Below are 57,671 nucleotides of genomic sequence, written 5' to 3' on the forward strand. Positions count from 1 at the left end.
TTTTTCTGCTTCATGACCATCGTAGCGCGACCCATCTGGCATGCGCGTGCCGTCTTTAAGCAAACGGCGATTTTCCACAGGCTCAAACAGTTGCACATGGCCCATCATGCCCTCTTGCAAAAGTCGATGACCCGCAGCCAAACGCGCATTTGCCTTTGTTCGCCACTCGTTAAGCGCATCCACGCCAGCGCTAGCCGCTACAGCCGCCTCAAACGCGCCAGGATGCACAAGAGCCACAAATCCGCTAACATGACCGAATCCAAGCGATGTGGCAAGAGCCGCTTTAACAGAGCCAATGTGAATCCTATTTCGCAACCACACCATGTGGTCATCGCGCGCAAGCTTAGGATCTACGCAATCAAGCGAAGCATTGATTGGAACCCAGCCACTTCTAAACAGCTGAGTCAAGCCATTAATCTGGAACACGCATGCGCCACCCTTTGCGTGGCCAGTAAGCGACTTTTGGCTAATCACAAATAGCGGATTTCCGCTTGTGCGCCCAATCGCGTGTGCAAGCGTATTATGCAACTCGGACTCGTTAGGGTCGTTTGCGTTTGTAGACGTATCGTGCTTAGAAACAACAGCAATATCGTCTGGCGTAACGCCAAGCTCCGCCAAATCGCGCACAAGCTTGGAATCGCGGCCGCCCAATCCTGCAGCGAGCGCGCCCAATCCTGGAGCTGGAATCGAAGTGTGAATACCATCCGCGTATGAGTGAATGAATCCAACTACGCCAGCAACAGGCAAGCCAAGCTTAAGCGCAATATCTCCTCGCGTAATAAGAATCGTGCCGCCGCCTTGCGCTTCCAAGAATCCTCCGCGCCTGCGATCGTTGGCACGCGAGAAGAATCGCGGATTTATGCCCTTTTCGTACATTTCCTCGCTGTTTGCAGTAGCGTTCATATTGCCAAAGCCAACCACGGACTCAACGCCAATATCGTCAATCGCGCCTGTTACAACAAAGTCGGCTTTGCCAAGCGCAATCTTATCAACGCCTTCTTCTAGCGAAACTGCAGCAGTGGCGCATGCCGAAACTGGCTGAATCATGTTTCCATATCCGCCAATATACGTTTGCATTACGTGAGCTGCAACAACATTTGGCAACGCTTCTTGAAGCACGTCTGTAGGAATTTCGTGATTTAGGAATCTATCCAAATACAGCTTTCGCATAGACGTCATTCCGCCAAATCCTGTGCCTTGAGTCGATGCAACAAGAGACGGATGCACAGCTTGCAAAATTTCCGAAGGCGTAAATCCTGCGCAAATGTAGGCATCAACAGTAGCAACTATGTTCCAAAGCGCAATCGGATCTACGCTTCCAACCATCGAAGCTGGAATACCCCACTTTAATGGGTCGAAGCCCTTAGGCAATTGCCCACCAACAGTGCGCGTCATGGCTGCTCGCCTTGGCACGCGAATCATGGATCCAGCTTTGCGCGTAACAATCCATTCGCCAGACTCTGGGTCGCTAGAAATCTCGGTGTGCTCTTCGTCTAGTGCCACATATTCGCGCGCAATTTGCTCTGTAGCAACGTTGAAAGATACATCGTGGTCGAGGAAGATTTCGGCTTCTTCTTCGTTTGCTCCGTCTTTGTAGTCGCTGCCCATACCAGTCTCAAACGGCCTTATTCCCGAGCGAGCCACTACCTCGTCGCGATACTTTTCTGCAATGTCTTCTTCTGGCACAAGCGTGCCTTCCGCATCGTACCATCCTGGCTTTGGCGAATCTTGCCAAGTTAGCAAGCCCATGCTCCAAGCCAATTCCAAAACAGCGCCTGCACAAAGCGAAACCGTTCCGTCGTCTTGGATTGACTGCTCGGCACTAAAGCGCGTACGACCAGATCCCCAAGGGCCAATCTCGCCAACAGAAACTATAACGATTTGGTCTTGCGGCTTTGCTGTTACGTTCTTCCAATCTTCCAAGTTAACGCTTGCTTGAGTTGGAATATTTGGAGACGGAAGCGCCTTGTTAATAGACTTGACCTCAGACTTGATTGAAGAATCGTTTGAAGCATTCTGATTAGCCTGCTTACGACTATTCTCTTGCAAAGCTTGCGCTTTAAGCTCGTTCAAGTCAAGAGGCTCCGAGCCTAATCCACCTGTTAAATCAACGTCTAGAGGCGCCTTTGCAGCAAGCTCGCGCGCATCTTTAGTGCACAAATCAAGCAAAAGATTCGCCATCTGGCTTGTTGTAAAGGTTTTTAAGCCACGGCTTTCAACAGCTTCCACAAGAGGATCATTTGCACCCATTAAGCCAGTTCCGCGCACCCAGCCAATCTTTGGATGAGCAAAAGTTACGCGATTCGACCACACTTTTTCTGCATGCGCGCGGTTCACAATGGCGTCGAATGCGCTCTTGACTTCGCCGTAAGCTCCGTCGCCGCCAAAAATACCGCGATTAGGCGATCCCGGCAGCACAACGTGCATACAATGCTTTACATCTGTATCTGCTCCGATTTGCGCAAATCCTGCGATTGCGCGCTCAACGCCCCAAAGCATAAGCCTGGATTGCGATTCAAAAAGCGCACCAGAATCCGCCAAAGTTCCACTAACTGGCGGAGCTGCAAATGGGAAGAACAGAGTTGGATTGTAAGCAGGCTTCAAAATGGTGGTTGTAGCGCCACTAACCTTCTTAGAAACTGTGCCAACCCACTTTACAAGAGCGTCAACATCTCGGTAACTAGACAAGTTTGCTGGAACAAGCCACAATTTAGCTGAAGCTGTTGCGTGAAGTCTGTAAGCTTCTTTAGCCCACTTTTTTACACTCGGCTTAAAGCTGTGAGAAGTGGCAATAACCGTAGCTCCGCCTTCTAGAAGACCAGTCACAACTCGTGCTGCAATCGAATTTGGCGCAACGCCTGTTACAACAGCAACATCTCCTTCAAAGCAATTGGAGAAGATTTGCGAATCGTCTCCATAATGCTCATGATTACGCGACTTTGGCAAATCGCCAGTAGACTTTAGCGCATCTTTTGCAACTTGCTCAAAAATAGAAGACAATACCGTGTAATTGCTGCCTTTGCTCTTTTTAGCAAACCACTCAGCTTCGCGAGCAGTTGCGCTCCCTAATCCAACAAAGCTACCGTAGCGGTTCAAAATTTCGCTAACTTGCTTAAGATCTTCGGAATTATTCGCGCAAGAATCATACCCAGAATTGTAGTAGATACGCGCCAAATCTTCGCGAGCGCTAGCCCATCGATCGTCGAAAAGAATCGCCTTGCGCTCATCGAATCGAGGCTCTACTTGCTTTGGCCAATCTGCTCCAAGCTCAGCTTCTACAGCTGCAACAACAGCCGCATTTTCATCCGCTTCATCTTGCACTTTAGGCTCTTCAACACCAAGCTTTGCTAGCACAAACTTAGCAGTAGCAGCCAAAACTCCATCCGCGCCAACAACCTGTTGAGCAAAAGCGTCAAGCGCCGCAGAATCAACAACCGCGCCGCCTGCAGCGCCAGAGCCTGCAGAACCTGGCTGAGCAAGAGTAATTCCGTGCTGTTTAGCAACTTGATTAATCGCAGAATCAATCAACGCTTGAGCTGCAGAAGCGTTCTTTGCTGGCTGCGTAGAGAGCTGCGCCAAATCGCCTCCGCGAACGCTTGCGCCAGATCGCGTTTGCAAAACAAGAGCCGCCAAAACGTGCGCGCGCCAGCCTTCGCCAAGCTTATAGACTTCCGTAATGCGCTTATCTACTTGAGCAGGCTTTACACCAGCTGCGCCAAAAAGCGACCTTAAACTTTGCCTTACAATGTCGCTAAGAACGGCACCAAAAGCCTTGTAGCGAGGAGCAGCGGAGTTTACTAGCTTGCTAAGAGCGCTCATTGGAGCTTCTGCAGCACCGTCCACGCTAGGCACGCCAAGCTCGGAGCTTATGTCCATTAAAAGCTGGTTTCGCCTAGAAGATACGCCGTTTGTTAGCGTATCCGTTGTGTCGGCAGCGCCAATTTGGTCAGCGCGAATCTTAGCACTGTATGCAATCAGCATTTCAATAGCATCCGACGCCTTAAACGCAATATCTGCAACAGAGCCAGATGGCACATTTGGCACTGCATTTGATGCATTTTGTACAGAATTATTTGCATTATTATTTGCATTATTATTTGCATTTATTTGAGTAGATGCAGAAGCAGATGCAGCACTTGCCGTTGCGGTTGCTTGCGACTTTTGCGCAGCAGCTTGGGAAGAATCGCCAGCAACCGACGCGTCATTAACCGCGCTTTCATCGTCTTCAAAAACTTCTGGCACAAGCGAATCTGTGTCTGTTTTATAAACACGACTCTCGTCTCGCCCAACGTTATAAACAGCAACACGCTGACTACTAAACTCTGGCAATGCAAGCGTTTTTGTACCAAGATTTGCCAAAGTTGGAGCATTCGCTAAACCAACTTCAACATATTCTTCTACGCCCAATCCGCCGCAAGATTCGCTAGAGAACATAAGCGCTTGCGTTTCAATCCAACGAACAGGGGAAGCAAACTGCCAAGAAAGAAGCTCCGTAAGAAGCAATCTGCCGAGTTTTTGCTCATCAGCGGCATAAGAATCCCAAGTTGCATCATCTTGCAAAGCTGCTTCAATTCGCTTTGAAGGAACAACGTCTAGAATCTTTTGCGCAAATTCGCGCGTAAGCTCAAACGGACATGCAACCAAGTTTGGAATGTAGCGGTCAACAAGCACCGAGTAGTCAATATGCTTTGGAAGAAGCGAATCCAGCTTATCTCGGAACTCTGGCACACCTTTTCTAAGCAGCTTGGAATGGAATGGCACGTCAATTCCTGGAACCAAAATAAACGGCGGCTTTCCGCCATATTCTTTAGCACGCTTAGCGGAATCTTCGGCCAAGGCTTTAAGACCTTTTATTGTTCCAGCAATCGCGTATTGCTGACCTGCCAAATTGTAGTTTACGATTTGCAAGAATTCGCCAGTTTGCTTAGAGATTCCTTCAACGTACGCGTTTACGCCATCGTCTCCTACGCCAAACTGATTTGGACGCAAAGCTCCCATTCTATAGTTGGATCTGCCTTGCGCATCTCGCTCAATCAAATGATGCATAGTGGATCCTCGGTGGAAAACTAGCTCCAACACGGTTTCTAGCGGAATAATTTGAGCGAAGGAGCTTAGAGCATTGTATTCGCCTAGAGAATGGCCTGCAAAGTAAGCTGGCCAAATATCGCATCCAGCTTCACGCAAGCGAGCAGTTTGCGCAAAAGCAACAGTAGCGAGCGCAACTTGCGTAAATTGCGTTAAGTTAAGCAAGCCTTCTGGGTGACGATACGTTACGCCATTTGCTGTTAGTTCCTTAGGATTATCTCGAACAACAGCAAGAATTGAGAATCCGAGCTTTTCGCGAGTAAGCTTATCTGCGCGCTGCCAAGTTTCGCGCACAGCTGGCGATTTCGCACGCTCATCTAGCGACATACCTTGCTTTTGAATACCCTGGCCTGGGTACACAAAGGCGGCGCGCGGCGAGCTTGTAAGAGCACTGGCCTTAGAAACAATTTGCCCATTTACGCGGCATGTTACTTCTAGTGCAAGCCCTGCGCGTCGAACTTTTCCTACGCGCTCAACAGTTATCTCAACTTTGTCGTTAAGCTGCACCATGCCGTACATGTTGTACGTCCAGCCAATCAACTCGTAGCGCGCGCCTTTTTCGTCAACAGCTTGCGCAACGTGCTGAGCTGCCGCCGAAAGCCACATTCCGTGTACAAGCGGAGCTTTAAGCCCAGATATTGCAGCGCCTCTGTAAGAAGTGTGAATTGGGTTAAAATCGCCAGAAGTGCGCGCAAACGCCGTCATGTCTTTAGGCGCGCTCAAAACAACTCTTCTAAGCATTCTTCTAGGAGTTGCATCCACATCATATCCGTGCAAATCCGCGGCAGCTCCGTATTGTGCAGCAGGCTTTGGCAACGCTGAACTGTAGCTGCGTCCGCGAATCGCAAATCGCTCTGTTTCGTGAGCTAAACGCGTTCCGTCTTGCGCAAAATGAACAACGTTAATCGTAACAACGCATCCAGAAGCAGACTCTTGCGCGCTTTGCGCCCAACCAACAAGGTTTACGCGCTCGCCCACATGCTTGTTCAAATCGCTATTTGAAACGTCTAACTCTATTAAGTGATCTAAATGAACCGCGTTAAGCAAGCCTTCGATTACTGGGTACCCATTTACCATTACAGATCCCAAAGCAGAATAAATTGTTGGCCAAGCAGGACCAACTAGCGCGTCTGGCACGATTTTAGACGCTTGAAGACCGCCAGAAAGTCGCCCAGCTGTAGAAGATTCGTGATCGATTCCAAGATTTCTAGAAAGCGTGTACGAAGATTTTACTACGCCAAATGGCGATTCTTCACTTTGCTCGCTTACATCAACTTTAGGCATTTCGCTTAAAGCATCTCCCGTAATCGCAACATTTCCAATGCCTGCTGTAGCTGCAAGCATCTTATAAACGTGCTTTGGCAAGCGCTCTCTATCTACTACTGGCACGCCTCCTGCGCGATTTGCGTCTACAATAAGCGGAATCACAATGTTTCGCACAGCGTGATTCTTATTGCTGTTCTCATTCTTGCTTGAATCGTTAGCGCTTGAATCATTTCCGCTTAAATTATCCCAGAATGTGTCTAATTTAATGTCTAAATCAAGCTTAATTACGCTATCTTCTTCACTAACAACGCTTATAACGTAGTTTTCGCTATCATTTTGCGTTTTGTAAGCAGGATTAGAAGTTAGGTGACCAATCCAAGATATATTCGGGCATGCACGCACGTATTCTTCAACATTTTTTGCGCACGCGATTTGGCTGAACACACTTTGCGCAAGAGAAACTCTAGAATCGCCAGCAGCCGAACGTTTTATAACCGCATCTTCAAATCTTCCCAAAATATCTGCGATTGGCTCGTCCATTGTTGTTATTCCAGCAACAGAAATCGGCCCTGGAATTACGCGAACAGCGTCTGCCGAGTAACGCGAATCTTCCGACTGCCAAAGCTGATCTTGACCCCACCAGCGAAGCAAATCGTTGTCGATTACTGGCACAAACGGCATTGGCTTAGGGTATTCGCGCACCAAAGTTGGGAACCATGCGGCATCCATTGGAATAACGTTTGTTTGCGCTGCATCTGGGAACTTTTCAATAAGATTATTCAAAGCTTCTTGAGGATTTTCAAAAATGCTTTTAGCAGAAGGCAAGCTTGACTCAAATTCGCCAGAATCTTGCAACGCAAAACGCGCTTCGATTCTTTTAAGCAAATGAGCATATCGATCCGCATACGTGGAATCTGCCCACGGGTAGCATAAGTCGAGGAATCGCTGAGCAAATTGCTTGTATGTCATGCTTTCAACATTGCCAAAATATGGCTTTGCTGTTGTATTAAGAGCAGCAATAACCTCGTCTTTACGTGACTCAAGCTCTTCTGGATGCTTCATCATGTGCACAAGAAGCCTTCCACAGCGCGCAGACGCATTCTCAATCTCGTAAATATCTGCGTGCAAATGGCTTAATCCGCTTGTTACTCCGCCAACAACCTTTCCAGACGGCACCCAGCGCTCGCCAATCGGAGCAAACGGATCGTCACTCGCACCAAGACCTTCCACGCATGCATCATTTGCTTCTGTGATTCCAGGAGTCTCCACCAACATGCGCTTAACTTGCGGACTTGTGTGCGCTTCCTTTGCTGTCATTACTGCTGTGCCAATCATTACGGCATCCACAGGCATATTTGGCAAATCGTACTTATTGGACCATTCGCCACTAATGTAGTCGGCAGCGCGCGAAGGAGTGCCAATTCCGCCACCTGCTACAAGCACCAAATTATTGCATTCGCGCACTTGAGCATAAGTGCTAATAAGCAAATCATCTAGCGACTCCCAAGAGTGGTGGCCGCCTGCAGATCCGCCTTCTACTTGCGCAATAATCGTTGCTGGCTTAACAGCTTTTGCAATGCGAATAACTTGACGAATCTGCTCTACTGTTCCTGGCTTAAAAGCAACATATGGGAATCCGTCTTCTTGAAGAGTTTTAACAAGTTCCTTCGCTTCGTCTAACTCTGGGATTCCTGCAGATATTACAACACCGTCGATTGGCGCTCCCGAAGCGCGCTTTTTTGGCACAATGCGCTTGGCTCCAAATTGCAAATTCCACAAATAGCGGTCCATAAACATGGCGTTGAATTCTACAGTTGCTCCCTCTTTTAGCTGATTTTGGAGCATTTCCACGTGCTTGTTAAACACTTCTTCTGTTACTTGGCCACCGCCTGCAAGCTCTGCCCAGTACCCCGCGTTTGCAGCAGCTGCAACGATTTGCGGGTCTACGGTTGTTGGAGTCATGCCTGCAAGAAGAACAGGAGCTTTGCCTGTTAGCTGGCTAAACTTTGTAACTACTTTGCGCCCTAATGGCGTTTCTACTACGCGTGGTGCAAAATCCGCCCAGCATCCCGTGCGCAAAGAATTTGCGGAAGAAGCCTCCAGTGTAGACGCATTAGCGCGAGACGCCATTGTTCCAGCTTCTACGATTCCAGCGCCACTTCCCTGAACCAGCACACTTGTAAGCTTTCCAAGCACTTCTCCAGGACCCATGTCGATTACCCACAAATCTTTAGCAGATTCGCCCAGATTTGCCAAAGTTTTTTTGATTTGACTTGCCCAATCCACTTGCTCTACTAAAACTTGATTTGCAAGACTTCTAGTAAGATCGGCATTTAACCCAGCTTCTTTTGCCCATTTTTCAGCGTTATCTACAGCTTTGCTCATCATTGGCGAATGGAATGGCACTGTAACGTCTAAATACTCTGCGATTGGCGCAAAAACCGATCCTCCGCGCTGCTTCATATCTCGTAATTTTTTAGAATGAGCCGCTTCTTTTTGCGCTTCGCTTAAAACGGCCTCCATGTCTTGCGGATAGCCAGATAACACCATGTGATTTCGCGAATTTTTAACTGCTATCGAAACTTCGGCACGCTTACGATCTACGCGCGAAATCAAAACTTCTGCCTGTTTTTGAGTTACGCCTTTTAACGAAAGCATTGGAGTTGCAGAGCCGTTTCCGCTTATTTCCAAAAGCCGCGCTTCGCGATCTGCAGCCGCTCCAATTATGTATGCAATCGCCAAAAGTTCCGCGATTTTGCCTTGCGCTGCCTGCCAAGAACCAGCCTCTAATCGCGCTTCTACCATTTTTGCAGCAATCACGCCTTGAGAATGACCAAGACTTGCGATTGGCTTGCAAACTTCAAAATTGTACCCAAGATTTGTAAAATCACTAACAGCTGCAAGCTGCGCCAACGCGATTCCTGGAACGCTTATTTGCGCGTCTTGCGTGCGATCATTTGTGGATTCTAAAGCGTCGAATACGTTTATGTCTTTTCCTGCGTTTGCTAAAAGTTGCGCATATATGTTGTTTAGAAGATTTTTTGCGCTGTTATTGTAATCGCGTAGTTGCGCGCTTAAATCTTCGTCTTTTTGCGCTTCTTTTAACGCTTGAACCCATGGCGTGGATTGCCCTGCAAAAGCTAAAATATGTGGATTTTGTGCAAGCTCATCAAATAAGTATTTTGTCATTTTATTTTCCTTTGTTTGTGGGTTTACGTTTTATTTTTAAGATTTGTGTTTTGGATTATTTGTAACTTTGATTATTTGTGACTTGTTGCTAGTCGCGCGTGGCGGCTGCTTGCGATTAATCCGCGAGTCTCAAATCATCTAAAATCGCCCTCAAATCATCCGCAAATCGTCTCAAATCATTCTTAAATCACATTGGCTGGTTTCCATGATGCTTCCCCGTTCTAGAAACGCGTTTTTTACTTCTTAAAATCTTCAAAGAATTAGCAATAACATCTCTTGTTTGCTCCGGATCTATCATTGCGTCAATCTGGCCAGTTTCCAGCGAAAGATTTGCGTTTACAGTGGTATTTTCGTAATCTTCAACAAGCTTTTTTCTTAAAGCGTCAACATCTTGACCGCGCTCTTTTGCTTTTTGCAAATCCTTGCGATGAATAATGTTCACAGCTCCTTGAGCACCCAAAACCGCTATCTGGCTAGTAGGCCAAGCGTAGTTAAAGTCTGCTCCCATAGACTTGGATCCCATTACAATGTATGCTCCACCAAAAGCCTTGCGCAAAATCACAGTAACAAGCGGAACTTGCGCGTTTGCATACGCGTAAATCACCTTTGCGCCTCTGCGAATAATTCCAGCGTGCTCCTGGTCCGACCCTGGCTTGTATCCAGGAGTGTCTACAAGAGTTACAACAGGAAGATTAAACGCGTCGCACAATCGCACAAATCGCGCTACTTTTTCGGAAGAATTAACGTCTAAAATTCCAGCATTTACTTTAGGCTGATTTGCAACTATTCCAACAGGATGCCCGTCTATGCAAGCAAAACCAACCACTGCGGACGCCGCGTAGAGCTCTTGAACTTGCACAAATTCGCCATAATCTACGATTGCGCGAATAACGTCTAAAACGTCGTACGGCTGGCGATCATTGCTCGGAACAATAGTCGCAAGCTGCTTAGCAGTTTCTCTGTCTGCGCGCGTTGCAGCGTATGCGAATGTTGGCGGATTTTGATTGCAATTTTGCGGCAAATAAGCAAGGATTGTGCGCGCGTAGTCAATGGCGTCCGCCTCGTCTTCGCCCAAGTAGTGAGCAACGCCCGAAGTGGAGTTATGCACATATCCACCGCCTAAATCGTCCATGCTAATCGACTCGCCAGTAGCTGCCTTAACAACATCTGGGCCAGTTACAAACATGTTGGAGTGCTCGCGAGTCATGATTATAAAATCCGTAAGAGCAGGGCAATAAACTGCACCACCAGCGCAAGGGCCTAAAATCAAGGAAATTTGCGGAATCAAACCGCTTGCTTCACAAGTTTTTTTGAAGATTCTGCCATATTGCGTAAGCGCGTTAACGCCTTCTTGAATGCGAGCGCCGCCCGAGTCGATTAGCGCAACAACAGGAACCGCAAGTTGCAACGCCATGTCTAAAAGATGGCAAATTTTCTGGCCTTCAGCGCGTCCAAGCGTGCCGCCGCGAACGGAAAAATCTTGAGCATAAACTGCCACTTTTTTGCCGTACACTTCGCCAAAGCCAGTGATTACAGCGCATCCTGCAACATCGTTATTTATATCTCCGCCATTAAAGCGGCCGATTTCTTCAAACGTGCCTGTGTCAAAAAGCAAATCCAAGCGCTCTCTTGCAGTGGATTTTCCCTTTGCATGCTGGCGTTCTAAAGCCTTCTGCTCGGCGTCTCTTGCAAGGCGAGCCGCGTGTTCTACGGCTGCTTTTCCGCGCTGAGGCTGCGTAGGCTGCGTTGGCTGAGCGTCTTGCGCATTTTGCGTGTCTTTATTAACTTGTGCAGCGCTTTTATTAACATCTTTTGCAACTTGCGTATCATCTTTAGTAAGCGCACTCATTTTGCACTACCGCCTTTAGTCACGTCAATTGTTACAAGCTTTTCGCCTGCTTCTACACCATCTCCAGGCCCAACAAAAATGCCAGTAACTACGCCAGCTGCAGGTGCGTAAACGTAGTTTTCCATTTTCATGGATTCAAGAACAGCAAGTAGGTCGCCTTTGGCTACGCTCTGACCTTCCGCAACGTTTACACGCGTAATCACAGCTTGCATTGGAGCAGAAATCACGCCAGGAGCGTCCTTAGGTGTTTCCGACTTATGAGTATCTCCCCTTAATCCTCGCCCTCTAAGCGGCTGCGATGCGCGAACCGTGCTTCTAACTCGTGCAGAACCAGTAAGATTGTCTACAATGTCTTGCGGAATAGTAAGTTTTACGCGCTTATTGTCTACTTCTATTACAAAAGACTCCATTTTGGTCGGCTTATTTTGCGCGTCTTCACCAGCCTTATTGGAATACAAAGAAGCAGGCTGTCCGCCATTTGCCGCTGCAGCAGTACGGTTCAAATACTTGCGTTCAAGCCATTTTGTAGAAATATCAAAATCGTGATCTTGAGCCGTAAAATCAGGGTCGTTAAAAATTTGCTCAAAAAGCTTAGCAGGAGTAGGCACGCCCTCAATGCAAAGCTCCTTAAGCGCACGCCTTACGCGAGCAATTGCCGCATCGCGATTTTGCGCACTAACAATAAGCTTGCCCATCATAGAGTCGAATTTTGGAGACACGCTATCTCCAACTTCTACGCCAGAATCCACGCGAATTCCAGGGCCCGATGGCCACTCTATTTTTGTTAGCATGCCTGCACTAGGCGTAAGATTCGTTGCTGGATCTTCCGAAGTGATTCTAAGTTCAAAACTGTGTCCGCGCGAAGGGTGATTTTGCGTAAGCTCGCCGCCGTCGGCAATCGTAAGCTGTTCGCGCACAAGATCTAGTCCGCTAACTTCCTCACTAACTGTGTGCTCAACTTGCAATCGTGGGTTCACTTCCAAGAAGTAAACTTTGTGTTGAGAAGTCACCATATATTCGCACGTGCCCAAACCAACGTAGTCAACAGCTTCAAATAGGTTACGAGAATATCGGTGAAGCTGCGCATTCTCATCATCGGTAAGGAATGGTGCTGGTGCTTCCTCAACCAACTTTTGGTTTCGGCGCTGCACCGAGCAATCGCGCGTGGAATATATGGTGAAGTTTCCATGAGAATCGCGGCCAACCTGCGTTTCCACGTGGCGAGCCTTGTCTATAAAACGCTCAATAAAGTACTCGTCAAGGTCGCCGCCTTGCAAAGCGTCGTGGTTCATGTAGAATCCGCGAAGCTCATCATCGTTTTGCACAACGGTTATTCCGCGGCCGCCGCCGCCATCCGTGCGCTTCATCATAACTGGGTAGCCGTGTGTTTGCGCAAAAGTCAGCAATTCTCGAATGTCTTTTACTGGCTCCGATATTCCTGGAACGGGCGGCACTTTAGCGCGAGTTGCAACGCGCCGCGCGGTTATTTTATCCCCCAAATCAATAAGCGCTTCTGGCTTCGGACCAATCCACACAGCGCCAGCATCAATCACCTTTTGCGCAAAACTCGCTACTTCCGATAAAAATCCGTAGCCAGGGTGTACAGCATCCGCGCCGCTTTTATGCAAAATGTCTATAATCGCGTCTTCGTTTAAATAAGTGTCTCTGTACGTGTCTCCGGAAAGCGCGTACGCTTCGTCTGCCATTTCAACATACTGTGCTTGACGGTCGGATGCCGCATAAATAGCCACAGTTGGGATTCCCATTTCTTGGGCAGTGCGAATCACTCTAAGCGCGATTTCGCCGCGATTTGCCACAAGTATTTTTTTGATATTCGTAACCATACGTTACAAGTTATAGGAAATTTGGCTTATAGTATCCGTGAATTTGAACAAAACATTATGCGATTTTTTGTAAACTTCTCCAACGCGCGCTGCCCGATTCTTGTCTAATCTTTGATTCAGCAACGAAAAACAATACGAAAGAAGGATATCGTGGCTAATTTTGAATCAAACTCTGGCGCAAACTCTAATGCAGTTGCATCTAAGGCATTTGACATTAATCGTTTAGCTGTTCCATTTGCTAAGGCATTTTTGTTTACTGTTCTTATTAGCGCTGCCACTATGGCTGGCGCATTGCCAATTCCTGGAACTCCTGTTCCTGTAACTTTGCAAACTTTGGTTTTGGCTTTGGCAGGTCTTACTTTGACTTGGCGCCAAGCCGTTAGCTCTGTGCTTATGTACCTTGCGATTGGTGCTGCTGGAATGCCAGTGTTTGCAGGCGGAAAGAGTGGCGTTGTGGCTTTTGCAGGTCCTAGCGTTGGATTCCTTGTTGGATTCGTATTCGGCGTGGCTGCGATTGCGCTTGTAAAGTCTGCTCTCGAAGGTGTTGTTAATGCTGCTATGCCAGAGGATTCTGTTGCTAAGAAATTTGCACGATTTGGCGCGTATTTTGCAGCGTCTGTTGTTGGTTCTCTTGTGATTTACGCATTTGGATTTGTAGGCCAATCGCTTATGATGCACTTGCCTGTTTGGGCAATCGCCGTGGCTTCTACTGGCTTTATTGTGGGCGATATTATTAAGGCTGCAATCGCTAGCGCAGTTTGCGCAGGATTGTATGGCGCGTTTAAGCACAACGCGTGATCGTGAAGCGTGATTATGCGTGATTATGCGTGATTAATCGCAAGCGCAACGCGCTAACTATTCCAAGACCGCAGTCTCGTCGCTGCGGTCTTTTTTGCATCCAAAAGCAAGATCACTTTGACTCATTTTCGCGCTCAGGCAGGTCATGTCGTTAGCGCGGTCTAAACGCGCTAACGTCTTCGCCTGCGTTGAAAGCACACTGTGCTTTCAACTTTGAGCAAGCTCAGCGCGCCAAATTGCCTTCGCGCGCTACGCTTCAAGCGCTCAGGCAGGTCGTCGCGCAAGCTAGGTAGAGATTCGAGATTTTTCGCAGCGGATGAAGCGAACCTCAGCATGAAATGGTGATTCGCTGAAGCAGCAAGAAAAATCGAGAATCTCAGGCGATTAAGCAATACGTAATTGTTCAAGCACGTAAGAGGGCTGGGTGATTCTTGGTCGAACAGTATAAGAGCGGCAGCCGATATTAGACAACCCAATGACACACACATACAAACAAACTTAAACCAAAAACAAAAAATCAAAGCCAAATCGGAACAACCGCAACAGCAGACAACACGCAAGAGGCGGAGCGTTGTGAGACAAGAAACACCCAGCCCTCCTACAACACTAGGCGAGGAAAACCGTTCGCGCGTTACAGCGCGCTCAGGTAGGTTGTCGCGCCCACGTTTGTATCAAACACTAAGCGCGTGAACATCGCCCGTGTGCACAATCGCAGATTCTCCCGAGTCTTTAAGAATCAAAAGCGAAGCATCATCAGTAACGCTCTGAGCAATGCCTTTAACGCATTCGCTGTTGTTTAACTCGCTATTAACTTCTGGCGCATACACGCTAACTTTGCGCCCAAGAGTCCAGCAAACTGCGCTAACTTCCTTACGCAAGCACAATGCGTTTTGCGCAGGATTTTGCACAAAACTCGCTAGTCTACTGTTTAAGTTTTGCGCTAAACGCTTAGCAATAATATCCCTTAATTGCATTGCATTTGGAAGATTCGCGTAATGCATTTGTAAAGATGTTGCTTTTTCGATTGGAAGATTGCTTTTAGACACATTAAGATTAAGGCCGATTCCAAAAATCACACCAATATTTTGTTGTAAAGAGTCATGATTTGCAAGTGCTGCGATTTCGGTTAAAATTCCGCCTTCTTTGCAATCGCCAATAAAAATGTCATTTGGCCACTTGATTTTTATTTCTTGACCAAAATCGCAAATTTTACTTTCGACTTCGCCGATTTCGCTAATTTCGCCAACTTCGCTGGCTTCTGCGATTTTGCGCGCACCAACATCTTTAAGCGCGCCAATCAACGCGTCTCTTGCGCAAAGTCCTGCAATCATAGGCAGCCAACCGTTGTATTTTGAATCCATAACAACGCTTTTTGGCAAAACAGCACCATAAGACGCTAGAAAGCTTTGCCCCGATTCGCTAACCCACTTGCGACCAAGACGACCTCTGCCAGCGCTTTGATTGTTTGCAATAATCGCACAAACAAGCGGATTCAAGATTGAAGAGCTTTCAAAATCGCAATCAATAAGCTCTTTTCGCGCAATATTTTGCGTAGAATCAACCGAGTCTAAAAAGATAAAATTCATCGAGAATTAAATCCCTTAAAATCTATTAAAATCGCCTAAACAGACTAAACCTATTAAACAACAGCTATCAAAGAAATAGCTATCAAACAATAGGCTCTACCTGGTCAAAGCCAAGCTCCACAGGAGTCTCTCTGCCAAAGATAGAAACAAGAACCGTAAGCTTTTGCGTTGTAGGATCTACGTCCGAAACAACGGCAGCCATAGTTGCAAATGGGCCGTCGGTAACTGTAACTTGATCTCCAACCTTGTAAGCAACCTCAACAGTACGCTTACGAGCTGCTGCTGGCTTATCTCCAGCCTTCTTCAACGCCTCAGACGCAATCATAGGAGCCATCATATCAATAACTTCCTTGCGGCTAAGAGGCGCTGGCTCCTTAGACGGGCCAACAAAACCAGTAACACCTTCGGTCTCGCGCACAATGCGGCGAGCATTCTCGTCTGGCCACATGCGAATAAGCACATATCCTGGAACGCGCACGCGCGTAATAACCTTCTTGCCCTTGTCTGTGTGCTTTTCAACCTCTTCCATTGGCACTTCAATCTGGAAAATCTTGTCTTCCAAACCAAAGCTTTGAACGCGAGATTCAACGTTAGTTTTAACGCGCTTCTCGTAGCCAGAGTAGGTGTGAAGAACGTACCACTTGCCTTCAAGAGTTCGCAAAGTCTTGGAAAACTCGGCGACTGCGGCGGCGCCAGCGTCTGTAGGATTTACGTCTGCGGAATCTTCGGAATCTTCAGCAGAATCAGCAGAATTGTCGGCAGAATCAGCGCTATTTTCCACTGGCGAATCGCCAGCAGCCGTAGAATCAGCCTGCTCATGCGCCTCCACCGCATCGGAAGATGCGTCTAAATTCGCAAGATTATCTAGATTCTCTACAGAATTATCTACGGATTCAACATTTTCGAGATTCAACTCGTCAGTCATATTTGCACACCCTCAAAATTCGTTTAAATCAGCCAAACAGCCACATAACGGACTTGCCTAAACCGAAGTCCATAACAGTGACAAAAACCATCAAGAAAATAACAAAAATAAACACGGAAGCAGACCAAGCAAACAACTCTTTGCCGTGTGGAGCTACGACTTTGCGCGTCTCGTCAATAGTTTGCTTAATGAACATGCCAATACGCATGAACAAATTTGGCTTCTTCTCTTTTGCCTTGGCCATGCTTGAATCCTTCGTTTAAAAATTGTTAACAATAAAACTGGCAGGGACGGCGGGACTCGAACCCACAACCTACGGTTTTGGAGACCGTTGCGCTACCAATTGCGCCACATCCCTAGGTGAACTTGCTAATCATACCTTAAAAAGATTGACTTGGCAAAACCGCCGAATATTCATGATAGCGGAAGGGCAAGATTTAAGGGTTTTTATTATGATTAGCGAGTGTCGCTAAATGCGCGGTTGCTGGCGACTTTTCCGCGTGAAAACGCGCTGCCGCCTAGTGAAGACGCGCTGCAACGCTTAAAACGCGCTTCCGCCTTCAATCCACTGCTTCATGCGCCTCATGCCCTCTGCAAGTTGACTATCCGCCAAAGCGCACGAGAATCGCAAGTAGCCAGGCGCGCCAAAAGCCTCGCCAGGAACAGCAGCAACATGCGCTTCGTCAAGAAGCATTTGCGCAAGCGCAGACGATGTGCCTGGAATCTTAGAATCCTTGCCCAACGGGCGATTAAGCAGCGCCTCAACGTTTGCAAACGCGTAGAAAGCTCCGTGCGAAAGAGGGCAAGTCACGCCTTCCATGCTGTTTAGCGCTTGCACAATCGCCTTGCGACGAGCGTCGAAGGAATCACGCATTTTTGCGACTTCGTCTAATGGCCCGCCGACTGCTGCAAGAGCTGCGCGCTGCGAAATATTGGAAACGTTAGAAGTCATGTGGCTTTGAAGCTTAATAGCGGCTTTTGCGGCCTCAAGCGGCGCAACCATCCAGCCAACACGCCAACCTGGCATTGCGTAAGTTTTTGCAACGCCATTCAAAACAAGCAGCTGGTCGCGCACTTCTGGCACTTCCACGCCAATGTACGAAGTTTTTACGCCGTCGTAATGCAAGTGCTCGTAAATCTCATCGGAAAGCACCCAAATATGGTGTTTTACAGCCCATTCGCCAATAGCGCGAATCGTTTGCCCGCTCCAAATAGCGCCTGTTGGATTAGAAGGCGAAGTTACAATAATCGCACGCGTGCGCGGTGTGCGAGCCGCCTCAATCGCATCAATATCTGGCTCAAAACCGCGATCCGCGCCAGACATAACAGGCACAGGAACGCCGCCTGCAAGTTTTACTGCCTCTGGGTAGCTTGTCCAATATGGCGCTGGGATTATAACTTCGTCGCCATCATTTAGCAAAATCTGGCATGCTTCGTAAACAGCCTGCTTGCCGCCATTCGTTACAACAACTTGATTTGGGGAAACATCGTAGCCAGAATCGCGCTTAACTTTGCGCGCAATCGCCTCACGTAACTCTGGAAGACCAGCCGTAGCTGTGTACTTGTAGTTTTTTGGATCTTTGCATGCTGCGGCTGCGGCTTCCACAATGTAGAGCGGCGTTGGAAAATCAGGCTCACCTGCGCCGAAGCTAATAACGTCGATTCCTGCAGCTTTCATTGCTTTTGCTTTGCCATCTACAGCAAGCGTTGCGCTTGGAGCGACTTTGTTAATGCGATTGCTCATAGAGCGCCATTGGGAGTTTGATGTATTTGCTGCGATTTGCGATGCATTTGCTGCCATATTTGCTGCGATATTTTCTGCCATACTCTACAGTTTAGCCATTACACGTTATTTCACGATTTTGTTTACGTTTCAACCAGCGAGGCTTCCTATTTGAAGTTGTGTGCTCCTTACTTGGTATTGCGCAATACCAAGTAAGAAAAACGCAAATCGCAGCAAACGCTATAAGAGCACAAGATTATCGCGATGAACCACAGGATGCGCATATTGCCGCCCCAAAGTGGCCTCTAAATCATCCGTTGTAAGACCCATTACCTGCGGTATCTCGTCTGAATCAAATGCAACTAGACCCTTGGCTAAGTGGTTGCCATGCTCGTCGTCAATCCACACTGGGTCGCTTGCAGAAAAATCGCCAGTAACTCCCACAATTCCAGCAGCCAGCAGGCTCGCTCGCCCTGCGCAAACAGCTGCAGCAGCACCAGCATCTACAATAATCGAGCCATGCGGATTAGACGCAAAACCAATCCAAAGTCTTCTAGAAGACGCGCGCGAGTTTAGTGGAGCAAACACGGTTCCAACCGAATCGCCAGATAGCGCACCCTCCGCGTTACTAGCACATGTCAAAAGCGTTGGTATTCCAGAAACAGCAGCAACGTGCGCCGCATCCATCTTGGTCACCATTCCACCTGTGCCAACGCCCGAGCCGCTTTCGCCAACTTTAACATCGTCTAGCGCGCGCGTAACATCTGCAACAAAGCCAATTCGCTTAGCACCTGGCTCGCTAGGCGGAGACGTGTAAAGCGCATCAACGTCTGTTAAAAGAACCAGCGCATCTGCTCGCACAATATTCGCCACAAGCGCCGCAAGCCTATCGTTATCTCCAAAACGTATTTCGTTGCTAGACAAAGCATCGTTTTCGTTTACGATTGGCACAACGCCTAATTCCAGCAGCCTAAGCATTGTACGTTGAGCATTGCGATAGCGAGACGGCGAAATAGTAACGTCTGCAGTTAGCAGCATTTGACCAACTTTTAGACCATATTTTGCAAAAGCTTGCTCGTATTGCGCCATAAGCAAACCCTGACCAACCGAAGCCGTAGCTTGCTGCGTTGGAACGTCTTTTGGCCTAGAATCAAAGCCCAGAAGCCCAAATCCTGCTGCGATTGCGCCAGAAGACACAAGCACAACATGCGCTCCGTTAATTTGCGCGCGACTAATGGCGTCTACTAGCGAGCGCAGCTTTTGCACATCTAAATGGCCATTTTGCGCCGTTAGCGAGCTAGACCCCACTTTTACGACTATTGTGCGCGCATTGCTAATTGAACGCCGAACCCCGTTTTCGGTAGGCTCAATTGCTTTATTAACCATTATTAATCAATTACTCTCCACGCCCAAACAGGCTCTGCTCATCGTGTTTGTCGTCATCTACCGATGGATCCGCCCAATGACCTTGCTTGCGTTCCGCCATCATCGCATCTCGCACAGCGCTCTTTGCGTCCATCATAGTGTGGTAATCACGGCGACGCTCCGCATTAGTGCGCCTTGCACCACGCGGATCATTTGCCTCAAGTCGCAAGTCTTTTCCGCGCGCACCAAGGCTTGCGCCGTCCAAACCTTCCGCACCTGCTGCAATGCTTGGATCCCAGTCAAAGCAAACCATGCGGTTTCCGCGGCCAATCCTAATCTCGTCTCCTGGTCGCGCGCCCTTCTTGCGCAACTCGTCTTCTACACCAAGCTTCGCTAAGCGATCCGCCAAATAGCCCACTGCCTCGTCGTTGTCGAAGTTTGTTTGCACAACCCAACGCTCTGGCTTAGCGCCTGTAACAGTAAACCAAAAGTCGCCATTTTTGTCTTCTTCTCGCTCGATCGTAAAGTCGCTAGCACTTCCGCGCCCATCGTCGCGCCTGCGTCTTAATGCTGGCTGCTCAAGCGGCTGAATAACAACTCGCTCTTCTTCGCGCGCTGCCTCTTGCTCAGCAAGCTTTTCGCGCATACTAGCCACCATCTTTCCAAGCGCAAAACCAAGCTCTTTCAAGCCTTCATGAGATGCAGTAGAAATCTCAAAAACTGGCAAGCCCATTTTTTCAAAATCGCTTCGCACAAATTCCGCCAGCTCTTTTGCTTCTGGCACATCAATCTTGTTGAGCACAATAATTCGCGGACGATCTGGAATCGGAATCGCTCCAAGCGGCAAATCAAGCTTATTTGCGTATTGCGAAAGCTCGTGTTCCAAAGCATTATAATCGCTGATTGGGTCGCGATTTGGCTCCAACGTTGCACAGTCGATTACGTGGGCGATTATTTCCGTGCGCTCAATATGACGCAAAAACTCTAGCCCCAAGCCCTTTCCTTCGGAAGCACCTGGAATCAACCCTGGAACATCTGCGATTGTGTAACGATATTCGCCAAAACTGACTACACCAAGATTTGGCACAAGCGTTGTAAACGGATAATCTGCGATTTTTGGCTTTGCAGCGCTGATTGACGCTACAAGACTTGACTTTCCTGCAGACGGGAATCCAACTAGTGCCACGTCTGCTATCGACTTTAGTTCTAGGATTACGTCTCGCTCTTCACCAGGCTCGCCAAGCAGCGCAAATCCTGGAGCGCGGCGCACTTTATTTGCAAGAGCAGCGTTTCCAAGACCGCCTGCGCCTCCTGCTGCGACTACGAAAGTGTCTCCTACGTGTTGCAAATCCGCCAAAACGTTGCCTGGCCTTTTTTGCGCGCCCGATGCGCCCTTCGCCTCAAAAATCACGGTTCCAACTGGCACTGGGAGTATAAGATCTTCTCCTTTGGAGCCGTCTTTTGTATCTCCCAAGCCCATTGTGCCACTTTGCGCTACTCGATGTGGCATAAATCGGTAATCAAGCAAGCTATTTGCATTGCGATCGGCTACGAATATAACGCTTCCGCCGTTGCCGCCATTGCCGCCATTTGGCCCTGCAAGTGGCTTGTATTTTTCTCTACGCACGCCTGCGGAACCGTTGCCGCCGTCGCCGCCTTTAACATGTACTGTTACTCGATCTACAAAATCGCTCATAACTTTTACCTTACTTGATGCTCAATACTCGCCAGCTTTGCGAAAACAAAAAAGCCGCACCGAACGGGGTGCGGCTAGAAGATTAATGAGTTACTCAGGCGGTAACTACGTCTACAACCTTGCGATCGCGACGAATACCAAACTTCACATTGCCGTCTACCAAAGCATACAGCGTGTGATCCTTGCCCAAAGCAACGTTCTGTCCTGCATGGAACTTGGTGCCGCGCTGGCGAACAATAATGTTTCCAGCCACAACAGCTTCTCCACCGAACTTCTTAACGCCAAGATATTGCGCCTGCGAATCGCGACCGTTGCGCGAGCTGGACGCACCCTTCTTATGTGCCATCTTGCTGTCCTTTCAGGTTTATAACACCGTCAATCAGGCGATGGCCGTGATCTTGACGAGAGTCAACTTCTGACGATGACCCTTGCGGCGAGCCACGCCAGTCTTGTTCTTATACTTCATAATGCTAATCTTTGGACCCTTAGCTTCGTCGTTAAGAACTTCTGCCTTAACTGTGATCTTTGCAAGATCCTTAGCGCTTAAGGTCACCTTAGCACCGTCAACAACGAGCGCGACCGGGAATTCCACGGTATCGCCCTTCTTTGCATCGAGACGGTTTACGAGGATGGCGTCTCCAACCTCAACCTTCTCTTGATGGCCACCGGCCTTCACAATCGCGTACATAATTCGTTCCTTAGCTAAATTGAAAGCTTTACTTTTGCCTCGCGCGCAGCATTGAACATGCGGCAAGACACCGACTATCAAAAATACACCTACCCCTGTACTAACGTCAAGAGCTAATCTATAAAGTCGAGCTAAACAGTAGAAACTATTGTACTCAAGCCTTATACTTTGGGCGTTTTTAGTTTTCTGACTCGTCTGTTTTTTCTTGCGACTCGTCTTTTTCTTGCGACTCGTCTGTTGCTTCTTGCGATTCATCGGTTTCTTGCGACTCTTCCGCTGGCTTATCTACTGGCTCATCTACTGAAAAATCGCCAGCAAACGCCGCATTCGCAGCATCCTCACTAATCGCAGAATCCGCAGAATCATCACCATCCGCAGAATCCTTACCGCCGTCCAAACTTCTGCGCAAAGACTCCTCAAAGAATGCCGAAGATGCCGCAGCCGCCGCAATCTTAGCCAACTTAGCGCGAACATCCGCACTAGACTCCTGCTTAACTGTAGGCGCAGTGTCCGCAATGCTTCCGTGGCCGTGCTTATTGGTCTTAATAAACGGATCTCCGCCCTTAAGCGCATACGGATCCGCATACTCCGAAGACACAGTCGGCTCGTCGTGAAGAATAAACCCGCGGCCTTTGCACGTTGGGCACTCCTCCGAGAACGCCTCAACAAGCCCCTGCCCAACGCGCTTACGCGTCATTTGTACAAGGCCAAGAGACGTAACTTCCGCAACCTGATGCTTTGTGCGGTCGCGCGCAAGACACTCAACAAGACGGCGCAAAACAAGATCGCGGTTTGCTGGCATAACCATGTCTACGTAGTCGATCATAACCATGCCGCCAATATCGCGAAGTCGCAGCTGGCGCGCAATCTCTTCGGAAGCTTCCAAATTGCAACGAGTCACAGTCTCTTCCAGCGATTTTCCGCGGCCAATAAAGCGGCCCGTGTTCACGTCAATCGTTGTCATTGCTTCCGTTCGGTCAATAACAATCGAACCTCCTGCAGGAAGATAAACCTGGCGCTCCATGCCTTTTCTAAGCTGGCTGTCGATTTGCCACTTGTCGAACACGTCTTTACCTTCATGCTCTGCAGGATCCCAGTACTCAATCTTGCTTCGCAAATCAGGCGCCATCATCTCCAAGTATTCGCAAATGCGGTCGTACGCGCCCTTGCCTTCCACAATCATCTTTTGGAAGTCATCGTTAAAAATGTCTCGAACAACGCGAATCGCCACGTCTGGCTCGCCTTGCAACAGCTTTGGACGCTTTCCGTGCAAGAATTCCTGACGCTTTGCTTCTATGCGATCCCATTGCTTTACAAGCGACTCAAGGTCTTTTTCAATCGCATCTTCACTAGCACCATCGGCAGCAGTTCTAATGATTATGCCCATGTCTTTAGGCGCGATTTTGCTTACGATTGCGCGAAGTCTGCTGCGCTCTCGGTCGGATAGCTTGCGACTTACGCCCGTCATCGCTCCAGACGGCACCAACACCAAGAACCTTCCAGCAAGCGTTACTTGCGATGTTAGTCGCGCACCCTTATGGCCTATAGGGTCCTTAGTAACCTGCACTAAAACAGGGTCTCCCGCCTTAAACGCAAGCTCCATTCTTCGCGGCTGACCTTCTAGCCTGGTTGTATCCCAGTTGACTTCGCCAGCGTAAAGCACGCCGTTTCTAGCCTGACCAATGTCTACGAATGCAGCCTCCATGCTTGGCAAAACGTTTTGCACGCGGCCAAGGTAAATGTTTCCAACGGTTGCAACTTCTTGAATGTCGGAAACGTAATGCTCAACAAGAATGTTGTCTTCGATTACAGAGATTTGCGTGTGACGATCGCGTTCGCGCACAACCATAAGTCTGTCAACGTTTTCTCGTCTTGCCAAAAAGTCTTGCTCCATAAGCAAGTTCTGGCGGTTGCGCTCTCTGCGATTATCGCGGCGGCGCTGCTTTTTGGCTTCCAGCCTTGTGGAGCCTTCAATATCTGTGATTTCGTCAATATATTGCTGTTTTCTAGACCTTCGACTTTGCGAATCCGCCTCTGCAGAGTCAAATCGCGATTCACTCGTGCTTGAATCATCTGCAATCTTGGATCTGCGACGCCTGCGCCTACGCGTGTAAACTTCTTCGTCTTGAGATCGCAATTCTTCTGGGTCTGGAATCAAATCTCGGTCTTCTTGAGAAACCTCAATTTCGTCTACGCTGTACTTGCTTGACGCCGAGTTAAAGGAAGAATCCTCGGATTCTGCAGATTTATTGGCATTATCTGCTCTATCTGCCCTATCTACTCTAGAGGAGCGCCTGCGACGCCTGCGCCTTGTTACAACACCATCCTCGTCATCTTGCAAATCGGATTCTTTTGCGTAGACTTCATTTGAATCTGCGCGATCAGCGCGATCTGCACTATCTGCTCGATCTGCGTTATCAGCGCTATCAAAGTTATCAACGCGATTTCGAGCAAAATCTCCACTAAAATCATCCTCAAAATCGCTATAGTCAAGTCTTCTAGAGGCTTTTCCAGCTTTACGATTTTCTATTGGCGCGTAAGTTATATCGTCGTATTCAAGGTCTTCTTCGATTTGCTCAACCTCGGCAGCAGCTCTGCGCTCTGCAGCGTTAAGTCTGCGATTTTTGCGCGATTTTCGGGCGTTCTGGCTTCCATACTCGCCGCGCTCACTTGCTTGCGATTCATCTTGATTTGCATTCTTATCTCGCTCAATTTGAGCGTTTTTCTCGTCACGATTTGCTCTAGAACGCACGCGAATCAATTGCGTATCGTCATCTTGCAAATCATAATTCTCGTCAAAACTCTCGCGGCTGCCTTTAGCTTTTGCAGAAGACTTGCTCGAGCGAGTCTTACGCGATTTTTTAGAATTGCGATTTGTGTCTTCACTAAAATCGTCTTTGTTTTCAAATGATTCGCTAAAATCTAAACTATTGTCTGTTGACTTGCGATTATTACGCGACTCGCGGCTATTTCGCCTACTATCGTCTTTACTGCGAGAATCTCGCGAATCACGCGAATCACGACGGCTGTGCGAATCGCGCTTATTACTGCTTGAATCTTCGTAATCCGAATCCGCATCGCGGCTTTCAGCAGAATGCTCGCGCTGAGGCAAAACTGGCTCTTGGAACAAAAGCGATGTTATTGGGCGTAAATGTGCTTGAGATTGCTGCTGTGTATAAGAACTATCTGCCGCAGAATCCGCAACAAAAGGCGCAGAATCCGCCGCCGCTACGCCATTGCGCAAATCTTGAGTATCTCCGCCTTCAACGTGCAACTTCATCGATTCGCCAGCAGCACCTGCAACTCTAACTACACGCCTTCCAGCGCGCCTGCGACGCACGCCGTTAGCAGCATCTTTAGAGCCCGAAACAACATTAACAACGCCGCCAACTCTAGCGGAAGTAGCATTAGGATTTACGCTAGCATTAGAATTCACGCTAGAATCAGCACCAGCATTCTCGCTAGCACTAGAATTAGCATTTTCATTTTTATCTTTTTTATTATCGTCTGCTTCAAATACGTTGAAGCTTTCTCGCGTTACTCTGGGCACAATGCTCCTAGCGAAACGCTGCAATCGTCTCGCGCTCTTAGCCTGGAATGGGCACGCTTATGCGAGCCACCCCTCGGGCTGTTAATAAAGTCTAGCTGCGCGACAGCGGACACCTGCCTCAATAAAATCATGCGATAAAACGCGCGAGGGGATCGACGCCGTCGAATGCTTTGGCGGCTTGCAGCGCCACCGTTCTCTAGTATGCCATATTGCAACGTCAAACAACATACGCTCTTAAAAGTCAATTTCGCATTACCCCAATCGCAAAATCAGCGCTAAAATCGTTTGCATGGGTTTAATCAGCGCTATGCAAGGCTTTTGCGTAATCGGCATCGTAATTGCCGCAGGCTACGTAACCGCGCGTCTTCGCATCGGCGGATCGCAAGTACAAATGGTGCTTAATCGCGTAAGCTTCTTTGTATCTAGTCCTTGTTTAATGTTTGCAATCCTTGCAAAAGAGCCAATTTTTGAGATTTTCCACTCGTCAATTTTTGTTGCGTTTTTCTCCGCAATGATTGTTGGAATCGCGTTCATCTTGCTTAATCGCCTGTTCTTCCACCTTCCTGCAGCGGATTGCACAATTGGCGCGCTTAACTCGCTTTACTTAAACTCGAACAACATTGGCTTGCCTGTTGCAACTTATATTCTTGGAAATCCCGCGCTTGTTGCACCGATTTTAGTTATGCAGCAAGCTGTTTTTACGCCTGTTGGACTAACGGTTTTAGACGTTACAACTACTGGAAAGTGCTCGCTTAAGCGCATTACTCAGCAGCCGCTTAAACAGCCGCTTTTAATCGGGTCGCTTGGAGGAATTATTATTTCGGCAATTTCCGCAAAAGTTGGATATTTCCCTGTTCCGAATTTTCTCTATGACCCGATTAAGATGATTGGCGATTCCGCGGTTCCTATGATTTTGATGGCTTTTGGAATGTCGCTTTACGGCAGCAAGCCGCTACAAAAGGATTCTAATCGCGCTGCGATTGCGACGGTTGCGATTCTTAAAAATCTGATTATGCCAATTGTTGCGTTTTTGCTGGCTTATTTTGTTATGGGCTTTAGAGGTGCTACGCTCTACGCATGCGTTGTTCTGGCGGCTCTTCCGACTGGTCAGAACGTGTACAATTACGCTGCACGATACAATGTTGGCTTGAGTTTTGCGCGCGACGGAATCCTGTTTTCTACTATTACGAGTCCGATTTTTATTGCGCTAATCGCAGCACTTTTGGGGTGATTAATCCTCCGCACTTTGTAGCTGATTCACGGCGTGTCGCGTCGTTAGCGCGGCCTAAGCGCGCTAACGCCTTCGCTTGCGTTGAAAGCACACCGTGCTTTCAACTTTAAGCAAGCTCAGCGCTCCGAATTACCTTCGCGCGCTACGCTTTAAGCGCGAAGGCATGTCGGAGCGCAAAAAGCGCACAGCTACCTTTGCGACGCTAGCTCATTAGACAATTCGTTAAGTATAGCTTTTCTAGTCCACGCACTCACAGTCATCTTTCTGCGCTTCGCATCATCTTCGATTAAATGCCAAACAGTATCACTTAACCTAACAGTACGCGGCTTCAATGGCTGAGTCTCATCTTCCCAAGCTCTTCCAGAAAACTCTGTAACAGCAGCACCAGAAAAATTGCCTTCCGCTTCTGCAGCCCACTTATCAACAATATCGTCTGTAATAACGAATCCATTTTCTGCCGTATACGTATTCCTACTCATCTTGCATCCCTTATCTCTTGTAAAAATCCTTTTGTAAGCCGATTCGCATGAATTATAAGTATTGCATTGTTCTCAAGCTTTACAAAAAAAAACAAGCGACATATTAAAAGCTAAGCAATCACAACACTTTGCAATCATCTTGCTTTTTGAGCAAGAAGCAGTTTGCACGCTTCTCGAACAACGTCCCCAACTTTCACACCCTGCTTATCAGCAGAAGCCTTTAGAGCCTCCGCATCTTCAGCAGATATGCGGAAAGTTATAGGCAGCATAGCTTCTTCATAAAGAGGCGGTCTGCCAAGCGGCTTTTTAATACGTAAATTACCAGCTTTTCCATGATATATGCCTTTTTCAGCATCATTTTCCCATTTATCAAGCATTTCATCGGTAACGTCAACGCCACCTTCACCGCGAAAATTAGCCATAATCACTCCTAATATTTCGTATACGAAATGTTATCACATTGTGCCAGAGATTATCAAAATATGGCTAATCGAACTAATCAAAGCATGCAAAAAGCCTAATGCAAATTGGCGCAAAGCATGTAAAAAGCATACAAAAAGGCCCTTGCGCGCATTACACACAAAGGCCTTTATCATATAGTTTCTACGCGTTCAGCACCATTCAGAGCTAAACACAGCCAAATAGCTTAGCGGCGAATCTTACGGAACGCTGCACCAGCACCAGCCAAAACGCTAGCAGCCAAAGCAGTCAAAGCAACACCAACACCACTATTAGGCAAACCACTAACACCACTCTTCACAGTAATGTTAGTCCAACCAAGCTGATTGCCCTGCTCATCAACAAGAACAACCGTATGCTTGCCAGAATAACCAGCTGGGAACATGGCATCAAACTGAGGCTTACCATTAACCAAGCGAACAGTCACATAATTAGCACCATCAGCACCCTTAAGAAGACGTGGGCTAGAGTAAATGAACGCATAAGCCTTAGCAGAACCATCACGGTTCAAGCGATCAAGGAACGCCTGGTTAGAAATACTCAAAGTCACCCTGTTCACAACGCCAGCAACAACAACATTATTAGCACCAGCCGTAATCATGCCCTTCAAAGCAGGCAACAAGTCAGCAACAGAAGCAGGAGCCGCAGGAACACCAGCAGCAGGAGCAGACTGAGATGCGCCAGCAGGAGTCGAAGCGGATGGAGTTGTTACAGACGGAGTCGAAGATGGAGTATCATCCGATGGAGTTGAAGGATTAGACGGAGTCGTATGGTCTGGTTCCACAGGATTCACTGGCTTTGGAGTTGGAGTCACTGGCTTTGGAGCTGGTGGAACAACTGGATCTGTATTCTTCTTTTCACCAACAAGCTCGCTCACATCAGCTGGAGTCAACTTATAGTCAGCAACCTTATCACCATTAACATTGGCGAGAACGTCATGAACGTTAAACTTTGGTGCCTGAGGGTCTTGCTTCTTAGGATTCTGAACTTCTTGAACCTTAGTTTCCTGCTTTACAAGCGTTTCTTCAGCCTTAGTTACACCCTTATTAGCCTTTTCGAGAAGATTCTTCTTGCTTTTAAGCTGCTTCTGTAACTTTCCAAGCTCCTCAGCAGCCTTATTATAAGCTTCAGAACCAGATGGACCAGTCTGTTCCTTTGCCAACTTGTCGAACTCGGCCTGAGCGGTCGCAACTTGGCCTTCAAGAGCCTTAACATCGTTACGAATGGTTGCAGTCTGAGTGTAAGCCTTAGCCACGCTCGTAGCCTTATCATTCAATTCACTGAAAGAACTGGCAATCTTTTGAGCATTTTCCAACTGTTCTTGGAGCTTCACCTTTTCAGCACCAGTAGCCTTAGCAACCTTTTCTTGCAAGGCTTTAACACTACCTTCGGCAATCTGCTTCAAAAGCAACGCATTCTTGGCTTTCTGGTTGGCTAAATCTTGAGCCGCCTTAAACTCAGCATCTTCCTTAGTCGTGTCAACCTTTGGAGTTGGCGTTGGCGCCACGTCTGGATTCTGCTTATGCTCATCTGGAGTCTGTGGCTCAGTCTTATGCTCTGGGGCAGGAGTTGATGATTGCGCAGCAAACGCAGTAGAAGCCGCAGGAACAGCAAACGCTAGTCCAGAAACCAGCGTTGCAACGGCAGCGAAAGCAGCAATCGCTTTCTTATTTAACATAACTCATCCTTTCTTCTTTCTCTTCACGAATAACGTGGGAGAATCTGAGCGCCAAAAAATCGCATTACGAAATTTCGACTTTTATACACTAAAAATGATGTATACAGCACTCAGAATACCCCCCCCCCGTAGCCCTAAATCAATATTTTCACACAACAACACGCGTCATTTTTTACACAAACTTTGCACAAATCAGCCTCATTCTTAAAGGAGTCGAATTCGACCCCTCTAAAATTCGGATTGTTAATACTCTCCCACAATCCCCATGAATCACAAGCAAAATTACAAAATCAAGCACAAGCCATATAACATCTAACAACTAGCAAAACTAGCATGCATCAGCGCATAAATACGATTTTATAAGATTTCATAGATAAGAAGCAACAAACTCGGATTATGATACAAACACACTACACAAACACACAAAACCATTGAAAACACTATGTTTTATAGTATATATTTCACGAAAATCAATGTCAATATATGCTGATTTTTCACCAAATCAAGGGTAAAAATATGCCGATTTTTCACGAAAATCGAGGTACAGCGCAATTTTACATTTAACAAAAACTAGCAAAAGCTGGAAGTCTACTTCCAAATTCTGCAAAACTAGCTAACATTTGGAAATCTACTTCCAAACTGCGGATCTCTTTGCGCAGCTACCTTCACACAACTATCTTCGCGATGCTACTTTTGCGCAACTACTTTTGCGAGGCAAGAGAATCAAGGCGAGCACGGAAGGACGGCCAATCAGTGCGCATTGCCGTGAGTAGCTTTAGCTTCTGCACATCGTCAATCGGCACCCACTTAATCTCCATGCTCTCGTCGTCGTGCGCGCACGGATTCACACAATGACCTGGCTTTTCAAACGCAAAAACCGTTGTATAACGCCAATTTCCGTGACTTTCGCAATACGCTCCAACAACATCAATGTCTTGAGACGTTATGTTCGCCTCTTCAAACGACTCGCGCAACGCGCCCTCAATCGCAGTTTCGCCATCAGATATTGCGCCGCCAGGAATCCCCCACGTGCCGCCTTCCGCGCTCCAAAGCGCGCGATGTTGCATAACAACGTGAGTCACGCGCCCAGTGGCCTCGTCTCGCCTAGCGAGCAACACGCCAGCCGCGCCATTATGACCCCAATGCTTGCGCCCACAATCGCACATAACCCATCCGTCTCCAGGCTGATGCACGTTTTCTTTAGGCACTTGTGCGGAAGCGGGATCGTCTTTAATCGCCTCGCCCTCTAGCTTGCGACTATTCCACAAATCTGGCCAAGCGTACCCAAGCTCCGAAACCATCTGCCTTAGCAGCGGCAAGCTGATTCCAAGAACACCATGCGGATCTCCCTGAATTCCCTCAATAAAAGCTCCACCAAAGCCTTCTAGCGTAAAGGATCCTGCCACTTCCAGCGGCTCGCCAGTTTCTACGTACGCGCGGATTTCCTCATCGCTCATATGCGCAAAAGTCACGCTTGCGCGGCTCACCTTGCACACGGTTTTGCCACTTTTTGCGTCGATTAAGCAATGACCAGTAAACAATTCTCCAGTTTTTCCGCTCATTTGCTTGATTCTCGCAGCAGCCACTTCGGGAGTATGCGGCTTTCCGTAGCATTCGCCGTCTAGCAAAAACATGGAGTCGCAGCCAACAATAAGCACGCTGTTGGAATCAGAAGAAGACTTATTCGCGTGCGCAAAATTGTGAATATCAAAAGTCTTAGTAGGCACTTTTACGCCCGAAAAATCGCGAGTTTGCGCGGTATCTACGTTATGAGTTATATGCGATTGCGAGTCACTTGCTAACGCGTTACTACCAGATTCAGAAGATTCAGATTTAGAAGATTCAGACTCAGCCTCCAGCGGATACCCCACAACCAAATCTCCACTAGCCGAAGCCGCTGCATTTGCAACAAGCTTCCACGACTCATACACTGCAAAAGCCTTTGCTCGCGCCAAAATCGAAACGCGCTCCTCGGCGCTCATCTGCTCCACGCTAGCGCCTCGCTCATTTGCAGCATTACGCAAAGCCGCTGGCTCATCTACCTCGCTCACGTGAATAACAGGAATCACACCTGCAGCAGCCAGCACCGCTCTTCTTGCAGGAGACTGAGAAGCCAAAATCAACGAAACTGCCATATTCCCCTCTTTTTACAACTTCAAACAAATTATTCGCAAATTATTGCAACACAGCTTGTAGTTGGCATTGCTCATTATGCATCTGAGCATCTCTCAAAATTAAAGACTGTAAATACTTGCTTTTATTTGGCAGGCCATCTCTCTTAGCTGCGCGAGAAATATACTCACTCCAAGATTTTGGAACACGAAAACGCTCTTGTACACTTATTTCGCGCTTTTCCTTTGAGTTTGGTCTACCTGGTCCAGATAAAGATGCAAATATTTCAGTTGCATCGGAATCTTCAGAAATCAGAGTTTGCATAATTTTTGCGGCATCTTCGCCTGAAAATTGTGCTACAGGTGGATTATTTGGAGCAGACACATTTTCATCAGCTAAATTCTCATAAATATCCATTTCAATCACCTCATTTGCCCCATTTTTTCCAATATTTAAACCATTTATCAGTCAAATGCTCTACGTGAAACACAAGAAAATCTTTACCTTGTGGCCTTGCAAGCACTTCAATTAAATCATCTTCCCACGCACCTGGATGCCTTAAACATATAACTAAAGCAACAACTGTTCCCTCCGAGCTAGGTGGATTTGACACGTCATTAGGATTAACTAAGGCAAACCATACAGGTTTAGCCATAGCTCTTCGTATCTCTTCCTCATTTAGATGATTTTCATCAAAATGTTTGTACGCAGATTTGGGATCAAATCTAATAACCATTAATTAAATGTACCACAATTTATTGACCTGATAATTATGCAAATATTTTTGCAAACTACGCGCGAGATGCCGTTACGCCGTGCGAGTCAATTTTTACGTGCAAAATCTTCCAATCGCAGCCACTCAAAAGCGGTTCTGCAATTTTTTCTATTTTTCCAGCTACAGTTTCCGCACTTTCTATTTCCGCACTTTCTATTTTTTCGCTTATATTAGTAGCGTTATTTTCCCCTACGGCTGCTTGCGACTTTTCCTCGTAGAACACCGCTGCGCAAGATCCAGCTCCAGAAATCGCAGCCGCAAACCCCTTGTCTCGCAAAGCTTTTACCAAATCCCAAGTTGGTTGCATAAGACTTGCTCGGTATTGCTGGTGAATAGCGTCTTGAGTAGCCATAAAAAGCAAATCGTTTCTGGAAAGAGTTGTTTTTGCGCAAGAATCGCAAGCAGCCGCAGAGTCACCAAAATCGCAAGAATCAGCAAATGCGCTAAAATCTCCAAAATCACCAAATGCAATCGGCAATAAGCAAGCGCGCGAAACGTTAAACACAGCATCTGCGTACGGCACTTTTTCTGGAAGCGCTTTGCGAGCCATTTGCGTTGAAAGAGTAAAGTTTGGCACAAAAATCGTTGCGCGAATTTGATTAGAAACGCTGTATCGAACAGTGTGGAACTCACTGCCACTCTTCCAACTGGTTGTTAATCCGCCAAAAACCGCTGGAGCAACGTTGTCTGGGTGGCCTTCAATTGTAGCTGCAAGCTCAAAAATCGCCTGCTTGTTAAGATTCCCATTATGCGCAAAAGCCCAAGCTGCAGCTACGCCCGAAACAATCGCGCTTGCAGAAGACCCCATTCCGCGCGCTTGTGGAATGCGATTATGCGCTTCTAGAGTAAATCGCAAACGCGGCAAGCCAAACGCTTCGCACGCTTTGCGGAACGCGCGAACAACAAGATGCGTCTCGTCTTTTGGCAACGAATCTTCGCCTTCGCCGTGAATAATCACGCGAACATCTTGCGAATCATCAAGCGAATCATCAAGCGTAAAAACTAGCGAATCCGCATAGTCAAGCGCAATTCCTTCAACATCAAATCCCGACCCAAGATTTGCGCTGGTTGCTGGCACGCAAACTGACACACTGTTGCATACTGGTTTCATTTCGCACCTTTTCCTCTCGAGCAGCCTACTAAATTACTTAATTACTTAATTACTCGATCACCCGATTACTCAATAATTCGCAATGCAAGAGGCTTTGCACACACAGCATCCACCTTTTTCAAATCCGCAAGAATTGCGCTCAAATCCGCCTCTGTGCAATCTTTTACAAGCACGCGCAAATCGCCAGGGCCGCCGATTCCGCAAGCTGGGCAATCACCTTCGCCATCGTATTGAGTTTGGCAAAGCATAGGCAATCGTTCCGCGTTAACTCCGTGCTCCGCAAACACATCCATCACTTCGCTGCAAAGAGCCAGCGAAGTATCCTCCATGCTGCATCGCACAACAAAATCCGCACGAATCGAACGCGTGGAAGCCAAAGATTTGGCGTTATACATTGGCACGCTAGCATCGTTGCAGCCGCGCGCTATGTTTCTAGCAGCTCCAACAATATCTCCAACAACCGCGCTTGCTGTTGGAGCGCCACCAGCGCCGCGGCCGTAGAACATAAGATCATCCGCCGCTTGCGCTTTAACAAAAACGGCGTTAAAACTGCCATGAACGGAAGCCAGCGGATGCTCTTTGCTAACCAACGCTGGGTAAACGCTTGCGCTCACTGCGCCACGCGTGTCGCTTGCAACCGCCGCAAGCAGCTTAATCACACGATTTTGCGCACTTGCTGCCGCAATATCTTCAGCCGTAATCGCGCTAATTCCTTCAACGCTAACGTCATCAATGCTTATTGGCATCTGGAATGCAAGCGTTGCCAAAATCGCAGCCTTGTTTGCTGCATCAAATCCTTCAACGTCTCCTGTAGGGTCCGCCTCCGCATATCCCTTTTCTTGAGCTGCGCGCAAAGCCGAGTCAAAATCAAGCCCGCGAACCGTCATCTCGTCAAGAATGTAGTTTGTAGTTCCGTTTACGATTCCAAAAATTTGCGTGATTTTGTCGCCCACAAGCGACTCTCTAAGTGGGCGCAAAATCGGGATTGCGCCTGCAACAGACGCCTCAAAGCTTAAATCCACTCCGTTTTTTTGCGCGCATTCATATAGTTCTGGGCCAAACTTTGCAAGCAACGCTTTGTTTGCTGTTACAACCGATTTTCCGCATTCTAGAGCGGTTTTTACAAATGTGTGCGCTGGTTCCAAGCCTCCAATTAGCTCAACGATTATGTCTATATCTTCGCGTTTACAAATCGCTCCTGCATCTGCGCTTAAAAGATCTTTGGCAATCCATGGCGCGTCCACGTCTTCTGGATGCAAGCACGCAACTGCCGCAAGCTCTAGCGGAGCGCCGATTCTTGCAGATAGTTCAGCGTTTTCTTCCACTATTAGACGCGCTGTTTGCGATCCTACCGTTCCAGCGCCTAAAAGACCCACTCGAATTGGATCTGCGGCAAAGCAATCGTCATTTGCACATTGAGCGCTTTCTAAATTGTTTTGGTCTAACATAGACGCCTCCTAACTTAAATCAATATTCAATTAAATAAATTCAATTTGCACAAACAGCACAAACAAATTCAGCTTGCACAAACAGATTCAGACTACGCAAACACCCTACACAAACAGCTTATAGATTCAGTCTACACAAACAACATAAGCAGATTCAGCAAAACGGACGCAATCAAGAATCCCATAACGCCAACAGTTCCATAAAGTGCTTTTGTTCCAGCAGTGCCACGAATCTCTAGCGGCGAATCGTAGAATTCAAGATACCTCTTGCGGCGAGCAAGTAGCACAATTCCAAACACAAACATAACAATCATAAACATTGCATAAAGGCCTATAAACATAAATCCAGGAGCCAAATCCGCAATCTCATGAGTGTTCAAATTTTCAACCTTAATAAGATCTCCATTTGAATCCATCATGTTGTTTGAAATCCACATTGCTATAACGCTGCCTTGGAAGTTTACAATCATATGCAAAAACACGCTGTATCTAAGCTGCGATGTACGAACGTACATGTATCCAAACACAAGACCAAGCCCAAAAGCGTAGAAGAATTGGAACATATTCATGTGGAAAAGCGCAAACGCCAATGCAGAGAACACAATCGCACGCTTTTCGCCATACACGCGCAACCTGTCTATAATTTGCTTTCTAAACAGCCACTCTTCCACAACTGGAGCTAAAAATACCACAAAAAGCAGCGTTTCCCACACGTTTCCGCCTGCTACAATATCTGCAATCCTGTTCTCGGCTTTTCCGCCAGAAATAAGCGCGGAAGCAACAAGCCCAATGTAACTTCCTGCATACATTATTGGCACGCTAACAGCAAAGAATCCGCCAAATTGGCGCAAAGACATAGTAAACTTGCGAGTTTCTACCGCTGGTGTACGCCTTAGAACAAGCATTGCAAGAGGCAACGCTATTAGGTATTGCGCAACATCCGAAGAAACAAATGAGCTTAGCGAAGGTGTTAAAACGCCTTTTGGAACAAACATGCTAATCAATTCGCCAATTAAAAGCGTTGCAAGAATCCACGTAAATAGGAACACGCACAGCGACACTCCTACAGATCCTTGACGCTTGCGCGCAATCGTATACGCGTCTGGATGCTGCTTGTTTGCAAGCTTACGCTGTTTACGCATTTTTACCTCCGACTAGTCTAAAATAACGCCTTCAATAAGCTTTGTGATTAAATCGCTGTAGCTTATTCCCGTTGCTTCCCAAGCTTTTGGATACATGGAAATTGGCGTAAATCCAGGCATTGTGTTGATCTCGTTAAGGATTACGCGACCGTCTTTAGTCACAAAAGAATCCACGCGACTTAGTCCTCTGCCGTCTGCCGCCTTAAATGCTGCGAGCGCCGTTTTGCGAACGCGTTGCAAAGTCTCTTCTGGCAAATCTGCTGGAACTTCAACGTGCGAAGCTGCAGAATCCATATATTTGCTGTCAAAATCGTAGAACTGGTCTTCGCCAGCCTGGCGCTTGTCGAGCACAACCTCTCCAGGCCAGCTGGCTTTTGGCTCTTCACCATCGCGTGCCGCAAGAACAGCGCACTCAATTTCTCGCGCATCAATTCCCTGCTCTACTAGCACTCGCCAATCGTGCTTTGAGGCCTCATAAACGGCATCTGCTAAGGCCTTAGCATCGCGCGTTTCTATTTTTGTAACTCCAAAACTAGACCCTGCACGGCTTGGCTTTACAAAAAGCGGATACTCTAGTTTTGCTTCTTCAACTTGCTCAAGAATTTCGTTTGCATACGCGCCGAAGCGATTTGCCGCGTCGCTTGCAAACGTGCGCGCGTCCAGTGCGATTCCAGGAGCCACAGCAATTCCCGCAGCCTTAAAAAGCTGCTTTGCGTAGTATTTATCCATGCACGCAGCTGAGGCCAAAACTCCGCAACCAACGTACGGAACTTGCATCATTTCTAGCAAGCCTTGCAAAGTGCCATCTTCACCGTTTGGCCCGTGAAGAACTGGGAAAACAGCGTCAATATGACCTAAGCTTGCAAGCGTGCCATCCGCCTCTCGCACCAAAAATCCGTCGGCGCCCTTTGCTGGGTCTAGCACAACATCGCGCGTTTCTGCGGTTTTTGTGATTACTGGCAGCTCGCCTTGCTCCATGTGGAAGTTTCGCGGATCTTCGCCGCCAACAATCCACTCGCCTTGCTTTGTGATTGCAATGCGCACGATTTCAAATCGACTTTCGTCTACAGCACTGAGCACTCCAGCAGCCGATATGCAAGAAATCGAATGTTCGTCTGCTTTACCGCCGTACAAGAACACTACACGCTTTTTAGTCATTTTTTTCCTTTTATATTTTGAATTATTTTAGTTATCTTTGATTATTATTTTTGCTTGCGATTTACACGCTTATACGCTTGCGACTTACACACGGCTTTCGCGCTTCACTACTCCTCGCAAACATCGTTATCAAAAAGCATTGCAAGCATCTCTTGGCAAGAGATTCCTTCTTCTAGCACGCGAGCCATTGCGCTTGCAAGCGGAGTTGCAACTCCCAAACGCTTGCCCATTGCCACAACAGCGCTAGTAGTTGGAACGCCTTCCGCAACGCCATTACTCACAGCGGTTGCTTCTTCAACGCTCATGCCTTTTCCAAGATTTGATCCAAAAGTGTAGTTGCGGCTTAGAGGAGATCCGCAAGTTGCCACTAAATCGCCAAAGCCTGCAAGTCCTGCAAAAGTGCGAGAACCCGCGCCTTCCGCAACGCCCAATGCCGTCAACTCTGCAAGACCGCGCGTTTCAATCATCGCAGCCGTATTTTCGCCGTATCCTGCTCCTCGAGCCATGCCAACTGCGAGCGCAACCACGTTTTTAAGCGATCCGCACATTTCTACGCCAATCACATCTGTTGAAACAAACGCCTTAAAGTAGCTGTTTGAGCAAGCTTTTGCAACCACTTCGGCATTTGCGCGATTCTCGCACGCAACAACCGCCGCCGCATGCTGCCTTAGTGCCACTTCTTTGCTTAAGTTTGGCCCAGATAGCGCTGCAAAACGGTTACGCGGCAAGTTCAAAGCTTCGCACACAACCTCGTCCATGCGCTTGCCTGTTGTGCGCTCAATGCCTTTCATAAGCGAAACAACAATCGCATTTTGCGGAATTTTGCCAGCAAATTCTTCTAGCGCAACGCGCGCAAACTGTGCTGCAATCGCAACTACTACAATGTCTGCGTTTGCTACAGCTTCTGCGCGATCCCCCGTAGCTGTAATGTTTTCTGGCAAACGCTCTACGATTGGCAGCCTAACTTCGTTGCGGTGATTGCTACGAATGCCTTCAACAATTTGCGGCTCTATAGCCCACATTGTCACTTGATTTCCCGCGTCTGCAAGCACCTGCCCAAACGCCGTACCCCAAGCTCCAGCACCCAACACCGTAACGTTCATGTTTACGCCTAGCCTTTCGATTTATGAGTTTGTAAACTACTTTGGTCGTAAGCCATTTGTAGCGATTTACAACTAGTCAAGTTATAGTCAACTTAGTCAACTCGTAGCAAACTTAGTTAATTTGTAGTCAACTTAGTCAACTTTTAATCACACTATTACATAATTCTACACAGTGCGCTTTACGGGCATTTTGTGAAGACTTTATTAGTGATTTATTAGTGATTTATTAGTGATTTGCTTACGATTTTCTAATAACTTATCACTGATTTATCAACGATTTGCTAACGACTTATCAACGACTTATCGCTTATCGAATCACAAATTTACAATCGCTATTCTTTAACTCTTTTCATAAGCTTGTAATCGAAGTATCCAGCTGGCGATTTTTCGCCGCGAATCTCTTCCATAATTTCCGTCATGCGCACGCGTACGCGACGAGCCAGCTCTGCAGCAGACTCCATAGGCGGCAAATCGCCCCAATGCTCCATATCTTCAAGAAGATCCGAATAATCAAGACGCGCATCGTAGCACATTACAACGTTTTTCTTTGGCCACGGCCACCAATGATTAATGCTTGCAGCACCCCACGTAACAGCGCAAAATAGCGGAATTTGATGCCCAAGTCTGCGCGATGCTTCGAGCGCAATAATGCCGATTCCTGGCTTCATGCTCATAGGCCATTTTTGAGGGTCGCGCGTAACTGTTCCTTCTGGCCATACGCTAAGCGGCCTGCCATTTGTTAGGATTTTAATCGATTCTTCTTCGATTTCGCGCGCTTTTCCGCTTCTGCGCGGAACTGGTTGCATGCCAACAAGCTGGAACCATTTTCCCATGATTGGCCAATTCGCAAGCTCTGCTTTTGCCATGTATCGCGGACGGCGGCCTTGGTGGAATAGAGAAGTCATTGGCACAAAAACGTCGAACATTGTAACGTGCGTGCAAGCGGTTATAAACACGCCTTCTTCTGGCACATTCTCTAATCCCCATGCGCGCACTTTGCAACGAGATCTAAGCACGCGAGATGTTCCTTCAAGCAATCGTTCGGTTGCCTTTGGATTTTGCGCGTTGATTTCTGCCGTATTTGGCGTCCGCGCGCCCGTTGGGTAGTAATAAGTAGGGTCAACTAACTTGTGTGCGCGCGCTAAGCGTTCTACTTGCTCATCGCTGAGCGGCTTAACTGCGCTTCTAGGCGAAGGTTTTCCTTTAGATACCATACGTCTATTGTGCCGCAAACTATAAACCGCAAAATCTTCCATAAGCACACTACATGATTACGCCAGGTGCTGTAGAGATTCGAGATTTTTCGCAGCGGATGAAGCGTTTCGTTCGCGCGGTCTAAGCGCGCGAACGTCTTCGCCGCACGTAAAGTCCACTGGACTTTACGTTTGAGCGGCTCAGCGAATCGAAGTGCATTCGCGCGCTACGCTTTAAGCGCTCATGCAAGTCGATTCGCAGTCCTCCGATGGTGATTCGCTGAAGCAGCAAGAAAAATCGAGAATCTCGGTGATAAAAGCCACGCAAAAGTCCTAGATATCCAGAAGGTTTGATGTATTTCTCTACGAGCAATAAATAGCGCCGTACTAAAACCTAAAACCTTAGAATATTAACGTTCATAAACCATACGCAAAAGTGTTTCGTTCGCGCGGTCTAAGCGCGCGAACGTCTTCACCGCACGTAAAGTCCACTGGACTTTACGTTTGAGCGGCTCAGCGCGCCAAATTGCCTTCTCGCGCTACGCTCTAAGCTCGAAGGCAGGTTGGCGCGCCTGCGAGGAGAGAAATACTCAAACCTCGCGCAACAGCAAATAGAGAAAATCGCTCGCGCGGATTAGCCGCGCTCACGTCTTCGCCGCGCAGAAGCAATGCTTCTGCCTTGAGCGGCTCAGCGCTTTGAAGGAGCTTGAAATGCATTATGCAATTTCAAGCTCAGTCAAATCGTGCAACGACTGATCGTAGTTTTGGCACAATCCTCGCTACCAACCCGTGTTTAGGCGAGCACACCCACGCTAGAACAAACATAAAAGTCGCAACCAAAACGATTGTTCCGCCAGTGGCAGTGTCTAAACTCCAAGACAAGTACATTCCAAGAATCGAAGAAGCGCACCCAATAGCAGGCGCTAAAATCATCATCTTTCCAAGTCGGTCAGTAAGCAATCGCGCAGTCGCCGCAGGCGTAATCAAAAGCGCTAAAACAAGCACGTTTCCAATTATTTGCACAGATACTACTACAGCAATAGCAACTAAAACGTATAGCATTCCATCCAACCACGCTACTGGCAAGCCCATTGCGCGGCTTGTTTCTCGGTCCATCGAAACGCATACTAGCTCTTTGTGGAACATCATTAAAAGCGTTACGATTATTAGTCCTGTTATTGCTACTACAGCGATGTCGGAGTCTGGGATTCCCGTAATGGAGCCAAATAGGAACGATTCTAGGGATCCTGCATAGCCAGAAGCTTTTGATATTACTACGATTCCCAGCGCAAAGGCAGACACAAAAAATACGCCTATAAACGAGTCTTCGCGAAGCCTACGATTTTGGCTAAAGATTGATACGATTAGCGCGGTTGCAACTCCTGCGAGCGCGCCGCCAAACAGCAAGTTTCCTTGCAACACAAACGCGATTGCAAGTCCTGGAAAAACGGAGTGCGCTACTGCGTCTCCAATAAACGCCATTCCGCGCAGCACTACGTAGCATCCTACAACTCCGCATATTACGCTAGAAAGGCACGCCACTATAAGTGCTTTTAGTAAGAACCAAAGGTCTGGGTTTGTAAGGTCTTGTATAAAGTCGATTGGAGATAGCATTATTTTTCTACCACACTTTCATGCGCCATAACGCGCTCAACTGCTTTGATTAGTGGATTTTGCGGAGCTACGTGGAAGGTTCGTACCCACTGTTCTGTTTGCAAATTTTGCGGCTCATCGTCGCCCACAATAGTGCCATCAAATAGCATTATTCTCGAGCATGAGTTAATTGAGCCAATAATGTCGTGCGAGCTCATCAAAATGGCTTCTCCCGACTTTGCTAAATCCAAAAAAAGACTTGTGAGCAGCTCTTGAGTGGGCATGTCTAAGCCTGTAAATGGCTCATCTAAAAGAAGCAATCGCGGCTGCCCAGCAAGAGCGCGCGCAACGAGTACGCGCTGCCTTTGACCACCCGAAAGCTCGCCGATTGTGCGATCTCTAAAATCCGCCATTCCTGTGCGCTCAAGAGAAGCGAGTGCTATCTCGTAGTCCTCTGTTTTTGCACGACGAACGTAGCCAATATGACGAATGCGTCCCATCATTACTACGTCTAGTACGGAAAGTGGGAAATCCCACGCAATATCGTGGCGTTGCGGCACGTATCCAACGTTGCTTACTCGCGGATTAATCGAAGATTCACTGCTTTTATTAGCGTGTACTTCCAGCTTTCCAGAATGCGGTATTAGCCCCATAATCGCGCGGAAAAGCGTTGTTTTCCCAGCTCCATTTGCGCCAAGAAGCCCCACAAATTCGCCACTTTTAATCGTAAACGAAACGTCTTTTACAACAGTGCGGCTGCCGTAACTTACGCTTAAGTTTTGCGCGTTTATAACAGTATTCGCGTCCATACTTGCGTCCATATTTCCCTCGTCAATCCTCATCGCTTAAATCCAACTTAAATCCAACATCAATCTCACTTAAATCTCACTTCAAACACTTTGCTAAAGAATCCGCATTCGCTCGCATCATATCCGCATAAGTTCGCACTTTAGAATCGAAAGCGTCTCCATAAATCGGGCAAACTTTTACGTGCGCTTGCGCCGCAAGCTCTTTAAGCACAGACGAACGCGAGATCAAATTCGGCTCCAAAAACACAGCTGGAATCTCTAAATCGCGCAAAATCTGCTGCAATCTACGCCTATCTTGCACACTCGGCTCGCTCGAAGGATTAATCGTTACAAATCCTGCAATATTCACGCCGTAAGTCTTACCCAAGTACGCAAAAGCGTCGTGCGTTGTAACCAAATTGCGCTTCTCTTTTGGTATTGACGCCAATTTTTTCCGCATATACGCGTCTACATCTAACAACTTGTTAATGTATCGGTCCGCATTTTCGCGATATTTACGAGCATTTTTAGGGTCCACTTCGCAAAGGCGATCTGCGATTGTTCGCACGTATGCTATGCCATTTTTTACAGATTGCCACAAATGCGGGTCAATATCTCCGTGAACGTGCTTTCCTAAAACTGCTTGCGGCAGCTGATAAATCTTCTGCCTTGCAGCTCCCAAAAACCTGTATCCCTGCTCGGCTGGTATCTCTTTTAGCGCGTTAGTCGGAACTTCTACAACAACATCGCGCGGCGCATAATACACGCGTTTTGGCGCAGCGGAGCGTTTTTCTTGCAAAGTATCTACGCGGTACACAAATCCGCGTTTTGCTAAGTCGTAAGCTAAATCTGCATGACCTTTGTTCAGCACTACGCTAGCTCCACGCTTTTTGGCTATTTTTTGCGCGTTTACGCCTACAGCAAATCGCATTTTGGTGTTTCCAAGGCTAGAAACTACCTCGTTTTGCGCGTTTAGCATGTCGGCGTGCAAGTCAAGTGTGTATTCGCCTGGCTTGCTAAATGCCCAGCTTAAATGCGTGTGCGCGTCTGCTGGCAAGTCTACGTGGTCGTTTGCGCTTATTCCGTTTGCGCTGTTAAAGTATGTTTCTACGCTTCCAAAAGTGCCAGTCAAATATGCAAATAGCGCGCCAGGCCCTTTTACTTTTGTTGCTGTTAAGCGTATTCTGTCGGACCTTTTCATGCTGTATGCGTTTGGCTTTATTACAGTTGCGCGACCTTCTTTTGTTGCGGTAGATGGCGCGTTTGATTGTGAAGATTGACCTGACTTTTCTAGTTGGCTAGCTTGTTTTGAATTTGTTTTTGTTTTATTGAGATTGTTTAGCGAAGCTAGTCCACCAGCCGCCGCCGAGGGCGATTCTTCCGCACGCTTTTGCGTATTTTCACTTGTAGCGCCTTGCGCGCTATGCGCTTCCTCGCTCGGCTGCGCAGCCATGCGTTCTGTAGCAAGCCCTAGCCAAATCGTGTCTAAAGACACGTCTTCTATCATCGGAATAATATCTGCCGCGTGCTTAACACTTTCTTCCGCAAGTTGCACATTTGGCACACCTTTTCGCAAATTCACATCTAAAGCTGTAATTACGCCGTGTTCTTCCAGCATCATGTAGTTGCTAAAAGCTACATCCGCGTACACAACATCTCTAATTGAGCGCAAACGCGGCTCGTACGAATGTGGATCCGCGTTGTCTGGCACAATCGCGCTCACATTTGCCGCGTCTCCTGCCACATTCGCAACCATATCTCGCAAAACGCCTGTAGTTGTAACTACATTAATGCGACCATCGCGATGTACTGCACGATTCCCATTAGCACTACCACAAGCAGAAAGCGGCAAAATAAGCGCAACGGCTGCAATTGCAGCAAGCGAAGAGAACAAAGTTTGCTTTACTTTTTTGGGCTTACGAATCACCCTTACACACTCCTACTACTAATAGCGCAACAACCAGTTGAAGCTAACAAGTCCACGCTTGTGTAGATACCAAATTCCTGCACCCAAAACGCCAAGCACAGCAATAATTCCACCAGCAAGAAGCGAATAAGCAAGTGAAGGATTTCGCTTAAATAATCCTGTTACACCTTTTGCTTCAGACTTCACAACATCGTCATTATCGTTCAACTTCTGTCGGTACAAACTTTTAGCAAGTCTCTTGTTACTAATTTTTGAAACAAGACCTTTATGCTTTTTAGCTTTTCTTGGCAATTGTTTTCCAGAGTGTGAATTATTTGATCCAAAACCACGACCACCAACAAAAGAATTTCCACCACCAACGGCACCTATTCCATGGCCGCCATTATTTCCGCCGGAACGAGGCAAATTAGCAGGTTTTGGTGGATTATAAGGTGCAGAAGGATCAAACTTTTTGCCTTGTGTATCCTTTCTTTCATTACCTTCGCCGCCGTCAGCATACCCCATTGGTGTTTCTTGTGGATCTACACCGACAGCAACATGAATATTGCGAGTTACTGTAGAATTCCCGTCAGAAGCTTGGAATTGCAATGTGTAATATCCCGGTTCGTCGAAATCCCAATTCGCATGAGCATGCGTATTTGCAGGTATCGTATAATCTGTTGCTCCTTGAGTGGAGAAAATCTCTTGATCTCCACCGCCCAAGCCGCCAAACATCCAGACACGTACATTTCCAGGACCTTCAACTCCTGTTAGGCTCAATTGAGTTGGCTTATGCGGATTCATAGACTGATTATTCCAACCCATCCATGGCACACCATCAATTTGTGTTTGCGGTATACGATACACGCCGTTAGTTTTACCAGCATCACCAACTGCGAATACAACTGTATCCGGGTCTCTAAAGACGTGGCTTCCTGTCACATCTTCTTGCACAGCCATATCAACTTTATTTGAATCGCCAGTATATACAGCAATATCAACGTGACCATGATCTATAACAAGTTTGTCGCCCTTGATGTCTTTGAACTTTGTCACAGCAGATTGCTGACTTTGAGAAACTTGCTTTCCGTTTTTAGCGTTATGTTCCCCATTAATAAGAACACCGTTATTACTTCCAAGAAGTCCTTGTTGTTGCATTTTTGCTCCAGGCCATGGAGTCACATACACAGTGTTGTTGTTACCATTAATGAAGAAAGATCCGTTACTTTGTTGCACATTAATGCTGTGATCCTCACTTTGAGAATCATCATTATCATCTGAATCTTCTTCGTCGTCTTCGCCACCGTCAAAAGATGCGCCATCATAATCAGCAAAATCCCCAGCTGTTACATCATGATTAGTGACGTGGAATGTATAGACTTGCTCAGAACTTTGCTCCTCGTCACCAACGGTAGTAGTAGCCTTCATTTTTAGCTTGTACACACCAGGACGGTTAAAAGACCAATACATGTGCGAATGCTTTCCACTACCACCATCATCAGTAATGTCAACATCTTTCGGCCAGTTTTCAGCAGAGCCGAGCATTTTCTCATAATCGTCACCGCTGCGACTGTACATAAAAACTTCGCCGTTGTGGGGTGCTTCGATACCAGTTAATGACAGTTTGACTGTTGGATTAATTTTTGTAGAACCAGCTCCCTCATATAACGGTCTAGTATCTAAACCAGGCCATAATGCACCAGTATTTCCAGCTCCAGATTGATCAAAGAACCAGACTACACCTTCGCGAGTTGTTGCGTAGATTTCTTTTATTATCGGATCGTTCTCATCTTTGGAAAACTGCATGATATTTTTAGAGCCGACTTCAAAAATAAGTCGATTCGTATCATACCGAGTGCCATTATGATCTTCACTTTCAAACGCATCGCCCAAGGTACCTAATACCATGCGCTTGCTTGTAACATCAAAGAAAGTTGCAAAAACGTCAGTATGACCTTTATACGCGTGGCATATTGTAGCTTTACTATCAGCCGCAGGTTGCGAAGCAGTTTTATCTAAGCGAGCAGCGGCACACGCTTCAAAATTAGCTTTCTTTATTTCGGCAAAATCTTTAGAAGATTTCTTTCCGCTTACAACAGTTGCGTCACTACCATTGTCAGCAAAAGCCGTGGGAGTTCCCATCATCATGCCACACAAGCACACGCCCACCAACAAAGCGCGAGATAATTTCTTTATACTATTACGAACCATTTTCGTCACACCATTATTTCCACTGAGTACCATCAGATTGCATATTGTCTGATTGAGAATATTGAGAATTATTAATTGGTGACATTATTGTCGTTTCTTGATCACTCACTAGATTTGACAAAGTATTGTCACCATTTGCATTATTCACAGAATTTGCATTATTTGCATACTGTTGATTAGCTTGTGCAGAAACTTGCTTAGCAAGCGCAAGATTTCGTGCTTTCTTGCTTTTAACTACAGCTATTAGTACAAAAATCACAATAATTACGGCAATAATAGCCACGAAAATACCTACGATTTGAAGAACTAAAGCTGTATCGTCACTTTTTTCAGATACTTTGTGAGAATGCTTATGCTTGTTGTGAAGGAGTTCGTGATGATGATTAGCTTCATCTTTTTCGGATTCATCGTTATCTTCTTCATCTTGACCCTCTTCATCGCCCTCGTTGCCACTTGCTCCAGCAGCACTCGCACCTAAAGCAGCATTAGGATCGGTATTATCTCCAACCGCAAAATTAAGAACACGCGTATCGCTTACTGCGCGTCCATTTTTAAGCTTTCCTGAAAAAGTAAGCTTCACATGATAAATTCCAGGCTTAGAAAACACCCAATTCACGTGAGTATGAGCGTTGGCTTCAATCCAGCTGTTTTGCGGATATCCTTTAGTACTATCCCAAAGTTGCTGTGGATTGTTGTTGCCATTTTCTAAGTAAACATGCAGTTTACCCGGACCGCTTACTCCTTCAAGAGAAAGGTTTGCACCGCGATCGAGCTCGTTAAGCACGCCACCTTCCTGCGTATTCCAACCAAGCCACGGCACATCAGGATTTTGAGTTTGTGGAATTACGTAAAGCTTGGTTCCAGGCTTTTCGCCAATAAAACTGTAGGCAGCATCATCAGGCATAGGAATTATTGAATTGCTACCTAATTTAAATACCACATTTTCTGGGTCTCGCCACACTGGTTCGTCACCAGTATCATCGCGAATCTTCAATTTCCATTTGCCGTCGATTAGCGTTGGTCCAAAATCAGCATGACCTGCTTGAATCATAACTGGCTGATTGCCTTCATTAGCATAAGCAGTTTCCTGCATTGGATTTGGTACACATAAAGATGCAACCAAAGTTACTAAAGAAAATATGAGTGCAAGCAACGCAGTAGAATATACATGCTTTCGTTTTACTTGCAATGTTTCATTTTGTTTGTAATTCATTATTTAAACTTTCTAGTAATAATACGAATATTATTTACAACAATTTCAATTTAGAACGTATCAATGCTCCGCATGCGCCAGTTATTGTGCATAAGCCGACGCTCGCACCTGAAGCTGCAACCGCAACCCACTTAGTCGAGGAACCATCACCTTTTGTATCATCTGAATCATCTTCATACGCTTCATCAGATTCTTCGTTGTATTGCCTTGCACCTTGCAAAGCATGACGTTCAGTATTCTTAACAAAATCAGAGTTATTGACAGAACTATTTTTAGACTTATTGCCAGAATTATTATCTGTTCTTACGAAATTACGAATAGTCTGTCCACTTTTCTTAGAGCTCTTGTTCTTAGTATGAGTTCCGCTTGAATTTTCTGTTCTTGTAAAAGAACTAGAATCAGAACTAGCACCACTTTGCGTATTATTTTTAGAATTATTCTTACGATTAGTGCGGTTAATCTTATTGCGATTCTTCTTTGTGCGCTTGAATTTTCTGTTGGATTTCTTAAAGAAATTAGATTCGAATTGGAATCCACCATTAGAACTAGATCCAAATAGTCCCGAATTTGCAGTGCCGCCGAATACACCTTTCAAAAAGTTCTTTCCACCAACAAAATGCTTAGTCTTATTTTTGCGCTTATTATGACGCTTCTCATGGTGCTTTTTCCCGTGAGGGTTCTCATCATCTTCAGAATCAGAACCGCTTTGATTATCATCGCCATCATTGTTATGAGAGTGAGGAACGCCCTTCATCTCAATAACATAATCGCAAAACTCATCAAACATTTTATTGCGGTAAAGTTCACCGTTCTTTAAAACTAAGGAAGGACGAATCGTTGCACCTTGCATTGACGCATCAAGTTTTAGCTCCAACTTGCTGTTCACGGCACCAGGAATGCGCTTAAATTCGCTTTCTCCTTCCTTTTTTATCAACCAAACATAATCTTTAACAATGGAAGTTACTGGACTTGTCGGATCGTCAATTGGCGCACCGGTAACACCGTCGGTTGCAACATGAGGGTTAAGCAATAATGTTTTCGCGTGTAAAGTATCCCCTGGTTTGAAACGCTTATAAGGAGCAATTGCTTTTACTACAGGATGTCCGTCAGCACCGTGATCTTCAACGGCGATGGTTGCAGACGCAGTATCTTTTCCAACTTGCGTTTCACCTTCAGTTGCGTGAGCATACACTTTCATCTTGTTCATTGCAGGCTCAGCTGGAAGCTGCAATCTCTCAGCAAAAAGAGTGGTTCCATACGCGTCAGGACCTTCGTCAGCACGCACATATCTCCACTCAATACGAGCGCCCTTTGGTTTGTTAACTACTTTTAAGTCTAAACCACCATAACCTTCGTATGAATGATAATGCGGATGAGGTCCGGAATCACGAATATTGCCGATGCGCATATCGCCGCCATCGTCTTTATCCGTGTCTTTATGATCTTTGGAAGCTTCGTGCGCTTCTTCATCATCGTCAGGATTAATAAAATCACCGCGACGGTGCAAATCAAGCGTTTCCGTAATGCCAGAAGCAGGTACTTCGCCTGAATATGTATCTTCTACTTCAAAAGTGTATTCTGCAGGTTCGGTTGTGATCTGCTTCTTAGTGTTCTTATTTGTAATAGTTGCTGCTACTTTTAGTTTGTAAACGCCAGGCTGCGTAAATCCCCAGTTTGCATGCACGTGGCCAGCAGTATGTTGGTGAATTACGCCAGGTAGCATAAATCGACTGCCATGAGTATCAGGTTCGTCGTCTAAATCGTTCTCTTCAAACGATAATTTCTTCGAATTTTTACCAGCACCATCGGTAGTCCAAAGCAGAATGCGCCCGTTCATTGGTCCAGTAACTTGCTGAATTGCAATATCTGCTGTTGCGTCATCTGCGTGAGGTGCGCCAACTAAAGTTGCAGCATAACCTGTGTCCCAACCCGGGAAGAGAGGATTTCCTTTTTGATTTCCGGAGCTATCGAGATAGTAGTATTCAGTAGCGAGCGCAGGAAGCTGCGATTTTGTAGTATACGTGTTTTTTGCTACGTGCAAAGTAGTGTTTTCAGGCTTTAAGAAAGTGGCACCGTCTTTTTCGACGGCCATAATGAACTTACCATTGTATTGAATTGGGTAAAATACGTCCGTATGGCCGTGACTTAGCACTTCCTTTTTTGTAGGATCGTATTTTTCACCAGGATTACTATTTTCTAATGCAACTGCCGGTAAAGCTGCACTAAATCCTGATGCGAGCACGGCAATGGCAAGTATTGCAACACTTGCCATTGCAAAAGCACGTTTCACAATATTCCTAATGACCTTAGTCATAATTATTATTTCGCTCTCTACACTTCATCTTCTCTATTTCGCCTATTCGCGCTCTTCTTTCACGAATGACTATGGAAGACATCTTTACAACGTCTATCAATAATAATAATGATTCTCATTAATAGTCAAGTCGACACTCCGAATAAACAAAAACGCTGGCAGCTCAAAGCAACCAGCGTCGATTATTTTTAATAACTATTTATTAATTATTTAAATAGTTTGTAGCTAAAATTCTCAGCCTTCTACAATATCTGCATTAAGACAAGTCTTAAAGTGACGCAAAGCCCACTCGTGACCTTGTGGATCAAAGCTTGCAACTGCATCTTTGTGAACCACAATCTTGAAGCCAAGATTATACGCATCAACAGCAGTGTGGAGTAAGCAAATATCCGTGCAAACTCCCACCAAATGCAGCTCCTCAATATGACGTTCGCGCAGCTTAATCAGCAAATCCGTGCCATTAAACGAAGAGTAGCGAGTTTTATGAATGTAATACACGTTGCTTTTATCTTTATTTGCCTCATAAAAATCACCAAGAGTTCCATAGAGCTCCTGACCATGAGTTCCAGCAATATTGTGAGGTGGGAAAAGCTTAGTTTCTGGATGATACGGGTCGTTTAGATGATGCGTGTCGATTGCAAAAACCACGAACTCTCCAGCGTCAAGAAATTCCTGCGAAATCTCAGTAATACGCTTCTCAAGCTTTTGCGCAGGTTCTCCTACTGTAAGCGAGCCGTCACTTGCAACGAAATCATTCGTGTAATCAATGTTGATAAGAGCCTTTTTCATACATACTTCCGTTTAATTGTGTTAAAGCTACACTTACACATTACTCTTTAGACTAACAAGATTCTTTACACTAACATGTTTTGATACAATCGCACTATGGCAGCTTTTCGCTTTTTGTTGCTCTAAACCGCAGAATCAGGAACAAAACGCGGAAAATAAAAAAGCGGGGAGTCGAAACTCCCCGCTAGAAAGAATAATGCGGCAGCGTGTTAGTCTCCCACACCCTATCGAGTGCAGTACCCTCACCGTGTCAGGCCTTAGCTTCCGGGTTCGGAATGGGACCGGGCGTCTCACCTGAGCCATGACCACCGCAAAACTAGATTATACACTCGCATTAAGCGAGTGGCAAGCTGGCGGTTTGGGAACCGGACATGAACGCGAGCAAACAGAAGAAACAATCATCAAAATCAACAACTTAACCATAATCATGATCGCTTAACACTCCCTAATGTTAAGAGAATTAAACGATAAGCAATACAAGTAGTATCACAATCGCCCATTAGTACTGGTCAGCTCCACCCCTTACAGGGCTTCCACATCCAGCCTATCAACCACGTGTTCTACATGGGGGCTCACACACAAAGTGCAAGGAATGCTAATCTTGGAGCAGGCTTCCCGCTTAGATGCTTTCAGCGGTTATCCCTTCCAAACGTAGCTAACCGGCAGCGCCACTGGCGTGACGACCGGCATACCAGAGGTTCGTCCACCCAGGTCCTCTCGTACTATGGGCAGGTCTCCTCAACATTCCAACGAGCGCAGAGGATAGAGACCAAACTGTCTCACGACGTTCTGAACCCAGCTCGCGTGCCGCTTTAATCGGCGAACAGCCGAACCCTTGGGACCTGCTCCAGCCCCAGGATGCGACGAGCCGACATCGAGGTGCCAAACCATCCCGTCGATATGGACTCTTGGGAATGATCAGCCTGTTATCCCCGGGGTACCTTTTATCCGTTGAGCGATGCCACGTCCGTACGCCGGCACCGGATCACTATCTCCGACTTTCGTCCCTGCTCGACCCGTCAGTCTCACAGTCAAGCCCGCTTGTGCGATTACACTCAAAACCCGATTGCCAACCGGGCTGAGCGGACCATTGAGCGCCTCCGTTACTCTTTAGGAGGCAACCGCCCCAGTTAAACTACCCGCCAGGCACTGTCCCTAACACGGATAACGTGTCGAGGTTAGACGCCAGATATGGAAAGAGCGGTATTTCACTTGTTGACTCCACGCAAGCTAGCGCCCGCGCTTCACAGCCTCCCGCCTATGCTACACGATCCACACCTAACGACAATACCAAGGTATAGTAAAGGTCCCGGGGTCTTTTCGTCCTTCTGCGCTTAACGAGCATCTTTACTCGTACTGCAATTTCGCCGGGCTCCTGGCCGAGACAGTGGGGAAGTCGTTACGCCATTCGTGCAGGTCGGAACTTACCCGACAAGGAATTTCGCTACCTTAGGATGGTTATAGTTACCACCGCCGTTTACCGGGGCTTAAATTCACCGCTTCGCCAAAGCTAACGGATCCTCTTAACCTTCCGGCACCGGGCAGGCGTCAGAGCGTATACAGCGGCTTACGCCTTCGCACGCTCCTGTGTTTTTGGTAAACAGTCGCTACCCCCTAGCTTGTGCCACCCCCAACAGCTCCGCTTGTAAAAAACATCACCATCAGGGGTCTCCCTTATGCCGAAGGCACGGGAGTAATTTGCCGAGTTCCTTGGCCAGGATTCGCCCGATCGCTTCGGTATACTCTACCAGACCACCAGTGTCGGTTTAGGGTACGAGCGGAATCACACCTCACGTTGAAGCTTTTCTCGGCAAGCAGGATCACCGGAATCAGCCATACGGCCTACCCATCACGCCTCAGCTTAAACATCCCCCGGATTTACCTAGGAGACAGCCCACACGCTTAGCCACGGAAAACCACCTCCGCAGCCGGCTACCTACCCGCGTCACTCCCACGCTAACCTACTACCGATACGCTCCCAACACTAAACCAGAAGAAAACCCCGAAAGGCAATCAACCAGAATAACGAAGGTTAGTACTCTCAGATTCAGTTCGAACGGTGTAACACCGGTACGGGAATATCAACCCGTTCATCCATTCGACTACGCCTGTCGGCCTCGCCTTAGGACTCGACTCACCCGGGGACGACGAACGTGGCCCCGGAACCCTTAGTCATTCAGCGGACAGGATTCACACCTGTCTCTCGCTACTCATGTCTGCATTCTCACTCCCGTATAGTCCACGACAAGTTCACACTGCCGCTTCACCCCATACAGGACGCTCTCCTACCCCGCGTGAAAAAATCACGCAGTCGCGTCTTCGGTGGCGTGCTTAAGCCCCGCTACATTGTCGGCGCGGAACCACTAGACCAGTGAGCTGTTACGCACTCTTTCAAGGATGGCTGCTTCTGAGCCAACCTCCTGGCTGTCTATGCGACTCCACATCCTTTCCCACTTAGCACGCGCTTCGGGACCTTAGACGACGATCAGGGCTGTTTCCCTTTTGACGACGGAGCTTATCCCCCGCCGACTCACTGCCATGATAAACCTAACAGGTATTCGGAGTTTGGCTGCTATTAGTACCCGGTATGGGCCCGCAAGCATCCAGTAGCTCTACCCCCTGTAAGCAATAACATGACGCTGCACCTAAATGCATTTCGGAGAGAACCAGCTATCACGGAATTTGATTGGCCTTTCACCCCTAACCCCAAGTCATCCCCCCAGTTTTCAACCTAGGTGGGTTCGGTCCTCCACACGGTCTTACCCGCGCTTCAACCTGCTCAGGGCTAGATCATCCCGCTTCGGGTCCAGGACATGCGACTAAAACGCCTTTTAAAACTCGCTTTCGCTACGGCTCCCCCACCCGGGTTAGCCTCGCCACATACCACTGACTCGCAGACTCATTTTTCGATAGGCACGCCGTCACCCCACAAGAAGGCTCCGACGGATTGTAAGCGCACGGTTTCAGGAACTATTTCACTCCCCTCCCGGGGTGCTTTTCACCTTTCCCTCACGGTACTAGTACACTATCGGTCAGACAGGAATACTTAGGCTTACCCAACGGTCTGGGCAGATTCACGCGGGATTCCACGAGGCCCGCGCTACTTGGGAATAAACATAAAGAGACATCGCACGACCTGCTACGGGGCCATCACCCTCTACGGCTGGGAATTCAATCCCATTCACATAACACGATGTTTTATCACTCTCCTCAACCCCGTCAGAGGCTGAACAGTCAATCCCACGACCCCGAATACGCAACACCTGACGGTTATCACACGTACTCGGTTTAGCCTGATCCGCTTTCGCTCGCCACTACTCACGGAGTATCCTTTCCTGCAGGTACTGAGATGTTTCACTTCCCTGCGTACCCCCCACAAAACTGTGGTGACCACCCATAACAGTGGCCGGGTCTCCCCATTCGGAAATCCTCGGATCAAAGCCCACTCGGCAGCTCCCCGAGGCATATCGCAGCCCGTCACGTCCTTCATCGGTCCTGTCTACCAAGGCATCCACCATACGCCCTTACCAGTGATACACCAGTAAAAAGCCTATCGCTTAACTCTCTAGACAATAAATCATCACACTAAACGATCACAAAACGATCAAGCGACTCCACCAAAATGGAGCCGGTTGAAATTGATAAAAGTAAAAACAAGCAAAACCAAAAATAGTCTCACTATTCTTACTCGCGTCCACTATCCAGTTCTCAAACCACCAAACACCAAGAACACAAGCCAAAAACCAAAAAGCCTCAACCTGTAATCCAAGGGCTAGGACCGCAACCCCAAACAAAAGGGGGGTGGCAATCCGGGAACCCAAAAGCATGCCCAACACACTCACAAAAAAAACGTTAACTATTGTTTTCCACACCAGTAACCACACTCAACTGAGCGTGCACAAAAACTCCGTAGAAAGGAGGTGATCCAGCCGCACCTTCCGGTACGGCTACCTTGTTACGACTTAGTCCCAATCACGAGCCTCACCTTAGACGGCTCCATCCCAAAAGGGTTAGGCCACCGGCTTCGGGTGCTGCCCACTTTCATGACTTGACGGGCGGTGTGTACAAGGCCCGGGAACGCATTCACCGCGACGTTGCTGATTCGCGATTACTAGCGACTCCGCCTTCACGTAGTCGAGTTGCAGACTACGATCCGAACTGAGACCGGTTTTAAGGGATCCGCTCCATGTCACCATGTCGCATCCCGTTGTACCGGCCATTGTAGCATGCGTGAAGCCCTGGACGTAAGGGGCATGATGATCTGACGTCATCCCCACCTTCCTCCGAGTTAACCCCGGCGGTCCCCCGTGAGTTCCCGGCATAACCCGCTGGCAACACAGGGCGAGGGTTGCGCTCGTTGCGGGACTTAACCCAACATCTCACGACACGAGCTGACGACGACCATGCACCACCTGTGAACCTGCCCCGAAGGGAAACCACATCTCTGCAGTCGACAGGCACATGTCAAGCCCAGGTAAGGTTCTTCGCGTTGCATCGAATTAATCCGCATGCTCCGCCGCTTGTGCGGGCCCCCGTCAATTTCTTTGAGTTTTAGCCTTGCGGCCGTACTCCCCAGGCGGGACGCTTAACGCGTTAGCTCCGACACAGAACCCGTGGAATGGGCCCCACATCCAGCGTCCACCGTTTACGGCGTGGACTACCAGGGTATCTAATCCTGTTCGCTCCCCACGCTTTCGCTTCTCAGCGTCAGTAACAGCCCAGAGACCTGCCTTCGCCATTGGTGTTCTTCCCGATATCTACACATTCCACCGTTACACCGAGAATTCCAGTCTCCCCTACTGCACTCTAGCCCGCCCGTACCCGGCGCAAACCCACCGTTAAGCGATGGGCTTTCACACCAGACGCGACGAACCGCCTACAAGCTCTTTACGCCCAATAATTCCGGATAACGCTTGCGCCCTACGTATTACCGCGGCTGCTGGCACGTAGTTAGCCGGCGCTTATTCGAAAGGTACACTCACCCAAAAGGCTTGCTCCCAATCAAAAGCGGTTTACAACCCGAAGGCCTTCATCCCGCACGCGGCGTCGCTGCGTCAGGGTTTCCCCCATTGCGCAATATTCCCCACTGCTGCCTCCCGTAGGAGTCTGGGCCGTATCTCAGTCCCAATGTGGCCGTCCGCCCTCTCAGGCCGGCTACCCGTCGAAGCCTAGGTGGGCCATTACCCCGCCTACAAGCTGATAGGACGCGACCCCATCCCATGCCACTAAACACTTTCCCAACAAGACATGCGTCAAGTTGGAGCATCCAGCATTACCACCCGTTTCCAAGAGCTATTCTGGAGCATGGGGCAGGTTGGTCACGCATTACTCACCCGTTCGCCACTCTCACCAACCAGCAAGCTGGTCAGATCCCGTTCGACTTGCATGTGTTAAGCACGCCGCCAGCGTTCATCCTGAGCCAGAATCGAACCCTCCACGAAAAACTTCAATGAAGAGCCAACATAAGGCTCCAATATAAAAGAAAAAGACGAGACATTCTTTAAGGAAAGAACATCCCAACAAAAAACCTCACCATCATTTAACCATCTCTCAGGCACCCCACAATCTGTGAGGCTGACAATGAACTGGCAATAATTAACTAAATAAGTAGTACAGACACGCTCTTGAGTTCTCAAACCACCACCACACCAGCCGGCTCATCAACCTCAACCGAGGAGAACCAGCCGCGCTGAGCAGCAAGAGATAAACTTACACCAAAGCAAGCCCAAAAGCAAATCACACCCAAACCAACAAGACAAAACCATTGAAAACACTAGCATCCATCGGAGTGTCGCAAACACGATAAAAACACGCAAAAAAACGCCACGCAACCACACACCAACAAAAACAAAACAAAAATAATCCAAAAAAACAAGAAAAACACCCCCAAAAACCAAAACACGGGAGTGTCGCAAACAAAAATAGATGGGCAATTAACACATAACTGCCCATCTATACAATCTTTATCTATTTTTTACCTATTTTACCTATTTTTACCTTAGATATTTTCTACTTACTTTGACTATTTTTTAGTCACATGGCCACCAAACTGCGCACGCAACGATGAAACTACTCGCAAAGTGTCATCTCCACCTCCGCGAGATACTTGGCGAGCCCACAATGAGCATGCGGTAACTGGGGTTGGAACACCAAGTTCAAGTGCAGCTTCAACCATCCACTTTGCTTCACCAGACTCATTAGCAACAGGAGGCATAGATTCTAATGTAGGATCGTCTTTTGCAGCGCGTGCGAATAAGTCAAGCAGCCAAGACTGAACAACAGAACCTTGACGCCATGAAGACATAACCTTAGCTGGATCATCTATTAATTCTGAACGCATCATTGTTGCAAAGCCTTCACCAAAAGCCTGCATCATGCCGTATTCGATTCCATTGTGAACCATCTTGGCAAAATGACCACCACCAACAGCACCAGCATGAACTAGTCCGTCAGGACCTTCAGGCTTCAAAGTCTCGAAAATTGGTAACATTCTCTGATAATCTTCATCGGAGCCGCCAGCCATCAATGCGTAACCACGAGTAGATCCCCAAACTCCGCCTGAAACTCCAACATCCATAAAATGGATTCCTTTTGTTTTTAATTCAGAAGAATGACGCTGATCATCAACATACCTAGTATTGCCTCCATCAATTACTAGGTCATTATCTTCAAGAAGATTGCTTAATTTTTCGATAGTTGTGTCTGTAGGAGAACCAGCTGGAACCATAACCCATACAATACGCGGACTAGAAAGTCTTTGTACCAATTTTTCTAAAGAGTCAACATCTCGATTTGATTCGGCACTAACGTCGTATCCAACAACTTCATGACCTCCTTCGCGCAAGCGCTTAACCATGTTTCCGCCCATGCGCCCTAAACCGATAACACCTAATTGCATAATAAATTCCTTCTTTCAAATTTTTTAATAACTTTTAATAACTTTTAATAACTTTTGCAAAACTGTCACAAAACTTATTCAGACAATCTTTTTAATTTCATATGAACACAGGAACAACAGCAGAAACTAGCATAATAATTGCAAGTCCAACAACAGACAATACTGTTTCCATCAATGACCATGTTTTAAACGTTTGCCCTACGCTCATACCGAAATATTCTTTAACCAACCAGAATCCAGCATCATTTACATGAGATAAGAAGATTGATCCAGCACCAATAGCTAGTACGAGTAACGCTAATTGTACTTGATTTAGATTTGCAGCCAAAGGTGCAACAATTCCAGATGCTGTTACGGTTGCAACGGTTGCAGATCCAGTCGCTAATCTAATTAGTACAGCAACAATCCATCCAGCCAGAAGAGGATTAAGATTTGCCTGAACAATGCCAGTAGCAATAACTTTACCAATTCCAGAATCTACAAGGGTTTGCTTGAATCCACCCCCA

The 57,671-nt window shown here is 47.3% G+C and carries 35 protein-coding genes, 1 tRNA gene and 3 rRNA genes (2 of these 39 running past the window's edge); 2 read left to right on the plus strand and 37 right to left on the minus strand.

Annotation, left to right across the window (positions count from 1 at the left end):
- From NYP65_RS03395 to NYP65_RS03405, 3 genes are all read right to left on the minus strand, one after another.
- Positions 1-9,540, minus strand: the 5' portion of a protein-coding gene (locus tag NYP65_RS03395; protein ID WP_473410611.1) for a fatty acid synthase subunit beta domain-containing protein. The gene continues 54 nt to the left of window position 1, outside the view; only the first 9,540 of its 9,594 coding nucleotides appear in the window; the start codon lies at positions 9,538-9,540; its stop codon lies beyond the left edge, outside the window.
- Between the two features lie 187 nt (positions 9,541-9,727).
- Positions 9,728-11,389, minus strand: coding sequence for an acyl-CoA carboxylase subunit beta (locus NYP65_RS03400; RefSeq protein WP_004132961.1), 1,662 nt, complete (start codon positions 11,387-11,389; stop codon positions 9,728-9,730).
- On the minus strand, positions 11,386-13,233 hold the full coding sequence (locus tag NYP65_RS03405; protein ID WP_473410612.1) for an acetyl/propionyl/methylcrotonyl-CoA carboxylase subunit alpha: 1,848 nt from the start codon (positions 13,231-13,233) through the stop codon (positions 11,386-11,388). Before NYP65_RS03405 ends, NYP65_RS03400 begins: the two co-directional genes overlap by 4 nt.
- A gap of 150 nt (positions 13,234-13,383) precedes the next feature.
- Here NYP65_RS03405 and NYP65_RS03410 point away from each other — a divergent pair, with 150 nt between their 5' ends.
- Positions 13,384-14,031, plus strand: a complete 648-nt coding sequence (locus NYP65_RS03410) for a biotin transporter BioY (RefSeq protein WP_172539708.1) — start codon at positions 13,384-13,386, stop codon at positions 14,029-14,031.
- Between the two features lie 671 nt (positions 14,032-14,702).
- Here NYP65_RS03410 and NYP65_RS03415 read toward each other — a convergent pair.
- From NYP65_RS03415 to NYP65_RS03460, 10 genes are all read right to left on the minus strand, one after another.
- Entirely contained in the window at positions 14,703-15,617 is a 915-nt protein-coding gene (locus tag NYP65_RS03415) for a biotin--[acetyl-CoA-carboxylase] ligase (protein WP_004132966.1), read from the minus strand.
- Between the two features lie 82 nt (positions 15,618-15,699).
- Entirely contained in the window at positions 15,700-16,542 is an 843-nt protein-coding gene (gene nusG, locus NYP65_RS03420) for a transcription termination/antitermination protein NusG (RefSeq protein WP_415691325.1), read from the minus strand.
- A gap of 28 nt (positions 16,543-16,570) precedes the next feature.
- Positions 16,571-16,786 (minus strand): preprotein translocase subunit SecE, encoded by a 216-nt coding sequence (secE, locus tag NYP65_RS03425; protein WP_004111941.1) that lies wholly within the window; start codon positions 16,784-16,786, stop codon positions 16,571-16,573.
- A 38-nt stretch (positions 16,787-16,824) separates the two neighbouring features.
- Positions 16,825-16,900: transfer RNA gene (locus tag NYP65_RS03430), tRNA-Trp, on the minus strand.
- A 183-nt stretch (positions 16,901-17,083) separates the two neighbouring features.
- Positions 17,084-18,367, minus strand: coding sequence for a pyridoxal phosphate-dependent aminotransferase (locus tag NYP65_RS03435; RefSeq protein ID WP_415691326.1), 1,284 nt, complete (start codon positions 18,365-18,367; stop codon positions 17,084-17,086).
- A 138-nt stretch (positions 18,368-18,505) separates the two neighbouring features.
- Positions 18,506-19,651: a glutamate 5-kinase gene (gene proB, locus NYP65_RS03440; RefSeq protein WP_415697482.1), complete on the minus strand. Its 1,146-nt coding sequence runs from the start codon at positions 19,649-19,651 to the stop codon at positions 18,506-18,508.
- A gap of 10 nt (positions 19,652-19,661) precedes the next feature.
- Entirely contained in the window at positions 19,662-21,326 is a 1,665-nt protein-coding gene (gene obgE / locus NYP65_RS03445; protein WP_004132970.1) for a GTPase ObgE, read from the minus strand.
- Positions 21,327-21,420: 94 nt separating this feature from the next.
- On the minus strand, positions 21,421-21,672 hold the full coding sequence (gene rpmA, locus NYP65_RS03450) for a 50S ribosomal protein L27 (RefSeq protein ID WP_004106248.1): 252 nt from the start codon (positions 21,670-21,672) through the stop codon (positions 21,421-21,423).
- Between the two features lie 33 nt (positions 21,673-21,705).
- Positions 21,706-22,014: a 50S ribosomal protein L21 gene (rplU, locus tag NYP65_RS03455; protein WP_004111933.1), complete on the minus strand. Its 309-nt coding sequence runs from the start codon at positions 22,012-22,014 to the stop codon at positions 21,706-21,708.
- Between the two features lie 178 nt (positions 22,015-22,192).
- Positions 22,193-25,564 (minus strand): Rne/Rng family ribonuclease, encoded by a 3,372-nt coding sequence (locus NYP65_RS03460; protein ID WP_473410613.1) that lies wholly within the window; start codon positions 25,562-25,564, stop codon positions 22,193-22,195.
- Between the two features lie 289 nt (positions 25,565-25,853).
- Here NYP65_RS03460 and NYP65_RS03465 point away from each other — a divergent pair, with 289 nt between their 5' ends.
- Entirely contained in the window at positions 25,854-26,795 is a 942-nt protein-coding gene (locus NYP65_RS03465; protein ID WP_473410614.1) for an AEC family transporter, read from the plus strand.
- A gap of 188 nt (positions 26,796-26,983) precedes the next feature.
- Here NYP65_RS03465 and NYP65_RS03470 read toward each other — a convergent pair whose 3' ends face one another.
- From NYP65_RS03470 to NYP65_RS03585, 24 genes are all read right to left on the minus strand, one after another.
- Positions 26,984-27,274: a hypothetical protein gene (locus NYP65_RS03470; RefSeq protein ID WP_004132974.1), complete on the minus strand. Its 291-nt coding sequence runs from the start codon at positions 27,272-27,274 to the stop codon at positions 26,984-26,986.
- Between the two features lie 134 nt (positions 27,275-27,408).
- Complete coding sequence (locus NYP65_RS03475; protein WP_004129832.1) at positions 27,409-27,696, minus strand: hypothetical protein; 288 nt, start codon at positions 27,694-27,696, stop codon at positions 27,409-27,411.
- Positions 27,697-27,920: 224 nt separating this feature from the next.
- Positions 27,921-29,411 carry a hypothetical protein gene (locus NYP65_RS03480; RefSeq protein ID WP_018617613.1) on the minus strand — a complete coding sequence of 497 codons (1,491 nt, stop codon included), beginning with the start codon at positions 29,409-29,411 and terminating at the stop codon, positions 27,921-27,923.
- 701 nt (positions 29,412-30,112) lie between these two features.
- Positions 30,113-31,546, minus strand: coding sequence for a Maf family nucleotide pyrophosphatase (locus tag NYP65_RS03485; RefSeq protein WP_473410615.1), 1,434 nt, complete (start codon positions 31,544-31,546; stop codon positions 30,113-30,115).
- A 40-nt stretch (positions 31,547-31,586) separates the two neighbouring features.
- Complete coding sequence (locus NYP65_RS03490) at positions 31,587-31,940, minus strand: hypothetical protein (RefSeq protein WP_018646327.1); 354 nt, start codon at positions 31,938-31,940, stop codon at positions 31,587-31,589.
- Between the two features lie 10 nt (positions 31,941-31,950).
- Positions 31,951-32,178, minus strand: a complete 228-nt coding sequence (locus tag NYP65_RS03495; protein WP_219722708.1) for a hypothetical protein — start codon at positions 32,176-32,178, stop codon at positions 31,951-31,953.
- A 136-nt stretch (positions 32,179-32,314) separates the two neighbouring features.
- A complete protein-coding gene (gene thrB / locus NYP65_RS03500; RefSeq protein WP_473410616.1) occupies positions 32,315-33,409 on the minus strand; it encodes a homoserine kinase in 1,095 nt (364 codons plus the stop codon).
- A gap of 65 nt (positions 33,410-33,474) precedes the next feature.
- The gene (locus NYP65_RS03505) at positions 33,475-34,857 is read right to left on the minus strand and encodes a homoserine dehydrogenase (protein WP_101889752.1); all 1,383 of its coding nucleotides are present in this window, start codon (positions 34,855-34,857) and stop codon (positions 33,475-33,477) included.
- 131 nt (positions 34,858-34,988) lie between these two features.
- Positions 34,989-35,999 carry a CPBP family intramembrane glutamic endopeptidase gene (locus NYP65_RS03510; protein ID WP_101889753.1) on the minus strand — a complete coding sequence of 337 codons (1,011 nt, stop codon included), beginning with the start codon at positions 35,997-35,999 and terminating at the stop codon, positions 34,989-34,991.
- Between the two features lie 12 nt (positions 36,000-36,011).
- Positions 36,012-37,157 (minus strand): D-alanine--D-alanine ligase family protein, encoded by a 1,146-nt coding sequence (locus NYP65_RS03515; RefSeq protein WP_101889754.1) that lies wholly within the window; start codon positions 37,155-37,157, stop codon positions 36,012-36,014.
- A 107-nt stretch (positions 37,158-37,264) separates the two neighbouring features.
- Positions 37,265-38,260, minus strand: coding sequence for an NAD(P)H-dependent glycerol-3-phosphate dehydrogenase (locus NYP65_RS03520; RefSeq protein ID WP_415691332.1), 996 nt, complete (start codon positions 38,258-38,260; stop codon positions 37,265-37,267).
- Between the two features lie 332 nt (positions 38,261-38,592).
- A complete protein-coding gene (locus tag NYP65_RS03525) occupies positions 38,593-39,474 on the minus strand; it encodes a lysophospholipid acyltransferase family protein (protein ID WP_032835836.1) in 882 nt (293 codons plus the stop codon).
- Between the two features lie 711 nt (positions 39,475-40,185).
- Positions 40,186-41,067, minus strand: coding sequence for an anchored repeat-type ABC transporter permease subunit (locus NYP65_RS03530; protein WP_004129803.1), 882 nt, complete (start codon positions 41,065-41,067; stop codon positions 40,186-40,188).
- Positions 41,067-41,888 carry an anchored repeat-type ABC transporter ATP-binding subunit gene (locus NYP65_RS03535; RefSeq protein WP_473410617.1) on the minus strand — a complete coding sequence of 274 codons (822 nt, stop codon included), beginning with the start codon at positions 41,886-41,888 and terminating at the stop codon, positions 41,067-41,069. Before NYP65_RS03535 ends, NYP65_RS03530 begins: the two co-directional genes overlap by 1 nt.
- A gap of 43 nt (positions 41,889-41,931) precedes the next feature.
- Complete coding sequence (locus NYP65_RS03540; RefSeq protein WP_473410618.1) at positions 41,932-43,761, minus strand: anchored repeat ABC transporter, substrate-binding protein; 1,830 nt, start codon at positions 43,759-43,761, stop codon at positions 41,932-41,934.
- Between the two features lie 18 nt (positions 43,762-43,779).
- Positions 43,780-45,951, minus strand: a complete 2,172-nt coding sequence (locus NYP65_RS03545) for a choice-of-anchor M domain-containing protein (RefSeq protein ID WP_473410619.1) — start codon at positions 45,949-45,951, stop codon at positions 43,780-43,782.
- A gap of 13 nt (positions 45,952-45,964) precedes the next feature.
- On the minus strand, positions 45,965-47,164 hold the full coding sequence (locus NYP65_RS03550; protein ID WP_004129792.1) for a TIGR03773 family transporter-associated surface protein: 1,200 nt from the start codon (positions 47,162-47,164) through the stop codon (positions 45,965-45,967).
- A gap of 34 nt (positions 47,165-47,198) precedes the next feature.
- The gene (locus tag NYP65_RS03555; RefSeq protein ID WP_473410620.1) at positions 47,199-49,478 is read right to left on the minus strand and encodes a choice-of-anchor M domain-containing protein; all 2,280 of its coding nucleotides are present in this window, start codon (positions 49,476-49,478) and stop codon (positions 47,199-47,201) included.
- Positions 49,479-49,712: 234 nt separating this feature from the next.
- Positions 49,713-50,267 carry a cysteine hydrolase family protein gene (locus NYP65_RS03560; protein WP_248901004.1) on the minus strand — a complete coding sequence of 185 codons (555 nt, stop codon included), beginning with the start codon at positions 50,265-50,267 and terminating at the stop codon, positions 49,713-49,715.
- Positions 50,268-50,463: 196 nt separating this feature from the next.
- A 5S ribosomal RNA gene (gene rrf / locus NYP65_RS03565) occupies positions 50,464-50,580 on the minus strand.
- Positions 50,581-50,747: 167 nt separating this feature from the next.
- Positions 50,748-53,805 (minus strand): 23S ribosomal RNA (locus NYP65_RS03570).
- Between the two features lie 375 nt (positions 53,806-54,180).
- A 16S ribosomal RNA gene (locus tag NYP65_RS03575) occupies positions 54,181-55,708 on the minus strand.
- Together the 16S, 23S and 5S rRNA genes form the textbook arrangement of a ribosomal RNA operon.
- Positions 55,709-56,289: 581 nt before the next feature.
- Positions 56,290-57,165, minus strand: a complete 876-nt coding sequence (gene gnd / locus NYP65_RS03580; RefSeq protein WP_004132247.1) for a phosphogluconate dehydrogenase (NAD(+)-dependent, decarboxylating) — start codon at positions 57,163-57,165, stop codon at positions 56,290-56,292.
- Between the two features lie 97 nt (positions 57,166-57,262).
- A protein-coding gene (locus NYP65_RS03585; protein WP_004132249.1) for a GntP family permease crosses the window boundary here: on the minus strand, positions 57,263-57,671 show its 3' portion. The gene runs 932 nt beyond the window's last position; the window shows 409 of its 1,341 coding nt (coding positions 933-1,341); its start codon lies beyond the right edge, outside the window — the gene reads right to left on this strand; its stop codon occupies positions 57,263-57,265.

The organism is Gardnerella sp. c12Ub_1, assembly GCF_055804375.1.

Bases quoted from the DNA above. Each gene is read 5' to 3' on its own strand.
- NYP65_RS03545 (WP_473410619.1), bottom strand. From the start codon at position 45,951: ATGGTTCGTAATAGTATAAAGAAATTATCTCGCGCTTTGTTGGTGGGC.
- NYP65_RS03465 (WP_473410614.1), top strand. From the start codon at position 25,854: ATGGGTTTAATCAGCGCTATGCAAGGCTTTTGCGTAATCGGCATCGTA.
- NYP65_RS03470 (WP_004132974.1), bottom strand. From the start codon at position 27,274: ATGAGTAGGAATACGTATACGGCAGAAAATGGATTCGTTATTACAGAC.
- NYP65_RS03525 (WP_032835836.1), bottom strand. From the start codon at position 39,474: ATGGTATCTAAAGGAAAACCTTCGCCTAGAAGCGCAGTTAAGCCGCTC.
- NYP65_RS03415 (WP_004132966.1), bottom strand. From the start codon at position 15,617: ATGAATTTTATCTTTTTAGACTCGGTTGATTCTACGCAAAATATTGCG.
- NYP65_RS03505 (WP_101889752.1), bottom strand. From the start codon at position 34,857: ATGTTAGACCAAAACAATTTAGAAAGCGCTCAATGTGCAAATGACGAT.
- rpmA (WP_004106248.1), bottom strand. From the start codon at position 21,672: ATGGCACATAAGAAGGGTGCGTCCAGCTCGCGCAACGGTCGCGATTCG.
- obgE (WP_004132970.1), bottom strand. From the start codon at position 21,326: ATGAGCGATTTTGTAGATCGAGTAACAGTACATGTTAAAGGCGGCGAC.
- NYP65_RS03405 (WP_473410612.1), bottom strand. From the start codon at position 13,233: ATGGTTACGAATATCAAAAAAATACTTGTGGCAAATCGCGGCGAAATC.
- rplU (WP_004111933.1), bottom strand. From the start codon at position 22,014: ATGTACGCGATTGTGAAGGCCGGTGGCCATCAAGAGAAGGTTGAGGTT.
- NYP65_RS03535 (WP_473410617.1), bottom strand. From the start codon at position 41,888: ATGAGGATTGACGAGGGAAATATGGACGCAAGTATGGACGCGAATACT.
- NYP65_RS03510 (WP_101889753.1), bottom strand. From the start codon at position 35,999: ATGCGTAAACAGCGTAAGCTTGCAAACAAGCAGCATCCAGACGCGTAT.
- nusG (WP_415691325.1), bottom strand. From the start codon at position 16,542: ATGACTGACGAGTTGAATCTCGAAAATGTTGAATCCGTAGATAATTCT.
- NYP65_RS03490 (WP_018646327.1), bottom strand. From the start codon at position 31,940: ATGGATATTTATGAGAATTTAGCTGATGAAAATGTGTCTGCTCCAAAT.
- gnd (WP_004132247.1), bottom strand. From the start codon at position 57,165: ATGCAATTAGGTGTTATCGGTTTAGGGCGCATGGGCGGAAACATGGTT.
- proB (WP_415697482.1), bottom strand. From the start codon at position 19,651: ATGGTTAATAAAGCAATTGAGCCTACCGAAAACGGGGTTCGGCGTTCA.
- NYP65_RS03475 (WP_004129832.1), bottom strand. From the start codon at position 27,696: ATGGCTAATTTTCGCGGTGAAGGTGGCGTTGACGTTACCGATGAAATG.
- NYP65_RS03495 (WP_219722708.1), bottom strand. From the start codon at position 32,178: ATGGCTAAACCTGTATGGTTTGCCTTAGTTAATCCTAATGACGTGTCA.
- NYP65_RS03530 (WP_004129803.1), bottom strand. From the start codon at position 41,067: ATGCTATCTCCAATCGACTTTATACAAGACCTTACAAACCCAGACCTT.
- NYP65_RS03485 (WP_473410615.1), bottom strand. From the start codon at position 31,546: ATGGCAGTTTCGTTGATTTTGGCTTCTCAGTCTCCTGCAAGAAGAGCG.
- NYP65_RS03400 (WP_004132961.1), bottom strand. From the start codon at position 11,389: ATGAGTGCGCTTACTAAAGATGATACGCAAGTTGCAAAAGATGTTAAT.
- secE (WP_004111941.1), bottom strand. From the start codon at position 16,786: ATGGCCAAGGCAAAAGAGAAGAAGCCAAATTTGTTCATGCGTATTGGC.
- NYP65_RS03555 (WP_473410620.1), bottom strand. From the start codon at position 49,478: ATGACTAAGGTCATTAGGAATATTGTGAAACGTGCTTTTGCAATGGCA.
- NYP65_RS03480 (WP_018617613.1), bottom strand. From the start codon at position 29,411: ATGTTAAATAAGAAAGCGATTGCTGCTTTCGCTGCCGTTGCAACGCTG.
- thrB (WP_473410616.1), bottom strand. From the start codon at position 33,409: ATGAAACCAGTATGCAACAGTGTGTCAGTTTGCGTGCCAGCAACCAGC.
- NYP65_RS03560 (WP_248901004.1), bottom strand. From the start codon at position 50,267: ATGAAAAAGGCTCTTATCAACATTGATTACACGAATGATTTCGTTGCA.
- NYP65_RS03550 (WP_004129792.1), bottom strand. From the start codon at position 47,164: ATGAATTACAAACAAAATGAAACATTGCAAGTAAAACGAAAGCATGTA.
- NYP65_RS03515 (WP_101889754.1), bottom strand. From the start codon at position 37,157: ATGACTAAAAAGCGTGTAGTGTTCTTGTACGGCGGTAAAGCAGACGAA.
- NYP65_RS03520 (WP_415691332.1), bottom strand. From the start codon at position 38,260: ATGAACGTTACGGTGTTGGGTGCTGGAGCTTGGGGTACGGCGTTTGGG.
- NYP65_RS03435 (WP_415691326.1), bottom strand. From the start codon at position 18,367: ATGGCAGAAAATATCGCAGCAAATATGGCAGCAAATGCATCGCAAATC.